50 protein-coding genes (2 of these 50 cut by a window edge) are annotated in these 57,093 nt (G+C 70.9%); 26 read left to right on the top strand and 24 right to left on the bottom strand.

The genetic code is table 11. From position 1 onward, the window contains the following. Positions 1–203 carry the 5' end (the start) of a TRAP transporter permease gene (locus C1A17_RS08990; RefSeq protein WP_101652682.1) on the bottom strand. 2,065 nt of this gene lie to the left of the window's left edge, so 203 of the gene's 2,268 nt are visible here — the first part of the coding sequence; the start codon lies at positions 201–203; its stop codon lies off the left edge, out of view. 69 nt (positions 204–272) lie between these two features. Beyond that, entirely contained in the window at positions 273–1,406 is a 1,134-nt protein-coding gene (locus tag C1A17_RS08985; RefSeq protein ID WP_180953265.1) for a TAXI family TRAP transporter solute-binding subunit, read from the bottom strand. Positions 1,407–1,787: 381 nt separating this feature from the next. On the opposite strand from C1A17_RS08985, the gene C1A17_RS08980 reads away from it, so the two are divergent. Then, complete coding sequence (locus tag C1A17_RS08980; RefSeq protein ID WP_101652680.1) at positions 1,788–2,954, top strand: thiolase family protein; 1,167 nt, start codon at positions 1,788–1,790, stop codon at positions 2,952–2,954. Between the two features lie 28 nt (positions 2,955–2,982). Here C1A17_RS08980 and C1A17_RS08975 read toward each other — a convergent pair whose 3' ends face one another. The 5 genes from C1A17_RS08975 to C1A17_RS08950 all read right to left on the bottom strand — a co-directional run bounded on the left by C1A17_RS08975 (position 2,983) and on the right by C1A17_RS08950 (position 10,932). Then, positions 2,983–4,521, bottom strand: coding sequence for a hypothetical protein (locus C1A17_RS08975; RefSeq protein WP_101652679.1), 1,539 nt, complete (start codon positions 4,519–4,521; stop codon positions 2,983–2,985). A 109-nt stretch (positions 4,522–4,630) separates the two neighbouring features. After that, positions 4,631–6,103, bottom strand: coding sequence for a hypothetical protein (locus C1A17_RS14085; protein ID WP_180953264.1), 1,473 nt, complete (start codon positions 6,101–6,103; stop codon positions 4,631–4,633). Beyond that, the gene (locus C1A17_RS14190) at positions 6,100–7,599 is read right to left on the bottom strand and encodes a hypothetical protein (protein ID WP_101652676.1); all 1,500 of its coding nucleotides are present in this window, start codon (positions 7,597–7,599) and stop codon (positions 6,100–6,102) included. The genes C1A17_RS14085 and C1A17_RS14190 overlap by 4 nt, the downstream gene beginning before the upstream one ends. A gap of 335 nt (positions 7,600–7,934) precedes the next feature. Further along, positions 7,935–9,575: a hypothetical protein gene (locus C1A17_RS08955; protein ID WP_101652675.1), complete on the bottom strand. Its 1,641-nt coding sequence runs from the start codon at positions 9,573–9,575 to the stop codon at positions 7,935–7,937. A 178-nt stretch (positions 9,576–9,753) separates the two neighbouring features. Beyond that, on the bottom strand, positions 9,754–10,932 hold the full coding sequence (locus tag C1A17_RS08950; protein WP_101652674.1) for a CaiB/BaiF CoA transferase family protein: 1,179 nt from the start codon (positions 10,930–10,932) through the stop codon (positions 9,754–9,756). A 258-nt stretch (positions 10,933–11,190) separates the two neighbouring features. Here C1A17_RS08950 and C1A17_RS08945 point away from each other — a divergent pair, with 258 nt between their 5' ends. The 5 genes from C1A17_RS08945 (at position 11,191) to C1A17_RS08925 (ending at position 16,304) form a co-directional block, all read left to right on the top strand. Then, positions 11,191–12,222, top strand: coding sequence for a phosphotransferase family protein (locus tag C1A17_RS08945; RefSeq protein ID WP_245873616.1), 1,032 nt, complete (start codon positions 11,191–11,193; stop codon positions 12,220–12,222). Between the two features lies 1 nt (position 12,223). Continuing rightward, positions 12,224–13,495, top strand: a complete 1,272-nt coding sequence (locus tag C1A17_RS08940) for an acyl-CoA dehydrogenase family protein (protein WP_101652672.1) — start codon at positions 12,224–12,226, stop codon at positions 13,493–13,495. Next, positions 13,492–14,526 (top strand): phosphotransferase family protein, encoded by a 1,035-nt coding sequence (locus C1A17_RS08935; RefSeq protein WP_219618267.1) that lies wholly within the window; start codon positions 13,492–13,494, stop codon positions 14,524–14,526. Before C1A17_RS08940 ends, C1A17_RS08935 begins: the two co-directional genes overlap by 4 nt. Beyond that, positions 14,523–15,347 (top strand): SDR family NAD(P)-dependent oxidoreductase, encoded by an 825-nt coding sequence (locus tag C1A17_RS08930; RefSeq protein WP_101652671.1) that lies wholly within the window; start codon positions 14,523–14,525, stop codon positions 15,345–15,347. Before C1A17_RS08935 ends, C1A17_RS08930 begins: the two co-directional genes overlap by 4 nt. Positions 15,348–15,611: 264 nt before the next feature. After that, positions 15,612–16,304 (top strand): histidine phosphatase family protein, encoded by a 693-nt coding sequence (locus C1A17_RS08925; protein WP_101652670.1) that lies wholly within the window; start codon positions 15,612–15,614, stop codon positions 16,302–16,304. A gap of 169 nt (positions 16,305–16,473) precedes the next feature. Here the strand turns inward: C1A17_RS08925 and C1A17_RS14370 are convergent, their stop codons facing one another. Further along, the gene (locus tag C1A17_RS14370; RefSeq protein WP_219618266.1) at positions 16,474–18,471 is read right to left on the bottom strand and encodes an acyl-CoA dehydrogenase family protein; all 1,998 of its coding nucleotides are present in this window, start codon (positions 18,469–18,471) and stop codon (positions 16,474–16,476) included. A gap of 422 nt (positions 18,472–18,893) precedes the next feature. Beyond that, positions 18,894–19,685: an enoyl-CoA hydratase/isomerase family protein gene (locus C1A17_RS08915; RefSeq protein WP_219618265.1), complete on the bottom strand. Its 792-nt coding sequence runs from the start codon at positions 19,683–19,685 to the stop codon at positions 18,894–18,896. A 375-nt stretch (positions 19,686–20,060) separates the two neighbouring features. Here C1A17_RS08915 and C1A17_RS08910 point away from each other — a divergent pair, with 375 nt between their 5' ends. After that, complete coding sequence (locus tag C1A17_RS08910) at positions 20,061–21,116, top strand: zinc-dependent alcohol dehydrogenase family protein (RefSeq protein ID WP_101652668.1); 1,056 nt, start codon at positions 20,061–20,063, stop codon at positions 21,114–21,116. Positions 21,117–21,381: 265 nt separating this feature from the next. Here C1A17_RS08910 and C1A17_RS08905 read toward each other — a convergent pair whose 3' ends face one another. After that, complete coding sequence (locus tag C1A17_RS08905) at positions 21,382–22,536, bottom strand: YihY/virulence factor BrkB family protein (RefSeq protein ID WP_101652667.1); 1,155 nt, start codon at positions 22,534–22,536, stop codon at positions 21,382–21,384. 473 nt (positions 22,537–23,009) lie between these two features. On the opposite strand from C1A17_RS08905, the gene C1A17_RS08900 reads away from it, so the two are divergent. Both C1A17_RS08900 and C1A17_RS08895 read left to right on the top strand, forming a co-directional pair. Continuing rightward, complete coding sequence (locus C1A17_RS08900; RefSeq protein ID WP_101652666.1) at positions 23,010–23,588, top strand: NADPH-dependent FMN reductase; 579 nt, start codon at positions 23,010–23,012, stop codon at positions 23,586–23,588. Between the two features lie 284 nt (positions 23,589–23,872). After that, positions 23,873–24,547, top strand: coding sequence for a 4a-hydroxytetrahydrobiopterin dehydratase (locus tag C1A17_RS08895; RefSeq protein WP_101652665.1), 675 nt, complete (start codon positions 23,873–23,875; stop codon positions 24,545–24,547). Between the two features lie 301 nt (positions 24,548–24,848). Here C1A17_RS08895 and C1A17_RS08890 read toward each other — a convergent pair whose 3' ends face one another. The 3 genes from C1A17_RS08890 to C1A17_RS08880 form a co-directional block, all read right to left on the bottom strand. Further along, the gene (locus C1A17_RS08890) at positions 24,849–26,378 is read right to left on the bottom strand and encodes a SulP family inorganic anion transporter (protein WP_245873614.1); all 1,530 of its coding nucleotides are present in this window, start codon (positions 26,376–26,378) and stop codon (positions 24,849–24,851) included. Between the two features lie 164 nt (positions 26,379–26,542). Next, the gene (locus tag C1A17_RS08885; RefSeq protein WP_101652663.1) at positions 26,543–26,962 is read right to left on the bottom strand and encodes a hypothetical protein; all 420 of its coding nucleotides are present in this window, start codon (positions 26,960–26,962) and stop codon (positions 26,543–26,545) included. A gap of 107 nt (positions 26,963–27,069) precedes the next feature. Continuing rightward, positions 27,070–28,785 (bottom strand): glycerol-3-phosphate dehydrogenase/oxidase, encoded by a 1,716-nt coding sequence (locus C1A17_RS08880; RefSeq protein WP_101652662.1) that lies wholly within the window; start codon positions 28,783–28,785, stop codon positions 27,070–27,072. Between the two features lie 237 nt (positions 28,786–29,022). Between C1A17_RS08880 and wrbA the strand changes: the two genes are divergently transcribed. Continuing rightward, complete coding sequence (gene wrbA, locus C1A17_RS08875; RefSeq protein WP_101652661.1) at positions 29,023–29,622, top strand: NAD(P)H:quinone oxidoreductase; 600 nt, start codon at positions 29,023–29,025, stop codon at positions 29,620–29,622. 367 nt (positions 29,623–29,989) lie between these two features. Here wrbA and C1A17_RS08870 read toward each other — a convergent pair whose 3' ends face one another. Next, positions 29,990–31,051 (bottom strand): alcohol dehydrogenase, encoded by a 1,062-nt coding sequence (locus C1A17_RS08870; protein WP_101652660.1) that lies wholly within the window; start codon positions 31,049–31,051, stop codon positions 29,990–29,992. Between the two features lie 311 nt (positions 31,052–31,362). Here C1A17_RS08870 and C1A17_RS08865 point away from each other — a divergent pair, with 311 nt between their 5' ends. Continuing rightward, positions 31,363–31,731 (top strand): MmcQ/YjbR family DNA-binding protein, encoded by a 369-nt coding sequence (locus tag C1A17_RS08865; protein ID WP_180953263.1) that lies wholly within the window; start codon positions 31,363–31,365, stop codon positions 31,729–31,731. Here C1A17_RS08865 and C1A17_RS08860 read toward each other — a convergent pair. After that, positions 31,715–32,365, bottom strand: a complete 651-nt coding sequence (locus C1A17_RS08860) for a TetR/AcrR family transcriptional regulator (protein ID WP_180953262.1) — start codon at positions 32,363–32,365, stop codon at positions 31,715–31,717. The genes C1A17_RS08865 and C1A17_RS08860 overlap by 17 nt on opposite strands. 67 nt (positions 32,366–32,432) lie before the next feature. Here C1A17_RS08860 and C1A17_RS08855 point away from each other — a divergent pair, with 67 nt between their 5' ends. Further along, positions 32,433–33,467 carry an alpha/beta fold hydrolase gene (locus C1A17_RS08855; protein ID WP_219618264.1) on the top strand — a complete coding sequence of 345 codons (1,035 nt, stop codon included), beginning with the start codon at positions 32,433–32,435 and terminating at the stop codon, positions 33,465–33,467. 135 nt (positions 33,468–33,602) lie between these two features. Here C1A17_RS08855 and C1A17_RS08850 read toward each other — a convergent pair whose 3' ends face one another. The 4 genes from C1A17_RS08850 to C1A17_RS08835 form a co-directional block, all read right to left on the bottom strand. Further along, positions 33,603–34,790, bottom strand: a complete 1,188-nt coding sequence (locus C1A17_RS08850; RefSeq protein WP_101652656.1) for an acyl-CoA dehydrogenase family protein — start codon at positions 34,788–34,790, stop codon at positions 33,603–33,605. Between the two features lie 241 nt (positions 34,791–35,031). Continuing rightward, positions 35,032–35,631, bottom strand: coding sequence for a hypothetical protein (locus C1A17_RS08845; protein WP_245873612.1), 600 nt, complete (start codon positions 35,629–35,631; stop codon positions 35,032–35,034). A 189-nt stretch (positions 35,632–35,820) separates the two neighbouring features. Beyond that, the gene (locus C1A17_RS08840) at positions 35,821–36,507 is read right to left on the bottom strand and encodes a response regulator (protein ID WP_101652655.1); all 687 of its coding nucleotides are present in this window, start codon (positions 36,505–36,507) and stop codon (positions 35,821–35,823) included. Beyond that, positions 36,504–37,790 (bottom strand): sensor histidine kinase, encoded by a 1,287-nt coding sequence (locus C1A17_RS08835; protein ID WP_101652654.1) that lies wholly within the window; start codon positions 37,788–37,790, stop codon positions 36,504–36,506. Before C1A17_RS08835 ends, C1A17_RS08840 begins: the two co-directional genes overlap by 4 nt. A gap of 132 nt (positions 37,791–37,922) precedes the next feature. Here C1A17_RS08835 and C1A17_RS08830 point away from each other — a divergent pair, with 132 nt between their 5' ends. After that, on the top strand, positions 37,923–39,086 hold the full coding sequence (locus C1A17_RS08830) for a CPBP family intramembrane glutamic endopeptidase (RefSeq protein WP_101652653.1): 1,164 nt from the start codon (positions 37,923–37,925) through the stop codon (positions 39,084–39,086). Here C1A17_RS08830 and C1A17_RS08825 read toward each other — a convergent pair. After that, entirely contained in the window at positions 39,073–40,521 is a 1,449-nt protein-coding gene (locus C1A17_RS08825; RefSeq protein ID WP_101652652.1) for a serine hydroxymethyltransferase, read from the bottom strand. The two genes, C1A17_RS08830 and C1A17_RS08825, sit on opposite strands and share 14 nt — an antisense overlap. A 502-nt stretch (positions 40,522–41,023) precedes the next feature. On the opposite strand from C1A17_RS08825, the gene C1A17_RS14075 reads away from it, so the two are divergent. The 5 genes from C1A17_RS14075 (at position 41,024) to C1A17_RS08795 (ending at position 46,774) form a co-directional block, all read left to right on the top strand. Then, entirely contained in the window at positions 41,024–42,223 is a 1,200-nt protein-coding gene (locus C1A17_RS14075) for a sensor histidine kinase (RefSeq protein ID WP_180953261.1), read from the top strand. Further along, positions 42,211–42,855 (top strand): response regulator transcription factor, encoded by a 645-nt coding sequence (locus C1A17_RS08810; RefSeq protein WP_101652650.1) that lies wholly within the window; start codon positions 42,211–42,213, stop codon positions 42,853–42,855. The genes C1A17_RS14075 and C1A17_RS08810 overlap by 13 nt, the downstream gene beginning before the upstream one ends. A gap of 144 nt (positions 42,856–42,999) precedes the next feature. Beyond that, positions 43,000–43,899 (top strand): DUF4097 family beta strand repeat-containing protein, encoded by a 900-nt coding sequence (locus C1A17_RS08805; protein ID WP_101652649.1) that lies wholly within the window; start codon positions 43,000–43,002, stop codon positions 43,897–43,899. Between the two features lie 77 nt (positions 43,900–43,976). After that, a complete protein-coding gene (locus tag C1A17_RS08800) occupies positions 43,977–45,359 on the top strand; it encodes an amidase (RefSeq protein WP_101652648.1) in 1,383 nt (460 codons plus the stop codon). Next, positions 45,356–46,774 (top strand): MFS transporter, encoded by a 1,419-nt coding sequence (locus C1A17_RS08795; RefSeq protein ID WP_101652647.1) that lies wholly within the window; start codon positions 45,356–45,358, stop codon positions 46,772–46,774. Before C1A17_RS08800 ends, C1A17_RS08795 begins: the two co-directional genes overlap by 4 nt. Before the next feature lie 265 nt (positions 46,775–47,039). Here C1A17_RS08795 and C1A17_RS08790 read toward each other — a convergent pair whose 3' ends face one another. Then, positions 47,040–48,032 carry an SDR family NAD(P)-dependent oxidoreductase gene (locus C1A17_RS08790; RefSeq protein ID WP_219618263.1) on the bottom strand — a complete coding sequence of 331 codons (993 nt, stop codon included), beginning with the start codon at positions 48,030–48,032 and terminating at the stop codon, positions 47,040–47,042. Positions 48,033–48,415: 383 nt separating this feature from the next. Beyond that, on the bottom strand, positions 48,416–49,360 hold the full coding sequence (locus C1A17_RS08785; RefSeq protein ID WP_101652646.1) for a PhzF family phenazine biosynthesis protein: 945 nt from the start codon (positions 49,358–49,360) through the stop codon (positions 48,416–48,418). A gap of 128 nt (positions 49,361–49,488) precedes the next feature. On the opposite strand from C1A17_RS08785, the gene aqpZ reads away from it, so the two are divergent. The 4 genes from aqpZ (at position 49,489) to C1A17_RS08765 (ending at position 52,891) form a co-directional block, all read left to right on the top strand. Further along, the gene (gene aqpZ, locus C1A17_RS08780; RefSeq protein WP_101652645.1) at positions 49,489–50,271 is read left to right on the top strand and encodes an aquaporin Z; all 783 of its coding nucleotides are present in this window, start codon (positions 49,489–49,491) and stop codon (positions 50,269–50,271) included. 111 nt (positions 50,272–50,382) lie between these two features. Then, the gene (locus C1A17_RS08775; RefSeq protein ID WP_180953260.1) at positions 50,383–51,273 is read left to right on the top strand and encodes an endo alpha-1,4 polygalactosaminidase; all 891 of its coding nucleotides are present in this window, start codon (positions 50,383–50,385) and stop codon (positions 51,271–51,273) included. A gap of 85 nt (positions 51,274–51,358) precedes the next feature. Beyond that, the gene (gene idi, locus C1A17_RS08770; protein WP_101652643.1) at positions 51,359–51,883 is read left to right on the top strand and encodes an isopentenyl-diphosphate Delta-isomerase; all 525 of its coding nucleotides are present in this window, start codon (positions 51,359–51,361) and stop codon (positions 51,881–51,883) included. A 189-nt stretch (positions 51,884–52,072) separates the two neighbouring features. Beyond that, complete coding sequence (locus C1A17_RS08765) at positions 52,073–52,891, top strand: enoyl-CoA hydratase/isomerase family protein (RefSeq protein WP_101652642.1); 819 nt, start codon at positions 52,073–52,075, stop codon at positions 52,889–52,891. Positions 52,892–52,979: 88 nt separating this feature from the next. On the opposite strand, the gene C1A17_RS08760 is transcribed toward C1A17_RS08765, so the two are convergent. Beyond that, positions 52,980–53,882: an amidohydrolase family protein gene (locus tag C1A17_RS08760; RefSeq protein ID WP_101652641.1), complete on the bottom strand. Its 903-nt coding sequence runs from the start codon at positions 53,880–53,882 to the stop codon at positions 52,980–52,982. 40 nt (positions 53,883–53,922) lie between these two features. Here C1A17_RS08760 and C1A17_RS08755 point away from each other — a divergent pair, with 40 nt between their 5' ends. Beyond that, a complete protein-coding gene (locus C1A17_RS08755) occupies positions 53,923–54,657 on the top strand; it encodes a ribonuclease FAU-1 family protein (RefSeq protein ID WP_245873609.1) in 735 nt (244 codons plus the stop codon). 90 nt (positions 54,658–54,747) lie between these two features. Then, on the top strand, positions 54,748–55,767 hold the full coding sequence (locus C1A17_RS08750) for an NADP-dependent oxidoreductase (protein WP_101652640.1): 1,020 nt from the start codon (positions 54,748–54,750) through the stop codon (positions 55,765–55,767). A gap of 110 nt (positions 55,768–55,877) precedes the next feature. Here C1A17_RS08750 and C1A17_RS14185 read toward each other — a convergent pair whose 3' ends face one another. Beyond that, positions 55,878–56,045, bottom strand: a complete 168-nt coding sequence (locus C1A17_RS14185) for a hypothetical protein (RefSeq protein ID WP_180953259.1) — start codon at positions 56,043–56,045, stop codon at positions 55,878–55,880. A gap of 123 nt (positions 56,046–56,168) precedes the next feature. Here C1A17_RS14185 and C1A17_RS08745 point away from each other — a divergent pair, with 123 nt between their 5' ends. Continuing rightward, positions 56,169–56,720, top strand: a complete 552-nt coding sequence (locus C1A17_RS08745; RefSeq protein ID WP_101652639.1) for a MerR family transcriptional regulator — start codon at positions 56,169–56,171, stop codon at positions 56,718–56,720. Further along, positions 56,717–57,093, top strand: the start of a protein-coding gene (locus tag C1A17_RS08740) for an aldo/keto reductase (RefSeq protein WP_101652638.1). 592 nt of this gene lie beyond the right edge of the window; the window shows 377 of its 969 coding nt (coding positions 1–377); the start codon lies at positions 56,717–56,719; its stop codon lies beyond the right edge, outside the window. The genes C1A17_RS08745 and C1A17_RS08740 overlap by 4 nt, the downstream gene beginning before the upstream one ends.

The raw sequence follows: 57,093 nt of genomic DNA, 5'->3' as shown, positions 1-57,093 counted from the left end.
CGGTCCTTCTGCGACTTCGCGACCGGGAACACGAGGAACACGATCGGGAGGAAGAACGCGAGCGTGTAGTAGAGGTAGGAGTTCGTGAGGAAGGTGAGCCCGAACGGGCTCCAGAAGAAGGCCTGGCTCATCGCCAGCAGCACGCCGAGCAGGGTGAGCACGACGATGACGCCCTTCCAGATCGGGGTGATTCTCTGATTCATGGGAGTTCCTGTCGTTCGATCGGGCCGCCGCAGCGGGCCCCGGTTGAGGAGTGGGGAGCGGAGGCGGGATCAGTCGATCGGTTCGAGATGCTCGTCCTTCCACTCGATCCACTGCGGCTTGAGATCCCCGGAGGCGTCGGCCTGCTCGAGGAAGTCCGGCCAGGTCTCGCGCATCTCCTCGCCGTAGGCGATGAGCTCCTGATTGCGCTGCTCGGCCTCCTCGGTCCAGGCGCCGTTCTCCTCGAGGAACTGCACGGTGCCGTCGTGGAAGGGGACCTGTGTGGGCATCTTGACCACGTGCTCGATGTCCCAGTTCTCGGTGGTCGCCGTCGCATCCTTGTACAGCGGGTAGTGCTCCTGGAAGGCGTTGGCCGTGTAGTACGCCTGCGAATCGGAGACCTCCTCGTACGCGACGATCGGCAGCGGGTAGATGAAGCCGTTGTCCGTCTGGCCCTCCTCCTGGCCGGCGGCCCCCTCGAACGGGCCGACCTCGACCGCGGGAGCGACCTCCTGGAGCGCGGCGATGCGTTCGGTCTCCTCCGGGTCGAGCGCCACCCAGGCGGTGTCGACCGCGCTCTCGAGCTCGTAGAGCGAGGACCCGTAGACCTGCTGGAACAGCACGTCGATCTTCCCGGCCTGGAGCGCGCCGGGCTGCTCGCTGTAGGCGACCTCGACGGGGACGACATCATCCCAGGTGAGGCCCGCATAGGCGAGGTACGCGTCGAACTTGTTGTTGACCGAGGGGTTCGCGGTGATCCGCGGCACCTTCTTCCCCGCGAGATCCATCGGCGTCTCGATGCCGGTGTTCGTCCGCGTCATCATGGCGTGCGGGCCGGTGGGCGCCCAGACGATCCGCAGGTCCTGCGGGCCCCAGTCGGCGGTGGTGAAGTCCTCTTCTCCGTGGAACGAGAACATGTACTCGTCACCCGTGCGCGACATCACGGCCTGCTTGTTCCGCAGGGGGCTGAGACGCCCGACCGCCGTATCGGACGTGAGGATGCGGATCTGCGCGTCCTCCTCCGTGGAGATCGTGTTCGCCGCGGCGGCGAGGTCGGCGTAGGTCGAGGTGCCCGTGCCGTAGGTCGTCCACGCGGTGAACTCGGGGAAGTCGTCGACCTCCTGGTTGAGCTCGAGCTGAGCGCAGCCCGACAGCAGCATGACGCCAGCGGTGATGGAGGCGAGAGCCCGTGTGATTCTCTTCATCGTCCCGGTCCTGTTCTGGATCTGACTCCGCCGAGCCGGTGCGTGCTGCCGGCGGAAGGTGGGTGCGCTCATGCCGGGTGTTCCCTCGGGGGTCGGAGAGCGGGGGCGGCTCGCCATCGAGATCCCGGAGCGATGTGAACGTGCGGATGGACGCGTGTGCGATTCACGGGTGTGAACCAGCGAAATTGTTGCACACAGCACATGAGAATCACAAAAATCTTTGCAATGGGTGTATGAATACTGATGTGCACACGATGAGCAGGGCACCTGACCGGACCGCGGTGAGCGTTGCTACTCTGGACACAGCGGCACTGATCGCTCGTTCAGTCCCGCTGCTCCCGCTCATCCATCCGGAACATCGCAGTTCGAGAAGAGAACCCCATGCCTGAAGCAGTCATCGTCGACGCCGTCCGCACCGCCGTCGGAAAGCGCGGCGGAGCCCTCCGCGACATCCACCCCGTTACGCTCGGCGGCCACGTGCTCTCCGCACTCGCCGAGCGCAGCTCTCTCGACCCCGCCCTCGTCGAGGACGTGATCTTCGGCTGTGTATCGCAGGCCGGGGAACAGGCGGGCAACGTCGCCCGTTGGTCCGCCCTCGCCGCCGGCTGGCCCGAGACCACGCCCGGCACCACCGTCGACCGCGCGTGCGGCTCCTCGCAGCAGGCGCTCACCTTCGCAGTCGCCTCCGTCATGGCCGGTCACTATGACATCGTCGCCGCCGGCGGCGTCGAGTCGATGACGCGCGTGCCGATGGGCAGCAGCCGGGTCAACGGACCGGGCAAGCCCTTCGGTCCGAAGATCTTCGAGCGCTACGGCCAGGAGGAGTTCAGCCAGGGCATCGGAGCGGAGATCGTCGCTGAGCGCTGGGGCTTCGACCGCGCCGCGATGGACCAGCTCGCCCTCGACTCCCATGCCCGCGCGCAGGCCGCGACCGAGCGTGGCGACTTCGCCGACCAGATCATCCCGCTCACCGGCCTGACCAAGGAAGGCGAGGAGTTCGAGTTCTCCGCGGATCAGGGCATCCGGCCCGGCGGTTCGCTCGAGACCCTCGGGAAGCTCAAGACGGTCTTCAAGGAGGACGGCGTCGTCACCGCCGGCAACTCCTCGCAGATCTCCGACGGCGCAGCCGCCCTCCTCGTCATGACCGACGTCAAGGCGCGCGAGCTCGGCCTCACCCCGATCGCGCGCGTCCACACCGCGGCCCTCGGCGGAGCGGACCCGATCACCATGCTCACCGCTCCCATCCCGGCGACGCAGAAGGCACTGCAGAAGTCCGGGCTGTCGGCGGACGAGATCGGCGTGTTCGAGGTCAATGAGGCCTTCGCCTCGGTGCCGGCCGCCTGGATGAAGGAGATCGGGGTGGACTGGGATCGCGTCAACCCCAATGGCGGTGCGATCGCCCTCGGCCACCCGCTCGGCGCCTCGGGCGCGCGGATCATGACCGACCTCGTCCACCACATGCGCCGCACCGGCACCCGCTACGGCCTGCAGGCCATGTGCGAGGCCGGCGGACAGGCCAACGCCACGATCCTCGAGCTCATCGACTGACGGCGGCACCCGACCGTGGTGGCCGGGATCAGCCGGCGGTGGTGTCCCAGGCCTCGACGAACTCCTTCTCCCAGCGCAGGGGCCGCGTGCTGTCCTCCTCGTAGCTCACCGCGGTCGCGGTGCCGTCCGCAGTGCTCGAGAACGTGAGCTCGTGGTCGCCGATGCGGAGCCGGATCCGAGCTGTGCCGTCCCAGTCGCGCGCCCGGAGGAGTCGCACGATCTCCTCCCGCTCGGCCGGCGCAGGCGACGTGAACCGGTCATGCGCGGAGACCATGACCCCGAAGTCCCACCGGCTGCCGGTGCCATCGGAGGATGCACCGCGGAGATCGTCGACGGTCGAGGCGTCCCAGCCGGCCTCCCACAGCGCGGCGAGCAACGGCACCTCCGCAGGCCACCGGGCGGCGGAGGCGCTCGCGGTCGCCCAGTGGGGGTCCGTGCCGATCTCCAGCATGGTCTCCGGGGCGAGCGGCCATTCCTCGGAGCCGGCGTAGTCGACGATGCGGCGGAGTGCGTCGGCGTCGGGCACCCCGACGGTCACGGTGCTGCCAGCGGCCGTCCCGTCGCCGCCGAGGCGGGTCACCGTGCCGCCGCGCTCGGCGAGCGGATCGATGACGACGAAGAGGTCCTCGAAGCCGTCATCGGGCTCGGTGGTCTCGAGCCCGCCGTCGGTGACGACCTCGACGTCGGTTCCCTCGCCGTAGCCGATCGGACCGAGCGCGGACTCGAGGTGCGCGAACGCGGGGACGATGTCCTCCGGCTCGGACACCTGGATCGACAGCGCGGTGTCCCCTCGGGTCGGGCTGATCTCCGCGCGGGTGAGCAGGTGATCGGTACCGTCGAGTGCTCGGTGCACGTCGTGGAGGATCGGCAGGGTGCCGGGGTCGGCGAGGTCGATCACGTACTCGACGACGTTCGGTCGATCCATCTCCCCGCGGAGCTCCTCCGGCGTCGGGTCGGCCGGTTCGTCGGCGGAGCGCGGACGGCGGACGTCGAGTTCGAGCGGCAGGGAGTCGTCGGCGACGGATTCCGTCCAGGCGGTCATGTCCGTATCCGGTTCGAGTTCGAGAACGGCGCGGGAGCTCGGCGGGATCTGCCCGGGGTGCATGCCCGCGAGCATGCCCCAACCGCCCGGCAGGTGGCCGGCGGCGACGTCGGGGAGCGTGTGGAGGTACGGCAGCGCGGAGAGCGCCGGGGGAGTGGGCGGCGGGTCGTACATGACCCAGGGCAGCGATTCGGGGACGGTCGCGGTGAACTTCCCGCTCGTCGCGGTGACTTCGGGAGTGCCGCCGGGGTACCGGAAGTCGTTGACGAGGTCGAAGAGGGCCCGCTCGGTGTCGTCGAGCTCAGTCGGCGAGGCGTCGATGCGGAGGTCGGCATCGACGGTGCCGGGGGCGGACTCCGTGGCCGAGGTGATGCCGGGCAGGGTGCGGATCTCGTCGACCAGCGTCTCGATCGAGGAGAGCGGGCGAGGGTCGGAGACGTTCCCCCCGAACCGTTCGAGCACAGAGCAGCCGGACGCCACGAGCAGGGTGACGAGGAGGCCGAGGGTGACGGGGAGACGCTTCATACGGTCAGCCTAGGAACGGGCCCGGTGCCGGGTGTGGCGATCCTGTGCCAGGCCCGGAACACCTCGGCGGGGACCGCTGTGGCAGCGGCGAGCGCCCGGGGCTTGCCGGTCAGCCGGCGGTGGCGTTCCACGCATCGATGAGGTCCGCCGTCCAGCCCGTGGGTCGTCGTCCGTCCGGGCCGAGGGAGGCGGATGAGGCGCGCCCGTCTGCGGTGCTCGCGAAGTGCATGGTCTGCCCGGCGGCGCGGATCGTGATCGCTCCGTCCCCGTGCCAGTCGTGGGCGCGGAGGAGGCGGACGATCTCCGTCTGCTCCGGCGCGGTGGGCGGGGCCTGCCGGTCGAGCGCGGACACGCCGATATCGAGCACCGACGCCGTCCCGTCCTCCGTGGTGTGCCGCCCGACGGTCGATGTGTCCCAGCCCGCGTCCCACAGCGAGACGAGGAGGGGCAGCTCCGCGGGCCATTCCGCGACGGTGAGATGCGAGGAATCGGACTGCGGTGCGGAACCGATCTGCAGCCGGGTGGCGCTGCTCAGCGGCCACGCGTCGGACGAGGCGTAGTCGACGACGGCGGTCAGTGCGTCGACGTCGCCCACGCGGATGCCGATGCTTCCCTGCCGAGCATTCGCCGAGGTCATTGTGCCCCCGTGTTCGGCGATCGGGTCCGCCACGGCGAGGAGCTCGGTGAGCCCGTCGTCGGGAGATTTCACCTCGAGGCCGGAATCGGTGACCACCGCCGCGACGACCTCGGCGCTGCCGCGGTCGGGAAGTCCGCCTGCGCCGAGCGCGGAACCGAGGTGATCGTAGGCGGGGAGGATGTCCTCCCAGCCCGGCACCTGGACCGTCAGATCGGTGGTTCCGGAGCTCGGGCCCACCTCGGCGCGGGTGAGCAGGTACGGCGTCTGGTCGAGAGCCGCATGGATGTCCTCGAGGGCGGCCCGGGACGCCGGGTCGTCGAGGTCGACGAGGTACTCGACGGCGTTCGGGAGATCGGGTTCGCGCGGCAGCTGCTCCGGCGTCGGGTCGGCCGGCTCCGCGGCGGTGCGCGGGCGGTGGACCGCGAGCTCGAGGGGCCGGGTCCGCGCGGCGGCCGCTTCCGTCCAGGCGCCGATGTCGGTGTCCGCCTCGAGCTCGATCTCGACCCGGGTGCCGCCGGGCAGGCGACCGGCGGCGACCTCGGGCAGGGAGTGGAGGAACGGGAGTGCTCCGAGCGCCGGCGCCGCCGACGAGGCGGGCTGCGCGGAGCCCGGGGGAGACGCCGGGACGTCCGCGGTGAACCGTCCGCTGGACACCTCGACCTCGGGGGTGCCGTGGGGGTAGCGATAGTCGTTGACGAGGGCGAAGAGCGCCTCAGCGGTCGCGGTGAGGTCGCGGACCCCGGTGGTGCCGTCGATCTCGGCCTCGACGCTGCCGGGGTCGGCCTCTGCGACCGCGGTGATGCCGGGCAGGGTGCGGATCTCCTCGACCAGGGTGTCGATCGACGAGCGCGGACGGAGGTCGATGCCGCGCCCCTCGAGCGGTGCGCACCCGGTCGCGACGAGGAGCGCGAGGCAGAGGAGCGGGACTGCGGGCGGCCGCATCACGCGCTCGCATCCCATTCGGCGAGGAAGTCTGCGGCCCAGCCGGAGGGCTTCCGGTCCGCGCCGTGGAGGGACATGTAGGCATCCTCGGCGGGGCCGTCCTCGGTCGACCAGAAGACGAGGTGGCCGCCGGTGGACAGGCTGATCTGGGCCTTCCCGCCCCAGCCGATGGTGCGCAGCACGTCGATGAGGGCTGCTCGGCTGTCGGGGCTCGTGAGGTCCTGGGTGTCCGAGGGCTGGATGCGGAGGTCGAAGTCGCTGCGCTGCGTGCCGCCGGACATCCGGATCGCATCGAACCCGTTCTCCCACAGGGCGGCGAGGAGATCCGCATGGGACGGCCATTCGTCGGCGTCGAAGTACGGGGAGTCGTCGGGATGCGCGGTGTTGCGCACGGATATCCGGGTGTCCGACGGCAACGGCCAGGCGGGTCCGCCCGTCGCAGCGGCGAGCGCTCGCAGGGTGGTGCCGTCCGGCACCTCGGCAGTCAGAGCACCGCGTCGGAGGTCCATCGAGGTCACCGCTGCACCGGCCTCGACAAGGAGGTCGCGGGCGGCGAAGTGCGCGTCGATGTTCCCGCCGCCACCGGTGACTGAGAGTCCCTCGGCCGAACGGACGCGCACATCGTCGAGCTGGTCCTGTCCGTACTCCGCCGCGAACGCCGCGTAGGCCGCAGGGATGTCCGCATCGGCGGAGACGGCGAGCGCGGCGTCCGGCTCCGGGAGGGTGCTGCTGAGATCGGCCTCGATGAGCAGGGCGGAGGCCGCGTCGGCGGTCTCGTGGAGGCGGGTGAGATCTGCGGGCAGATCCGGCCGGGAGAGATCGAGGACGAGCGAGACGACGGGCTGCTCCGGTGCGGGTTCGGGAGCGGGGGCGTTCGGATCGGCGGCAGGGTTCGGGTCGGGTGAGGCGGTGTCCTCCGTGCTCCCTGCGGCGGTGCGGTCGTCCGCCGGGAGCATCCGGAGCTCGTCGGCGGTCATCGGTCGGCGGGCGGAGAGCCGGAGCTCGCGCGGGGAGGCGGCGGCGTCGGTCGCCCACGTGCGCATATCGGTGTGCTCGGTGAGTTGGACCGAGGCGCCGCGCTCGCTCAGCGTCCCCGCCTCGACATCCGGCAGCGCATGGAGGAACGGCAGGTGCGCGAGGCCGAGCGGACCGGGCTGCGGCACGCCCGGCGGGGCTCCCTGCCGCACGACGCCGATCTCACCGGAGAACACTCCGCTCTCGACCGTCGCCTCGGGGGCGCCCGTCGGATAGCGATGGTCGTTGACGAGGAAGAACAGGTCGTCGGCGGTCTGCGCGAGATCTGCCTCGCCGGCCTGCGGATCGAGGTCGATCATGTAGGTCGACGCGGCGGTGGCGGTGACCGAGCGGACGCCGGCGAGGGCGGCGGCCTGCTGTTCGAACTCCGCGTACGTCGACTCGGGACGGGTGTCGCGCACACCGCAGCCCGCTGCGGCGAGCAACGTGAGGACGAGGCCGACGGCGAGCGCGATCCGTGTCATGCGTCCAGCGTAGGAACCGGTCAGGTGCGCGGTGTGGCGATGCTGTGCCGGGTCTGACACACCGCGGCGCGGATGCTCCACCCGCGGCAGCGGCGTCGTGTCGGGTTCACCCGGGTAGACGTCCCGCGTTGGGTTCACCTGCGACAGACGTCCCGGAATCAGCGCAGATCAGGGACATTTTCCGCAAGTGAAGGGGCCGTTGGGACATTTCCCGCAGGTGAGGAAGCCGACCGGAACCCCCCCCGCGGACAAGGAGACTGCGGAGCGGCAGAGCAACCGCGCGGCTGAACAACGGCGCAGCGGAACAACCGCTCAGCCGCGCACCGGCGTCGGGTTCAGCCGGCGGTGGCGTTCCACTCGTCGATGAAATCGCTCATCCAACCCGCGGGATCACCGCCGGGGTCGTCGTACTCGGGGAGATCCCCGGTGGCAGGTCCCGTCGCGGTGGATTCGAGGCGGAGGAATCCGGCGTCCCCCGCATCGAGGCGGATGTGTGCGGTGCCATCCCAGCCGTGCTCGCGGAGGATCCCGATGAGCGCGGCCCGGCTGTCCGGGGAGCTGAGATCCTGCTCCTCCGACACGCCGAGTTCGAGCCCGTGGTCCTGTCCCGCGTAGTCCTCCACGAAGAACTCGATGAGGAAGCCTGCATCCCACAGGGCCGCCGTGAGGGGAGCGATCTCCGACAGCCGCTCCGGCGTGCCCCGCACCGCATACGTCGACTCCGGCGCGAGTGCGTCGGTCGAGGGGTCCTGCGCGGCGGCCGCTCTCGCCATCGCCGGATCCTGCACCATGAAGACGGCGTCGCCGGGCAGGGGCCGGTCGCCGGTGGTCACATGGTCGGCGAGTTCGAGCAGCGCCCTGCTATCGGGCACCGTGAGTGCGATCGTGTTCGCGCCGGGGTCGAAGCTCGTCACGGTGATCCCCATCGCCCGGAACACCTTTGCGGCGTCGAAGTAGGCCCCGGCTCGGCTCAGGCCCTCGCGATCGATGCTGACGGTCAGCCCCTCGGACGACCGGATCTCGAGGGACGGGAGTCGATCGGGACCGTAGAGAGCGAGCACGCTCTTATGGATCTCGTCCGCTGCCGCGTCAGTGGCCGTTCCGACGACGAGTTCGCTCGGCGTGAATGCGCCCTGGAGAGGCGTTCCGGAGAACTCTCCGCCGAGGATCTCCGCATCCTGCCCCAGGGCGCCGGCGAGCTGGGCGAAGCTGTCCTGAGCCACGCGATCACTGAGGTCGACGGTGACCCGATCCTGTTCGTCCTGGGAGGCGGTGTCGGAACCCAGGGCCGAGGGCTGTGCCGGGTCCTCGGGAGTCGCCCCTCCCTCGGCGCTGCGGGCGTCCACTGCTGTGAGGATGACGTCGTGCGGAGAAGCGACGCGGTCCTCGAACCACGGGTGCACCGGACCGTCGACCTCGACCGACGCCCGGGGGGCCTCATCGGGGTGAGTCGTTCCGAGGGTTCCCGACTCCACATCGGGCAGGCCGTGGAGATACGGCAGGAGTTCGAGGTCGAGCACATTCGCGGAGACGCCGGTGGATTTGCCGAACGCCTGCGGGGAGTAGTGGATGTTCGCGCCGTAGAAGCCCTGGAACTTCCCGCTCCTCACGACCATCGACGGCGCGTGGTCGGGGTAGCGGCGGTTCTGGAGCATGTCGTACAGGGCATCCCCGGTCCCGCGTAGTTCGTCCTCGGTGGCGGCGGTGTCGAGGGTGATCTCCTGGGCGTCGGGCGGCATACCGTCCCAGGGTTCGGTGACCGGGCCGATCGACTCGACGCCGGGGAGGCCGAGCGCCTCGGCGCGGAACTCCGCCTCCGTCGATTCCGGCCGGTCGTCCCGGGGCGCGCAGCCGGCGAGGGTCAGGCTGAGGACGAGGGCGATGACGAGGAATCCGTGGAGTCCGTGAAAGGCCCTGAGGGCGTGGGCAAGGCGGTCTGCGCTGGGCGCGGCGGCATCGCGGTGAGCACGGATCATGCCGTCAGCCTAGGCGCGACGGGTGAGGCGGGAGCGGCCGCGATGTGCCAATGCCGCCACACCTCGGCGACGGGCCGCTTCACCTGCGACAGAGGTCCCGGATCGGAGGCGTCCGCGGGGGATCCTCCGCAGGTGAGCACCCCCGCGGGACGTCTGACGCAGGTGAAGGGCGCGGGGCTCAGTCCTGCGTCTGCTGGAGCCAGGCGCGCACGGCCTCGGAGTCCTCGCCGAGCTGCGGGGGCTCCTTGCGGTAGCTCGCCGGGGTGGCGGACATGCTCAGCGAGCTGCGCACGGTCGGCATCGACTCCGGGTCCTCGGTGTGCCAGATCGGGTCGATGCCGAGCTCGCGCGCGGACTCGAGGCCCTCGCTGACGTTCTGCACCGGCGAGCACGGCAGCCCGGCGGCGCGCAGCAGCCCGAACCACTCGTCCTTGCCCTTGGTCGACAGGGCGCGCTCGAGCAGCGGGCGCAGCTCGGCGCGGTTGACGTTGCGCTTCTCCGGGTTGTCGAAGCGCTCGTCGGTGAGCAGCTCCGGGGTGTCGAGCACCTGGCAGAGGCGGGCGAACTGGCCGTTGTTGCCGGCGACGACGATGAGGTCGCCGTCGGCGGTGGGGAACGCGTTGTAGGGGTAGATCGTCGGGTGCTCCTTGCCGTTGCGGCTCGGGTGCTTCCCCGTCGTCGAGGCGACCTGGTACTGATTCGCCATGGTGAAGATCGCGTTCGCCATGAGGTTGTTCTCGATGAGCTGGCCCTCGCCGGTGCGCTCCTTGTGGCGCAGCGCGGCGGTGATGCCCACGGCGGTCATCATCCCGGTGGTGAGGTCGAAGATCGACACCCCCGAGCGCACCGGCTCGCCGTCGGCCTCGCCGTTCATGTCCATGAGCCCGGCCATGCCCTGCACGAGCACGTCGTAGCCCGGCAGCGCCGCGCCCGCACCCGAGGTGCCGAAGCCGCTGATGTGGGCGTAGATGATGTCCGGCTTGATCTCCTTGACGCGGGCGTAGCCGAGGCCGAACTTGTCGATCGAGCCGGGCTTGAAGTTGTGGATGAAGACGTCGGCGCGGGCGGCGATGTCCTTCGCGACGGCGAGGTCGTCGGCATCGCCGAAGTCGAGGGTGATCGAGTGCTTGTTGCGGTTGACCGCCTGGTAGTAGCAGGCGCCGCCCTGGTAGGCCGGGGGCGTCCAGGCGCGGGTGTCGTCGCCGGTGGGGCTCTCGACCTTGATGACGGTGGCGCCGAGGTCGCCGAGGATCATCGTGCAGTAGGGGCCGGCGAGCACGCGGGAGAAGTCGGCGACGATGACGCCGGAGAGCGGGCCGGAGTTCGGTGCAGTGATGTCGATGGTCACAGGATTCATCCTTGAATGAGCAGCCGGTACGAGTCGTCCGATTCTCCCACAGGGCCGTGCGCCGACGGGAGGGCGGGGTCGGACCGTGCTCCTGACCGGGCATTCCGGCGGGGTCGGACCGTGCTCCTGACCGGGCATTCCGGCGGCGTCGGCGCAGGGCGCCGTTTCGCCTGCAGCCCGGCGCCGCGCCTTCCGGGGGTTGACGGTGGGACAGGGAATCCCTACGATTCAAAAGAGTCGAACGAGTGTTCAATCAGGAGGTCGAGGGTGACCGCAGCGAAGGTGCCTGCCGGGATCGATCCGGAGAAGGTCGGTCGATGGATCGAGGAGAAGTTCGGGGTCACGGACGTGACCTACTCCGTGCTGTCGATCGGCCGGTCGAACCTCACCTTCACCGTCGAGGTCGACGGTGAGAAGCGCTGGGTGCTCCGGCGCCCCCCGCTCGGGCACACCGGCGGCAGCGCGCACAACGTCGCCCGTGAGGGGCGCATCATGGCGGCGCTCGGACCGACCGACGTCCCGGTGACGAACGTCCTCGAGATCGTCGACGACCCCGCGGTCATGGAGGTCCCGTTCGTCTTCATGGACCACTGCCCGGGGTTCCCCATCAACACCCCGGAGGACTGGGCGGCCATCCCCGACGCCGCCAAGCGCGACACCGCGTTCGGCATGGTCGACACCCTCGCGGCGATCCACCGGGTCGATGTCGATGCGGTGGGCCTGGGCGATCTGCGCCGGCCCGGCGGCCTCATCGAACGGCAGCTGCGCCGCTGGCTCAGCCAGTTCGAGAACATCACCCAGCGCGACATCCCGCAGATCCGGGAGGTCCACGACGTCCTCGCCGCGCAGATGCCCGAGGCCGCGGACTCGGTGATCGGGATCGCCCACGGCGACTACAAGCCGAACAACATGATCTTCGACCCCGACGGGACGATCAACGCCGTCGTGGACTGGGAGCTCACCGCGATCGGCGAGGTCCTCACCGACCTCGGCTACTTCATCGCGATGCTCACGACGCCCGACGACCTCACGAGCATCTGGGTCCCCCGTCGGGCCGACGGATTCCCCTCGAAGGACGAGCTCATCGCCCGCTACGAGGAGCAGTCGGGCATCACCGCCTCGAACGTCAACTACTACGCGGCCTTCGCGATGTGGAAGCTCGCCTGCATCCGCGAGGGCGTCTACACCCGTCTCATCACCGGGCAGATGGGCGACCTCGACTTCGATCCCGAGGTCGCCGGCGCCGGTGTCGAACAGCTCGCCGAGCAGGCGCTGACCATTCTTAAGGAGGAGAACTGACATGAGCTGGAATTTTTCCACCGAGCCCGAGTTCGAGAAGAAGCTCGAATGGATGCGCACCTTCGTGCGCGAGGAGATCCTGCCCCTCGAGGTCGTCGACCTCAGCCCGGAGGCGTTCACGGAGATCACCGACGGTCTCAAGCAGCAGGTCAAGGATCAGGGCCTGTGGGCCGCGCACCTCGAGCCGGAGCTCGGCGGCGGCGGCTTCGGCCAGCTCAAGCTCGGTCTCATGCACGAGATCCTCGGACAGAGCGCCTTCGCGCCGTCGATCTTCGGCAACAACGCCCCGGATTCGGGCAATGCCGAGCTGCTGGCGATCGGGGCGAATGACGAGCAGAAGGAGCGGTGGATGAAGCCGCTGCTCGCCGGTGAGCTGCGGTCGTGCTTCTCGATGACCGAGCCGGGCGCCGGCGCGGACCCGACCCAGCTGACGACGACCGCGGTGAGGGAGGGCGACGAGTACGTCATCAACGGCCACAAGTGGTTCTCCTCGAACGGGTCGCACGCGGACTTCTTCATCGTCATGGTGGTGACGAACCCGGAGGCCGAACCGCATGAGCGGGCCTCGATGATCATCGTCGACCGCGACACCCCCGGTGTGAACATCGTGCGCGACATCCCGGTCATGGGCCATTCCGCCGCGGCCGGTGACAAGGGGCACGCGGAGATCCTGTACGAGAACGTACGGGTGCCGGTGGGCAATCTCGTGGGCGAGGAGGGTCAGGGCTTCATGCTCGCCCAGCAGCGTCTGGGGCCGGGCCGGATCCACCACGCGATGCGCTGGCTGGGCCAGGCGCAGCGCGCGTTCGACATCATGTGTGAGCGGGTCGTCAGCCGCAGGGTGGCCGGTGGTCTGCTCAAGGACAAGCAGATGATCCAGGACATGGTCGCGACCTCGAAGGCGGAGATGGAGGCTGCGCGGCTGCTCACCCTGCAGGCGGCGTGGAAGATGGATCAGGGCGGGACGAAGAACGCGCTGACCGACATCGCGATCATCAAGTTCTGGGGCGCGCAGGTGCTGTTCAACGTCATCGACCGGGCCATCCAGGTGCACGGCTCCCTCGGCATCACCGGGGACCTGCCGCTCGAGGACATGTACCGCAATGCGCGCGCCGCACGGATCTACGACGGCCCCGACGAGGTCCACAAGGTCACGGTGTCCCGCCGGGTGCTGCGGAACTACGAGCCGCACGAGGTGCCCAGCCAGCACATCCCGACCCGTGCCGAGGAGGCGAAGAAGAAGTTCGCCCAGTACCTCGAGGCGGCATCGTGAGCGAGGTCGACGACGCGGCCGTCGCCGCGGAGCACGCGCGCGAGGCCGGGATCGAGCTCGACACGCTCGCCGACTGGCTGCGCACCGAGGTCGGCCCCGGCGAGCTCACCGATCCCGACTTCCTCACCGGGGGCACCCAGAACGTGCTGCTCGGATTCACGTGGAACGACGAGCGGCTGATCTACCGGGGTCCGCCGGTGAACAAGCGGAAGAACTCCGACCAGATCATGCTCCGCGAGGCCCGGGTGCTCGCCGCGCTCGGCGGCAGCAGGGTCCCGCACCCGGAGTTCATCGCCGCCTGCGACGACCTCGATGTCCTCGGCAACGCGTTCTTCATCATGCGCTCCGTCGACGGCTTCAACGGGGTGAGCGGGGTGCCGGAGCACGTGTCCGCGGACCCCGAGTGGCAGCACGCGATGGGACTCGCCCATGCCCGTGCGGTCGCGGAGCTCGGAAACATCGATCACCTCGCGGTCGGGCTCGAGGGCTTCGGCAAGCCGGACGGCTGGCTCGCCCGCCAGCCCGCCCGCTGGGTCGGGCAGCTCGAGAGCTACCGCGATTTCCCCGAGTGGCCGGGCCTCGACCACCCCGGTGCCGAGGCGATCCCGGCATGGCTCGAGAAGCACATGCCCGCGGAGCAGAACACCGGGATCATCCACGGCGACTGCCACCCCGGCAACGTCCTCTTCACCCGCGATCAGCCGGGTGTGACCGCGATCGTCGACTGGGAGCTGTGCACGCTCGGCGACCCGCTCCTCGACCTCGGCCACCTGCTCTCGTCGACCCACGGCATCGCCCTGCCCGGCTGGCCGGCCAAGGACGAGGTCGTCGCCGCCTACGGCGAGCTCAGCCGGTTCGACGTGTCGAACGTCGACTTCTACCACGTGCTCGCCTGCTTCCGCTTCGGATCCATCCTCGAGGGCTCGCAGGCGCGCGCCTCGGCGGGGTTGGCCCCGGAGTCCGTGGGACGTCGGCTGCACGAGCGCACCGTGTCACTCTTCGACCAGGCGATGGAGATCATCGAATCATGAGCGAGAACACCGCACCGCAGAACACTCCGACCGGATCCGCCGGCACCGCTCCGGCGGCCGGCGCGGGCCGCTGGGCCTTCGACTTCACCGGGAAGAAGGTCGCCATCACCGGCGGCTCCCGCGGGATGGGCTTCGAGATGGCCCGCGCCTTCTCCGCGCTCGGCGCCGAGGTGGCGATCGCCTCGCGCAAGATCGCCTCGTGCGAGGACGCCGCGGAGCGCATCACCGCCGAGACCGGCGGCCGCGTCCACCCCTATGCCCTGCAGGCCGCCGACTGGGATCAGTGCACCGCATTCGCGCACACCGTGTGGGACGACCTCGGCGGCATCGACGTGCTCGTCAACAATGCCGGATCGTCGCCGCTCTACGACTCGGTGTCCGGGATCAGCGAGGAGCTCTACGACAAGGTCATCGGCCTCAACCTCAAGGGCCCGTTCCGGCTGTCCGCCCTGCTCGGGGAGAAGATGGCCGAGGCCGGCGGCGGCTCGATCGTCAACATCTCCTCGATCGCGGCGCTCCACCCCAAGGCGTCGACGGTGCCCTATTCGGCGGCGAAGGCCGGGCTCAACGCGACGACGATCGCGCTCGCCCACGCCTACGGTCCGACCGTGCGGGTCAATGCCGTGGTGCCGGGCACGTTCCTCACCGACATCGCCAAGCACTGGGACATGGAGGCGTTCGGCGAGCGGGCCAAGAGCTTCGCGGCCGAGCGCGGGGGCGAGCCCGACGAGATCGTCGGCGCCGTGCTCTATCTCGCCTCGTCCCTCGCCTCGTACACCACCGGAGCGCTGCTCACCGTCGACGGCGGCGCGCCGAGCTGAACGGACGACGCGGCCGGTGCTGTTCGCAGGTTCGGTGCTGTCGGTGGTCCCGGGTGCCGGAGCATTCGGGCGCTGCCGGGTCACTCCGCTGCGTCGGGCGTTCCCGGGCGCCGCGGCCTCCGGGTGCTGCCGGGGTCGCTCCGCTGCGCGGGCGGTCCCGGCGGCCGGAGACCTCGGAGGCCGCCGCAGGACGGAACGGCCCCGGCGGGCGCCCGGCACGATTCCCATCGCTGATCGGTGCACAACCATTCTGAACGGAGACTCATGAGCAACTTCCTCGGCCGTGCCCTCGGCACCGCGCTGCTGACCCGCGTCGACGATGCCACGGACGTGTACCTCGTCCGGCACGGTCAGCAGGTCCGCGCCGGCAGGGACTCCCCGGAGTCGATGGCCTACGACGCCCACCTGTCCGAGCAGGGTCGGGCCCAGGCCGAGGCGGTGGGCCGCGCGCTCGCCGGTGCCGGCCTCGATGCGGTGTACTCCTCGAACCTGTCGCGCGCACACGACACCGGGAAGGCGATCGCAGCCCATCACGGGGTCGAGGTCGTCGTCGACGAGCGCCTCAAGGAGGTGGGGATCTTCCGCGACGTGCCGGGGGAGCAGAGCTTCGAGCAGGCCGTCGGAACGGAACGCGCGATCGAGGCGAGCCGGCAGCTGGTCGAGACTCTCACCTGGGACTCCATTCCGCTGGGCGAGGGGTCCGCGGAGTTCCGGGCGCGCGTCCACGGCGCGATCTGGGAGATCGCCCGGCGCCATGCCGGCGAGCAGCTCGCGATCGCCTGCCACGGCGGCGTCATCAACGCCTTCCTCGCCGAGGAGTACGGACTCGACCGGGACTTCCTCTTCCGCCCCGCCCACGCTGGGATCACCCGCGTGCGCTTCGGCGGAGACCGGGCGATCATGCTCACCGGCAACGAGATCACCCACCTCGAGGCCGAGGACATCCTGAGCTTCTGAACCGGGCCGGCGGTCGCGAAGTTTCCGAACCTCCCTGCCGTCGAGCGGGCACTTTTCCCCCTCCCGTTGAGTGGGCACTTTTCCCCGCCCCTCCCACCGAGTGGTCAGTCTTGGTCGAATACTCGCGAGTATCCGACCAAGACTGACCACTCGATGCGTTTCCGGGGTCTCAGTCCTCCGGGGCGGAGTCGGTGAGCTGGTCCCAGATCACGGGTTCGCCGCCGGCGAGCGCCATGCGGCCGAGGGAGACGAGGGCGGCGTGCTCGCTCGTCCCGGCATCGCGGGTGGCCCAGATGAGCTGGGTCAGGTGGTGGAGCGGGTATTCGGCCGTGATGCCGATGGCTCCGTGGAGCTGGTGGGTCTGGGCGGCGACGAGTCCGCCGGCCTGCGCGGCGATCGCCTTCGCGGAGAGGGCGGCGGCCTCCTGGGCGTCGGTGATCCCCGTGCCCGAGGCGCCCGCTCCCGGTGCGTCGCCCGCACCCTGTGCGTCGCCCGCCCCGCCGCGAGCCGCCCCGTCGCCATCCGCCTCACCGGCCACGAGTGCGTCTCCGGCGATCTCGAGGGCGCGGTCGTAGGCCTCGGCGGCGAGATCGAGCTGCATGCGCATGCGGGCGATCCACGACTTCACCGCCGGGATCGCGGCGAGCGGCGCGCCGAACTGCTCGCGCTCGATGACATGGGTGATCGTCAGCGCGAGGGCGGCCTCACCGGCACCGACGAGCACCGCGGCGTCGAGCAGCGCCGCGAGAGCCCGGGACTCCCGTTCGCCGAGTCCGGCACCGGAGTGCGCGGCGACGATGTGGTCGGCGAGCCCCGCGGTGACGCCGAGGCGCGCGAGGCCGCGGACGATCGCCCCGGCATCGGCGAGCGAGCCGCCGGAGCCCCCGGCCGATTCCGGCACCGACACGCGGGTCCAGCCGAGGTCCTCGACCGTCGAGCGGAGCCGGTCCTGACCCGCCTCACTGCGGTCGACCTCGAGCAGCGAACCCCCGGCGACCTTGCAGGCGAGCTCGACGAGCTCCTGCGCCTCGGCGTCGGCGAGGCGGGGCTGCGGGGTGGCCTTCGACAGGTCGCGGGGCAGTTCGAGCTTCGCGACGATCCCGAGCAGCACGTCCTCCGCGCCGCCCCGGATCCCGAACGCCGGCGAGGCCCACAGGGCCTGCTGGATGAGACCGGCGAGGTTCTCGCCCGGGGTCGGGACGATCCGGCGGGCGATGTCGATGAGCCCCTTCTCGAACCCGTTGCCGATGAACTTCGACGCCGCCGCCAGCCGGACCGGCGCCTCCCCGGCGTCGAGCGCCGCGGCGATCCGCCGGTACATGTGGCGCAGCGCCGAGAGCTCGGCGACGACCTGACCGAGGTCCCGCAGCGCGCCCTCGTCGGTGCGCAGGCCGTCGGCGGCGAGCACCTCAGGCACGAGCACCCAGGTCGACAGCGCCCGCTCCGGGCCGCCGCGCTCGAAGCTCAGCTGTTCGACGACCTGCTTCCACCCTTCGCCCTCGGTGCCGATGAGGCGCTCGCGGGGGACGAACACATCGGTGTAGCGGACCTCGTTGAAATGGTGCTCCCCGGCGAGATCGACGATCGGGGACACCTCGATGCCCGGGGAGTCCATGTCGATGACGAACTCGCTGAGCCCCTGGTGCTTCTTCTCCTCCTCCGAGGTGCGGGCGAGGATGTACATCCCGGTCGCGTTGTGCGCCTGCGTGGTCCAGATCTTGTGGCCGTTGAGGATCCACCCGCCCTCGGTCGGCACCGCCCGCGTCCGCACGCTCGCGAGGTCCGAACCGGATTCCGGCTCGCTCATCCCGAGGCCGATGATCGCCCGCCCGGCGACGATGTCGGGCAGCACCTGGGCCTTGAGCTCCTCGGTCCCGGCACGCAGCACCGCCGGACCGATCTGCCGCTCGGCGATCCAGTGCGCTGTGACCGGAGCACCCACGCGGAGCATCTCCTCGGTGAGCGCGAGCCGATCGGTGTTCGGCCGGCCCTCGCCGCCGTACTCCACCGGCCACGTCATTCCCAGCAGACCCGCCTCGCCGAGGGCGCGGGAGAAGTCGCGATCGACCGACCGCAGCCAGCAGTCCACCGTGGGCGTGAACCGCCCCGCGGACAGCCACTCGTCGAGCAGGGTGCGGATGCGGGTACGGATCTCGGACGAGCTCATCATGCTCCTTCGCAGACGTGTCCCGCGGGCCGGAGGCCGACCCGGGGTCGCGCCGGGTGGTGACCGACGCCTGCGGGGCTTCGTCGCGGCAGTGCGAGGAGGCGACAACGGGCGAGGCGGGCGACCGGACGCGGATGGGATTTTACTGAGCGAACGTTCAGTGTGGATCGGTCTCAAGTCTAGGATCCGCCACCGGGGCGGTCAACACCGAGTGCGTGCTTGCATCCGCCGTCGCCGAGGTGGTCGCCACCCGGGGAGTGCCGATCCCCGCCTCCAGCAGGGTGCTCACCGCTCGGGATGATCCGACCCCCCGCCGTCAGCGGGGTGCTCACTGCCCAGTGCGTGCCGGCCCCGCCGCTCCCTCCGGGGTTCGAATCCCTCGGGGTCGCAGTCGAGTGGCGAGTCAGCGGCACCGGAGCGCGTCAGCGTCCCTGGAATCGGGGGGTGCGCTTCTCCTTGAATGCGGCGACGGCCTCGGCGGAGTCCGCGGTCGACTGGATGACAGCCTGTTCCGCAGCAGCATGGACGAGGTGGTCGGTGAGCGACTGGGTGCGCGCGATCCGGGTGAGGCGCTTGATCGTGCGGATCGCGATGGGCGGGCCGGCGGCGAGCGACTTCGCGAGCTCCATCGCCGCGGGGAGGAGCTCCTCGGCCGGGTGGTGGGCCATGGTGATTCCGAGCGCGGTGGCCTCGGCGCCGTCGATGAACCGGCCGGTCCACATGAGCTCGAGCGCCCGCTGCTCGCCGACGATGCGCGGCAGCATGTGCGCCCCGCCGTCGCCGGGCACGAGGCCCACGCGCACGTATCCCTGCGAGAGCCGGGCCACATCGGCGATGAGGCGGATGTCGGCCATGAGCGCCATGTCCATGCCCGCACCGATCGCGTCGCCGTTGATCGCGGCGATGTAGGGCTTCTCGAGGTGCTCGAGCGCGCGGGCGACGGCGTGGACGTCGTCGGCGAGGTAGGCGCGGCGCTCGAGGGTCTCGGTCACCCCGCCGAACTCGCCGAGGTCGACCCCGGCGCAGAAGCCCTTGCCGGCGCCGGTGATGAGGAGGACCTTCGCCTCGGGGTCGGTTGCAGCGGTGTCGATTGCGGCGGCCCAGGCGGCGAGCAGGGCGCGGTTGAACGCGTTGCGGCGCTCGGGGCGGTTGAGGGTGAGGACGGCGACGCCGTCCTCGACGCGGTAGTCGACCTCGGGTCCGATGGTGGTCACGGGTGCTCCTTCGCAAGGGGGCGGCGTCAGCGGCATCGCTGATCGAACGTTCGGTGGCTCTCCGTCGAGTCTAGGAACGGGAGGGGAGGGGGGCAACGGGTGCGACGCCGAGGCGGCGTCGGCCGGAGGGCGTGCGCGGAACCCAATTCCGGAACCGTGCGGCGGCAAGGGGCGCGGGCCGGCCTCCTCGATGCGGCGCGGGGTGCAGGCCGGCGTCTCGACGCTGCCCGGGGTGGATGAGCTTCCGAAGCGGTCCGAAGCGCGGACGACACCTTCTCGACATGTGGTGTACATCACGTATTCGCGTCGGTGCATTCGACTATGGGGCAGGCTCCCGGAAACCGCCGGAGGGCCGATTCGATGAAGGAGGCACTCATGAAGGCTCTCGTCTACCACGGCCCCGGCAAGAAGTCCTGGGAGGAGGTGCCGGATCCCACGATCCAGCAGCCCACGGACGTCATCGTCAAGATCGACACCACGACCATCTGCGGCACCGACCTCCACATCCTCAAGGGCGACGTGCCGGCGGTCACCGACGGCCGGATCCTCGGGCACGAGGGCGTTGGCACCATCACCGAGGTCGGTTCGGCGGTGACGACGCTGTCCGTCGGCGATCGCGTCATCATCTCGTGCGTGTCCGCGTGCGGCCGGTGCACCTACTGCAAGCAGGGCGTCAACTCGCACTGCCTGGGCGCCGAGGGGGCCGAGGGCATCGGCTGGATCTTCGGGCACCTCATCGACGGCACGCAGGCCGAGTTCGTCCGCGTCCCCTATGCCGAGACCTCGCTCCACCGGATCCCGGAGGGTGTGAGCGATGCCGAGGGCGTGCTCCTCTCCGACATCCTCCCCACCGGGCACGAGATCGGCGTCCAGTACGGTCGCGTCAAGCCCGGCGACGTCGTCGCCGTCATCGGTGCGGGGCCCGTGGGGCTCGCCGCGATGCTCACCGCCGACCTCTACGGCCCCTCGCGCGTCATCGCGATCGACCTCGATGCGAACCGCGTCGAGGAGGCGAAGAAGTTCGGCGCGACCGACGGCGTGGTCTCCTCGGATGCCGATTGGAAGGACCAGGTCATGGCGATGACCGACGGGCTCGGCGTCGACGTGGCGATCGAGGCGGTCGGCATTCCGCAGACCTTCATCATGTGCCTCGACATCGTCCGACCGGCCGGCACCGTGGCGAACGTCGGGGTCCACGGCACCGGGGTCGAGCTCCCGCTCGACGAGCTGTGGATCTCGAACATCGCGATGACGATGGGCCTCGTCAATGCCAACACCACCGACACGCTGCTCAAGATGGTCGCCTCGAAGAAGCTCGACGCGACGCCGTTTGTCTCGCACACATTCAAGCTCGACGACATCATCGAGGCCTACGACGTGTTCGGCCGGGCCGCCGAGACGAAGGCCCTCAAGGTCATCCTCGAAGCGTGAGGTCTGAGACCTGAGGCCTGAGGCCTGAGGCCGGGCGCGAGGGGCCTCGGGCTCCGTGCCTGAGGGCCCAGCGACGCTCGCGCTGCTCGGAGCGCTTCACCTGCGGCAGATGTCCCGGATTCCGTCGGTTCTCGGGACTTCTGTCGCAGGTGAGCACGTCCGAGAGACTTCTGTCGCAGGTGAGCACGTCCGAGAGACTTCTGCCGCAGGTGAGGCATGTCCGGGGGACGGTTCCCGCAGGTGGCGCCTGCCCGCGGCGCCTGCTTCAGTCGCGCTTCGCCTCGTCGGGGTCGGCGGTCTCGCCGGCGGAGACGCGCAGTGCACGGGCGCGCTCGACGTCCTCGGAGAACTTCTTCTCCTTCGCGTCGCTTGCGGTGGTGTCGCGCGGCGGCAGCTGGATCTCGCGCTCTGCGGGCAGTCCCGCCTGGAGCTCTCGGCCGCGCTCGAGCTCGGCATCGATCTCCGCGCCGAGGAGCAGCACCGCGTTGACGATGTAGAGCCACAGCAACAGGATGATGACGCCGGCGAGCGCTCCGTAGGTGGCGTTGTAGTTGCCGAAGTTCGTGACGTAGAAGAAGAATCCGAGCGTCGCGAGCACGGCGATGACGATCGCGACCACGGCTCCGATGCTGATCCACCGGAACTTCGGCTGGCGGACGTTCGGAGTCGCGTAGTACAGGAGCGCGACGATGACGATGACGACCACGGCGAGCAGGAACCACTTGGCGATGTCCCACACCGCGACGGCCGTGCCGCTCAGCCCGATGAGCCCGCCGACGAACTCCGCCACCGGTCCCGACACGACGAAGATCACGAGGGCCACGGCGCCGAGGGCCAGGAGGAGTGCGGTGAGGCCGTACATCTGCGCGTTGATCTTGACGAGCCCGCGCCCCTCGGGGACGTCGTAGATCCCGTTCATCGCCCGGCCGAACGCCTTGACGTAGCCGGAGGCCGTCCACAGCGCGACGACCAGGCCGATGATGAGGCCGAGGCCGGGGGCGGGTGCGGTGAGCACGGCCGACAGCGCCGGTTCGACGGTGTTCCAGGTGTCGGCCGGAATGAAGCGCTCGGCCTCCCGGAGGACGCTCTCGATGACCGATCCGCTCTGGCCCACGAGGCTGAGCATCGAGACGAGGGCGATGATCGCCGGGAACATCGAGAGCACCATGCGGTAGGTCAGGCCGGCGGCGAGGTCCATGCATTCGTCGTCGAGGTACTCGCGCAGGGTCGTGCGCGCGATGTACTTCCATGAGGGCGGCTTGAGGTCGGTCGGGGAGTCGGGCTTGTCGGCGTGGGAGGGCTGTGCCGCGTGCTCCGGGAGGCCCGCGCCCGAGGTGTCGCGCTCACCCGCTCCGGCGTCCCGGACCTCGGGGTCGATCCCGGTGAGCGGGCTGTCGGTGTGCTTCTCATGGCTGCCCATCGGCGGCTCCGTCCTGTTCGGTTCCGCGTCAAGGCGGCTTGATGGTGGGGACGCCACCCAGTGTAGAGGGTGCGCGGGCTGCGGCGAGCGGGCGCCGCGGATCCGGATTCGGGTTCGCGCGGGTTCGTCTCCCGGCGCCCCACGGCCTTCCAGCCGCCATGTGCCTCCCGAGCGGCCTCGGCTCCTTCCGGCTGTTCTGAACTCCTCCGTGCCGACTGCCCCGAGCATCTCCGTGCCGTCCCGGCCCCGCACCCTGCGCGTCAGGGGGCGGGTGCGAGCAGGATCACACCGGGACCCGCGGAGAAGCCGGAATAATTCACGCTTCAACTACATTGACGAGAGCAATGGCGCAGCGGGGTTTCGCCTGCGGCTACAGCGGCGACTCGACCGCCGCTCGACTGCGTCGCACCAGCCCGCACCGCGCGGCCCGGACCGGGATCCGGAGCAGCTCGCGGTCGATACGAAGGAGACACATGCTCAAGATCGCCATCATCGCCGGTTCGAACCGTCCGAATGCCATCAATCCCCAGGTCGTCGACTGGGTGGCCGCGGAGCTCGCCGGGCACGACCGCATCCAGGCGGAGATCGTTCGCTACGACGACTTCGATCTGCCCGTGCTCGACGAGCCGATTCCCGCCGGTGCGCACATGTACCAGAACGACCACACAAAGGCGTGGGGCGCCAAGCTCGAGGAGTTCGACGGGTACATCTTCGTCACTCCCGAGTACAACCACTCGGTGCCCGGCAACCTCAAGAACGCGCTCGACTACGTCAGCCTCGAGTTCAACCACAAGGTCGCGGGCATCGTCAACTACGGAGCCGACAAGGGAGTGCGCGCAGCGGAGCACCTGCGCCTCGTGCTCGCGAACTCGCGGGTCGCAGTGGTGCGCGACCAGACCTCGTTCAGCATCTTCACCGACTTCACCGACGGACGGTTCACCCCGCAGGAGGTCTCGAGCCAGACCTTCGCGCCGATGATCGAGGACATGATCATGTGGGGCGAGGCGCTCGCCGGCGCGCGGGAGAAGCGCTCAGCCGCCGTCGCCGTCTGACCCATCCCACCCCTGAGCGTGCAATTTCGTGCGGTTCCTGAGAACGGAACCGCACGAAATTGCATTCTGGGCCGGGGCGCCGATGGCAGCCGCCCGGACCCTCTGCGCTTCGACTCGGACCGGGTGCGCCTCGGGTGCTCCGAGCCGCGTCTCGCACCGGTGGCCTCGTCGGTGACATTGCAGAGAAGTGCGAATCCGTTCCCAGGAACCTTCGGAAATTGCAGGGTCTAGGCGGAGGGGTGCGGGGGCTGACAGGGGTGCGCCCGCAGCGGGATAATGCGGGGATGGAGATTCTCTCGAACAGCCGGATCCACGAGACCCTCGCACCGGAGTGGAGGCTGGTCAACCGGACCGTCCGCGCGCGCTTCCTCAGCGGCGACTTCCCCACGGGCGTCCGGTTCGTCGATGCCGTCGCCGAGGCGGCCGAGGACGCCGACCACCACCCCGACATCGACCTGCGCTACCTCCACGTCGACCTCGAGCTCACGAGCCACAGCGCCGGGGGCGTCACCCGCCGCGACATCTCCATGGCCGCCCGCATCAGCGAGATCGCCGCGGGACTCGGCATCGGTGCCGCCCCTGAGCGGCTCACCGAGATCGAGATCGCGCTCGACACCCCGCGCGCGGAATCCATCGCGCCGTTCTGGGCTGCGGTGCTCGGCGGGGACATCGGCGAGGTCAACGGCTCCTCCGGCTTCTCCTCCGACTACGGTGGCACGGTGACGGAGAACACCGGACAGGTCGCTCCGCTGTGGTTTCAGCTCACCGATGAGCACCCGACCCCGCGCCAGCGGTTCCACCTCGACGTCTGGGTCCCGCACGATCAGGCACAGACCCGCATCGATCGCGCGGTCAAGGCCGGTGGGACCGTTATCGACACCGATCACGCCCCGAGCTTCACCGTGCTCGAGGACCGACAGGGCAACCGCGCCTGCATCTGCGTGAGCGTCGGCCGCTGACGGACGGTGCCGCGCCCCACGCTGACGCCCAACCCCCGGATCCGCGCCCCACGCCGACGCGCTTCCCTGGTTCCGGCCGCTGAAGCGCAGCCCCCGTCCCGGCTGCTGACTCGCAGCGATCCTTGGCTCGCCGCCCCAGCCGGCCGCTGACTCGCAGCGCCCATGGATTCGCGGCCCCGGCCGAAGATGCGCAGCGCCTGCCGCCGACGCGCTGTCCAGGCCACCGAGGCGACGTCCGCCGACTCGCAGCGCCCGCCGCTTCGATCCGCAGGCTGCCGCCGGCACCCTGCCGGCCGGGCGTCTACTCCCCGCCGCGCGCCATCCCGCCCAGGCGCACGCGCATCCGCCGGCTCGCCTCGTTGAGCCCGACGATCTCGACGTGCGTGCCGTAGCTCTCGTACTTGTCGGTGACGGAATCGAGCGCGGCGATCGTCGAGGCGTCCCACAGGTGGGAGCGATGCATGTCGATGACGACGTGCGCGGGATCCTCGGCGTAGGCGAACATCGTGTAGAGGTCGTTGGACGACGCGAAGAACAGCTCACCTTCGACGGTATACCGGGCGATCTCCCGTCCGTCCTCCTCGGACACCTCGCGGTCGACCCGGACGAAATGGGCCACCCGGTTCGCGAAGGCGACCATGGCCACGAGGACGCCGAGCACCACGCCGATCGCGAGATTGTGGGTCCACACGGTCGCGATGACAGTGACGAGCATGACGGTCGTCTCCGACTTCGGCATCCGGGCCAGCGTGCTCGGCCGGATCGAGTGCCAGTCGAAGGTTGCCCAGGACACGAAGATCATGATCGCCACGAGGGCGGCCATCGGGATGAGGGCGACGACGTCGCCGAGGACCACGACGAGGACGAGGAGGAACACTCCGGCGCAGAACGTCGAGATCCGGGTGCGGGCGCCGGACGCCCGGATGTTGATCATCGTCTGCCCGATCATCGCGCAGCCGCCCATCCCTCCGAAGAATCCGGTGACGATGTTGGCCGCACCCTGCGCCCAGGACTCGCGGGTCTTGTCCGAGCGCGTGTCGGTGATGTCGTCGACGAGCTTCGCGGTCATGAGCGATTCGAGGAGACCCACGACAGCCATCGCGAGCGCGTAGGGGGCGATGATCCGCAGGGTCTCGAGATCGAGCGGCACGTCGGGGATGAAGAGCGAGGGCAGCGCCTCGGGCAGCTCACCCTTGTCACCGACGTCGGGCACGTCCCACCCGGTGAGCACGACGAGGAGGGTGAGGACGACGATCGCCACGAGCGGCGCCGGGACGGCCGAGGTGAGCCGCGGCAGACCGAACACGATGGCGAGTGCCAGCAGGCACAGCGGGTACACGAGCCACGGCACCCCGAGCAGCTCGGGGACCTGCGAGACGAAGATGAGGATGGCGAGCGCGTTGACGAAGCCGACCATGACCTGCCGCGGGATGAACCGCATGAGGCGAGCGGCACCGACGAGGGCGAGCACGACCTGGAGGATGCCGGCGAGGATGACCGCGGCGATGAAGTGGTCGATGCCGTGGGACGCGACGAGCGGGGCGATGACGAGGGCGACCGCACCGGTGGCCGCCGAGATCATCGCCGGACGACCCCCGAGGATCGCGGTGGTGACCGCCATGGTGAAGGAGGCGAACAGGCCGAGGCGCGGGTCCACCCCGGCGATGATGGAGAATGCGATCGCCTCGGGGATGAGCGCGAGTGCGACGACGAGTCCGCCGAGCACCTCGGTCTTGAGCCACCCGGGCCGGGTCAGGGTGAGCCGGACGCTCTGGCGCTCCTCCGGCGTGGGAGCAGCGGCGTTCCCGGCGCGGGTCGCGGATGCGGACACAGTGGTCTCCTTCGGATGCAGCGCGGCGGCAGGGCTGTGCGGCGGATCCGTGGGCGACGCCGGACGCCGACCTCGACGGCCCGTCGGGGTTCAGCGCCCACATTAGCGGTCGTCGCAGTCGGTGGACACGGGTGGTCGGAATCCTCCGCGCCCTCCTCGGCTGATCACCGACGCGCGGGCGCCCGGCCTTCGTCCGCGAACCGCGCCGCCAACACCGCCGCCGTCGACTCCCGTGCCCGGCACGTCGACATCGGCACCTGACCGAACGCGCTGCGGGGGAGCGGGTTGCGGCACAGGTCCGCGGTGCGCTCGCCGTCCCAGTCGACGAGCACGAACCGGTCTCCGGCCTCCTCGATGACCGCATTCACGGAGCCGACCGCGCACAGCTCCTGGCGTAGCGACAGGTAGGCCCAAATCCGGTCGCCGGTGCGCATCGTGCGGAACCCGCTGCGCAGGCACCACCGGTGGATCCGCTGGGAGGCGCCGATCGCCTCCCACACCGCGGTCGCATCGGCCCGCGTGCGCCAGTCGGCGGGCTGGTGCTCGGCATGGGCCGCGGGATCGATGGGCAGCAGCCAGTCCACCGGGTCCCGCGCGGTATGCGTTTCGGGAACCGCCCCGGATCGGTCGCCCGCCTCGGGAGCCGCGCCGGATCGGTCGCCTGCCGGCGTTCCCTGACGTGCCCGGGCGGTCATCGCCCGAGGTGCCGGGCGAACTCCGCGACGGCCTCGGCATCGGTGGGCGACTGCTCGGCGGCGCGCTCGGCCGCGATCAGGGCTCGGAACCGTTCGACCTCGGCGGTCGTCTCCTCCGGCGTCCACCCGAGCTCGGGGGCGATGAGCCTGGCGACCGCCTCGGCCGTCTCAAGACCCCGGTCGGCGACCTCGAGATCGAGGCGCAGGCGGCGATGGAGCACGTCGTCGAGGCGGACGGCGCCCTCGGCGCGCACCGCGTAGACGGCCTCCGCGCGGAGACAGTGCGGCGCCCCGGCCAGCGGGGCCGCGAGCTCGGGACGCTCCGCGACGAGGTCGAGCACCTCGCCGAGCAGCGACCCGTAGCGGTGGAGCAGCCGGTCGATGTGCGCGTCGTCCCAGCCGTGCTCCGTCCGCAGCCGATCGCGCCGCGGTGCAGGGAGATCGGTGATGTCGGCGCCGAGCAGGGGCACCGACTCCGTGCGGCTGCGCGGACGGGGACGGTGGTCGCGGAGGACGGCGTCCACCGCGTCCTCGGCCATCACCCGGTAGGTCGTGAGCTTGCCGCCGACGATGGCGGTGAGTCCGGGGGCGATCTCCTGCACCGCGTGCTCGCGGGAGACCCGGGTGCTGTCGTCGGAGTCTTTCGGCGGCTGGACGAGGGGCCGGAGGCCTGCGAAGGCGCCGAGCACGTCGGCCCGGGTGAGCGGCCGGGTGAGCACCGCGTTCGCATTGGCCAGGACGTGATCGATGTCATCGGCGGTGACGACCGGGTCGGTGACGTTCTCGCGCCATGGGGTGTCGGTCGTCCCGATGAGCCAGAGGTCGTCCCACGGGATGATGAAGAGGACCGAGGTCTCCGTGCGGGTGATGACGCCGAGCCCGGGATCGGCCTCGATCCGGTCGCACGGCACGGTGATGTGGATGCCCTTGGAGGCGAGCACGCGGAGTCCGGAGTCGCTGCCGGCGGTCCGCTGCTGGCGCTCGGTCCACACGCCCGTGGCAAGCAGCGTGTGGCGGGCATGCACGGCGAGCTCCTCGCCGGTGCGCTCGTCGCGGAGGTGGGCGCCGGAGATCCCGCCGTCGGGAGCGCGGAGGTAGCCGGTGACCGGGGCGTGGTTGACCGCTATGGCGCCATGCGCCGCGGCGGTGCGGATCAGGGTGTGGGTGAGGCGCGCATCGTCGACCTGCGCATCGCCGTACTCGATCCCGCCGTGCTCGGTGCGCAGACCGGGGAACCGGGCGCGCAGGCGGCCTGGGCCCAGATGCCGGTGCGGGGGCATCGCCCGCCGGGCTCCCGGACGGATCGCCATCGCGTCGTAGAGCGCCATCCCGGATCCGATGTACGCCCGCTCGACGACCGGCGACTCGAGCGGGTAGACGAAGGTGACCGGGCGCACGAGGTGCGGGGCGAGCGTGGTGAGGAGGAGATCGCGCTCGCGGAGCGCCTCGGCGACGAGCCCGAAATCGAGCATCTCGAGGTAGCGCAGGCCGCCGTGGACGAGCTTCGAGGACTTCGAGGAGGTGCCGGAGGCCCAGTCGCGGGCGTCGACGATGCCCACTCGCAGGCCGCGGGTCGCGGCGTCGAGAGCGGCGCCGGCCCCGGTGACGCCGCCGCCGACGACGAGGAGGTCGAGCGGGGTCGCGGCCGAGGTGCGGGACAGGGCGGCGATCGCCGAGGTGCGGGCCGCGGGGCTCAGGCGTCCGGTGCGCATGGGGCTTCCTCGATCGGGGGCGGGGTGCGGTCGGTGGTCGTGCGGCCGGCGCCGCCCGGGCGGGTGCGCGGGGCTGTGCGCAGGTGCGCGCGGATCCGCGTCCGGCAGGCGGTGCCGGGTCTGATCACGGTATCCGCGTCGGCTGAGTATCCGGTCAGAACGGTGGCCCCGACCGGTGGGGACCGCCTAGGGTGGGAGAGACAGGTAATCCAAGTTTCAACAGAAGGGGTCGACTCCATGACCAAGCTCGCTGTGATCTACTACTCCGCCACCGGCCACGGCACGAAGATGGCCGCCGAGATCGAGCGCGCCGCTCAGGCCGTCGGCGCCGAGGTGCGCGTCCGCCACATCGCGGAGACCGTCGACCCGTCGGTGTTCGCGGACAATCCCGCATGGAGCGCCAACTACGAGGCGACGAAGGATCTGCCGGCGGCCACCGGCGACGACATCGTGTGGGCCGACGCCGTGATCTTCGGATCGCCCACCCGCTACGCGAACGTCACCGGCTCGTTCCAGTCGTTCATCGACACGCTCGGCGGACTGTGGGCCCAGGGCAAGCTCGCGAACAAGGTCTACGCCGCCTACACCTCCTCGCAGACCGCGCACGGCGGGCAGGAGACCACCCTGCAGCACATCTACCAGATGATCATGCACTTCGGCGGCTACATCGTGACGCCGGGCTACACCGACCAGCTCAAGTTCGTCGACGGCAACCCCTACGGCGTCTCCCACATCACCGGCGGGGACAACCAGAACGCACTCGAGCAGCCGACCATCGACGCGCTCGAGCACATGGCGAAGCGCGTCGTCGAGGTCGCCGGCAAGCTCGCGGACTGACCCGCGCGGGCGCGGCCGGATGGTCGCGCGCCGGGTGTGGGTACGGTCCCGCGCAGGGTGCGCGCACGTGGCCGGAGTCGGGTAGGGCACCTGCTCTGCCCGACCGGCCCGGCCCGATGTCCGACCCCCCGGCAGGCGCAGCCGAGGCCCGACCGGCCCGGCAGACACAGCTGGAGCAGTCCGGCCGGGGCCTGACCGGCCCGGCCGGAGCGTGACCAGCGTGGCCGAGGTCTGATCAGACCGACCAGCACAGCCGAGGCCCGGGTTCCCTGACGGGATCCCGGGCCTCGGCGCGTCCGCAGGAGCGGCACGGTGGGCTCAGCCGACGACGAGCACGGACCGCTCAGCCCGTGGCGAACGCCTCCGCTCAGTCGGCGACGAGCACGGTGCGCCCGCGCGACTTGCCGGCCGCGAGGTCCTCGAGCGAGGAGTTGATGTTGTCCGCGCTCAGCGGCAGCTCGACGATCGGGAGCTTGGGCAGGTCATGGGTCTTGGCGAGCTCGACGACCGCCTTGAGCTCGGGCAGGCTGCCGACGAAGTTCCCCTGGATGGTGAAGACCTGGAGCGCGAGCAGCGTCGTCGGGTAGGTGTGTTCGCCGCCGAACAGGCCGACGCTCACGAGCTGGCCGCCCTTCTGGAGCGCACCGAGCGCCATCGAGGCGGTCGCGCCGTTGTTGACGAAGTCGATCGCCGCCGCGATCTTGCCCCCGGTCGCCTCGAGGAGCGCGGCACCCGGGTTGTCGACCTTCGAGTTGAAGGTGATCGTCGCGCCGAGCTTCTTCGCGATCTCGAGGTTCTCGTCGCTGACGTCGACGACGGCGATCTTCCTGTGGCCGAGCGCCTTGAGCATTGCGACGGCCATGAGGCCCACGCCGCCGGCACCGATCACGGCGACGACGTCCTCCTCGCCGCGGGGGAGCACCTTGTTCACCGCGGAGTAGCTCGTCACGCCCGAGCAGGCGAGCGTCGCGCCCCACGCGGGGTCGAGATCGCCGAGCTCGATGAGGTACCGCTCGTCGGGCACCCACACCTCGCGCGCGAAGCCGCCGCGCAGGCCCACGCTGAGGTTCCGGCCGCGCGGACAGTAGTTCTCGCGGTCCTCGCGGCACGCCTGGCAGTTGCCGCAGCCGATCCACGGGAACACGATGTACTGGGTGTCACCGGGCTGCACGGAGGCCTCCGGTCCGGCGGCGACAACGGTGCCGACGATCTCGTGGCCGAAGACGGCCGGCCATTCGACGCCCGAGGCCGCGAGCGGGAGCTTGCCGGCGGAGCCGAGGTCGAAGTGGCCCTCCTGGCAGTGCACGTCGGAGTGGCAGACGCCGGAGTGGGTGATGCGGACGAGCACTTCCTTCCCGGCGAGCTCTGGGGTCGGGACCTCGATCTCCTTGACGGGCTCACCAGGGCCGTGGACGGCGAAAACCTGCATGCTGATCCTCCTCGATCATCGGTGCATAGACGGGTGCTCATATTCCATCACTCCCGGTGGGCGGTGTCGAGGCAGGTCCGCATGCTGGTGCACGGCGGCCGTTCGGACGCACGATGCAGCTGTTTCTCCGATGGACGAACGAATTCCGGCCCAGTGGCTTCGAAACAGAGGAGAAGCAGTTGCATCGGTGGGAAGCGGTCGCATTGAGGATGCAAGACCACGGGATTGGCGAGGTGTGCTGCGGGGTGGGATCGTGGTGGCGGCGGGGTGCGGGGCGCCTCGGCCGCGGGCTCCACGACGAGAGGGAAGACATGGACAGGGACGCAGTGCTCGCGTTCGTCGCCGACGAGTTCTCGATCGAACCGGATTTCTCGTGGATGCACCACCCGGACTACGCGGTGCTGCGGCACGCGGACACGGGCAAGTGGTTCGCGCTCGTCATGGACGTGCCCGCGGAGAAGCTCGGACTGGCCGGGGACGCGGTCCACGAGGTCATGAACATCAAGGTCGACCCCGACGAGCTCGATGCGCTGCTCGACGGCGGCGGCGTCCTTCCCGCCTATCACATGCACAAGGGCAGCTGGGCGAGCGTGCTGCTCGGCGACGCGGAGGATGCGCTCGACGCCGCCGAGGTGCAGCGCCTCATCCGCGCGAGCTTCGCCCTCACCCCCGGCTGGTGAGTGCGGCGATCTCCGATTCGATCACCGTCCGGGCGGATTCCGGCGCTGCGGTGCCGTGGAGCACCTGGTGCGCGAGTCCGTCGCGCAGGGCGGAGAGTCGGAGTGCGAGGGTCCCGACCTCTGCGTGTGCCAGGTCCGGTCGGATCTGCGCGACGAGCTGTGCGATGAGCTCCCGCGTGCCGCCGAGCGCATCGTGGACGACTGCAGCGATCTCGCGATCCGCCATCGAGGCCGCGAGGTAGGCGGACCAGACGGCTGATCCGATCCGGGCCTCCTGCGTTTCGGGGATCTGCCCGGTGAGGAGCGAGCGGAGCGTGTCGACGGCGTGATCGGTCGCGTCGCCTTCATCGATCGGGGTTGCGCGGGACGAACGTGCGGGCTCGTCCCCGATGTGTTCGGATCCCTCCGGAGTCGACCGGAAATCCTCTTCCGCCGCCGCGACGATCGCGCGCACGCCGGCGAGGACGAGGTCGCGCTTGGTGGCGAAATAGTGCTGGATCCGGCCGATCGAGATCCCGCCGTGACGGGCGACCGCGGCGAATGAGACGCCGCTGATCCCCTCGGCGTAGATGGTGGACCACAGTGCGACGACGATCTCGCTGCGGCGCTCGGCGTGATCGACGATCTTGGGCATGTGACGACTGTACGGAACAACTCCTCTCCGTTTACAGTATGAACGTACTGTAAAAGGGGAGGTGCCCATGACCGAGGCGACCATGTCCACCGAGGAGGACGCCCGGCCGACCGAGGGTCGGCGGCGCGGCGGCTGCGGATCCCGGATCGCCCGAGCCGTGACGGTGCTCCTCGCGATCATCGGTATCGTCGCAACCGGGGAGTTCTTCTTCGGAGCCCCGGGCGTCGGGCACTTCCGGACCGCCGAAGGCCGGGCCGACTACACCGAGTCGTACGACGCGGCGATGCGATTCCTGCCCGAGCCCACCGCGGTCCACGACCTTCCGACGGCGTTCGGGACCGTCCGCGCCTACGAATGGTCGAGCCCGGAGGCCGAGGGCACCGTCCCGGTCGTGCTCATCCCGGGAATGTCATCGGGAGTCCCGATGTGGGCGGAGAACCTCGCGGGATTCGCTGCCCACCGCCGGGTGATCGCCTTCGACGCGATCGGGGACGCGGGGATGTCGGTGCAGGGGGTGCCGATCGCTTCGTTCGAGGACCAGGCGGAGTGGATCTCCGAGGCACTGGCCCAGCTCGCTCCCGACGGTGCGCACGTGGTCGGGCATTCATTCGGCGGCGCAGGTGCCGCAGCCTATGCCCTGTCCCATCCCGGCGATGTCGCATCGCTGACCCTGCTCGAGCCGTTCATGACCGTGGCGAACCCGCCCGTGGGGAAGTTCGCCTGGGCGATGGTCGGATCACTGCCACTCATCCCCGAGGGTCTGCGCAACCGTGCGCTCGGTGAGATCGGGGGAGTCCCCTACGATCCCGAGGACCCGGTGGCGCGCATGATCAGTGCGGGCAGCGAGCACTATCACTCCGCGCTCCCGATGCCGGCAGTGCTCGATGACGACGAGCTCCGTGCGCTCACCATGCCCGTGTACGCCGCGTTCGGCGATACCGACTCCCTGGCGGGCGGGGAGAAGGCGGCCGGTCGCGCCGACGAGCTGCTGCCGGACGCCGAGGTGACCCTGTGGGCCGGTGCCACGCACTCGCTGCCGATGCAGGAGGCCGAGGCGCTCGGCCGTGATCTCACAGAATTCTGGTCCCGATCGGAGCGGTGACCCGGTTCCGAGCGCCAGGAGTGGGCGGCTCGGTCAAGTGACCTTCTGAGACAGCGATCTCCGGCGGTTCCCGAGAGCGGAACCGCCGGAGATCGCTGGTTCGAGCGTGGGGTCGAGCCGCGGCGGCCCGGCGCCTCAGCGGCCCAGGAGCTCGTCGGAGATGATGCGCATCTGGATTTCGGAGGAGCCCTCGAAGATCTTCGTCAGGCGGGCGTCGCGCCAGTGCCGTTCGACGGCGAAGTCCTTGGTGTAGCCGGCGCCGCCGTGGATCTGCACGGCCTCGCTCGTCACCTTCTCCGACATCTCCGCGGCGAGGTACTTGACCATCGCGGCCTCCTTCGAGCACCGGCGGCCAGTGTCGATCTGGGTGCACACGTGGTACATGAGCTGGCGGGACGCCTCGATCTGCGCGGCCATGTCCGCGACCTTGAAGCGCAGGTGCTGGAAGTCGGCGAGCTTGTGGTTGAACTGGGTGCGCTGGTGCATGTAGTCGATGGAGTCCTCGAGCGCGGCCTGGGCCAGCCCGATCGAGCGGGCGGCGGTGTGGGCGCGGCCCACCTCGAGCCCGGACACTGCCTGGTAGAAGCCCTTGCCCTCCTCGCCGAGCAGCGCATCGGCGGGCAGGCGGAAGTTGTCGAAGTTGAGGTCCCAGGTCTTCCAGCCGAAGTACCCGATCTTGCGCGCCGGGGTGCCCGAGATGCCTTCGGGGAACGTCCCGCGCTCCTTCTCGATGAGGAAGGCGGAGATGCCGCGGTGGCGCTTGCTCGGGTCCTCGTCGACGCTCGTGCGGGCGAAGAGGATGATGTAGTCGGCCTGGTCGGCGTAGGTGCACCACATCTTGGTGCCGTTGATGACCCACTCGCCGGTGGCCTCGTCCTTGGTCGCCTTGCACTTGATGTTCGCGACGTCGGAGCCGGCCTCGGCCTCGGACAGGGCGAATGCGCCCAGGTACTCGCCGGTGGCGACCTTGGGCAGGAGGCGCTGCTCCTGCTCCTCGGAGAAGCCGCCGCCCATGCCGTTGCCGCGAGCGAGCAGTCCGCCGACGCTCATCCAGGCGCGGGACAGCTCCTCGGCGACGAGGCAGTACTCGAAGACGCCGAGTCCCAGGCCGCCGTACTCCTCGGGGATGAGGATGCCGAAGAAGCCCATGTCGGCCATCTGCTGGACCATCTCCGCGGGGAACTGTCCCTCCTCGGGGTCGACCTCGTCGGCGATCGGCAGGACGACCTCGCGGGCGAACTGGCGCGCGAGCTTCTGGAGCTCGACGCGGTCCTCGGTCATGTAGTGCGGGGTATCGGGGCGCGGACGGGGCTTGTGCGTCATCGAACATCTCCTTTGCCACCCGAACGGACCTGAACCGATCGGGTATCAATCATTCGGGTTTCATGTTACAGCGAGAATCAATCGGTGGGACAGTGAGGTCCGCATCCCGGCCGAGCCGTTCGGCGAGTCGCGGCCGAGGCGGCGCGAGCGCCGGCATCGCGCGAACTGTGGGATTTACGGCGGAGAGTGGTGGCATTGCAGGTACCACTCTCCGCCGGAACCACCACACTTCGGCCGGTGCTCACCCGCCGGCGGCGCGCGCCTGGCGGCGGATCAGGGTGCCGCGCAGGGCGCCGACGCCCACGAGTGCGAGCGTCACGCCCATCGCCATCGCGATGACCACCCAGTCGATGCCGAGGTCGGTCGACATCGTGAGCTCGTACACGACGATCGACAGCAGCGAGGCGAACACCGCCGGAACCGTCCAATTGGCCGACAGCCTCGAAGAGATCGAGATGAGCACGATCGCCCCGGCGGGCGCGGCCATGACGGACACCATCCAGACGGTGAGCACGACGAGCCCGGCGACGAGCGCCGAGGGCGGGCCGACGTAGGACTCCTCGACCTCCATCGGGTCGTGGGTGAGAGCGGCCGGCAGGAGCGCGAGCGCGAGCACCCCGAGGCACAGGTCGACGGAGAACATGACGATCGAGGGCTGGTCGTAGACGGAGCCGATCACCGGCCCGCCGAGCATGCTCACGGTCCCGGGGGTGAAGGCCTGCGTCATGTGGAACACCACCGACAGGGTGAGTCCGCCGGCGGCGGCGATCCACCACAGGGTCAGGGTCCGGGTGCGCGACCGCAGGGGGCTCGGCCCGTTCGTCGACACCTGTTCCGTCATGCCGACCACTCTACAAACCGCACCCGCTCACCGTGCGGGGGCCGACCCGGTGCGCCGGGGATCTCACGGGGAGTCCACATCCGGCCGGTGCCATCGTGCACTCCTGGAGCCACCGTGTACTCCTGGAAACATCGTGCACTCCCGGTGCCACTGTGCGCTCCCGGAACCGCGAGCACACGCCGGCGCTCCTCACCGCGCTTCGAGGACGAGGATCGCGAGCTGCACCCGGTTGGTCACCCCGAGCTTGTCGAACACCCGCGCCACATGGGTCTTCACCGTCGGCAGCGATACGAAGAGCTGTGCGGCGATCTCCCCGTTCGTCATCCCCGCCGCCACGCACTCGGCGATCTCGCGCTCGCGCGCGCTGAGCCCGGCGAGCGGGTCGGCCGGCGGTTCCGCGGCCGGGGCCGAGGCGCCGGCGAGGTCGACGAGGCGCCGCACCACGCTCGGGCTCATCGCGTTCGTCCCCGCGGCCGCCGAGCGCACGGCACCGATGAGCTCGGCGGGCGGAGTGTCCTTGAGGAGGAAACCGACCGCCCCGGCGCGGAGCGCCTCGAGGATGAAGCCGTCGGTGTCGAAGGCGGTGAGCACGAGCACCCGGGGTGCGCGGGCCGGGTCCGAGGCACCCTCCACGATCGCCCGGGTCGCGCCGATCCCGTCGAGGACCGGCATCCGGATGTCCATGAGGACGACATCGGGCGCCCACCCGGGCATCCCGGCGAGCGCCTCTTCGCCGTTGCCCGCCTCGCCGGCGACCTCGATATCGGGAGCCCCGCCGAGGATGAGGCGCAGGCCGGTGCGCATGAGCGGTTCGTCGTCGACGATGACGACGCGGATCCGTTCGGGTGCGGGGTTCTGGCCGTGGGGTGCGGTCATGCTCGTCGGTCTCCCGTCTCCCACGGCAGGGTCGCCGTGATGATGTGCTCGTCGTGTCCCGGGCCCGCCGGCCGCACCTCGAGGGTGCCGCCCACGAGCCTGACCCGCTCGTCGAGCCCGACGAGCCCGAGGCCGGACCCCGGCACGTGCGCCCGGGCGCCTTCCGGCGGCGTCCCGGCGACAGGATCGGCCGGCCCGGGGTTGCTCACCCGGAGCACCACCGCGCGGCGGGCCGGGCTGACCGTCACCCGGACCGGCGCGCCGGGCGCGTGCTTCCGCGCATTCGTCAGCCCCTCCTGGACGATCCGGTACAGCGTGTGGGCGATGAGCGTCGGCGCCCGGGAGTGGTCGGCCGGTGACAGCGGCGCCTCCCAGGTGATGTCGACCGGGGTGCCGGCCCGGCGCGCCTCGGCGGCGAGCTCCTCGAGGTCGAGGCGCGGCGCGGTGTTCTCCTGCTCCTCGCGGAGCACCGAGAGCACGGCGCGCAGGTCGGCCGCGGCGGCGTGGGCGGATTCGCGGATCGTGGCCGCGCTCTCCCGGACGTCCTCCGGGTCGGTCTCCGCCCGGTACTCGAGCGCGCCGGCGTGCATCGCGATGAGGCTGAGGCGGTGGGACAGGGAATCGTGCATGTCGCGGGCGATCCGCGTGCGCTCGGCGATCCGGGCGCGGTCCTCCCGCGCGGCGGATTCGGCCTCGGTCATCCGGGCCTGCGCGAGAACACGCTGCCGGTTCTCGCGGCGTCGCCTGCGGATCATCCCGATGAGCAGGGCGATCACCGGGATGACGAGGCTGAGCGCGAGGTACCCCCAGGCGAAACCCGGATCCCCGTCGACGCCGAGGAGCTCGGCGACGAAGGCGCCCACGACGTAGGTCACGACCGCCGCCACCGGCCAGGCGATGGAGCGGCGGGAGCAGTGGGAGACGAGGACGACCACCGCGAGCGGCACTCCGAGCGGGGAGAACATCCCGAGTGCGATGACGAGGAGGCCGCAGATCAGCGCCGACCGCGGCCCGCTCGCGGTGCCGAGCGGGTCGGCCTCCGCCGCGGAGTGGCGGAGGGCGAACGGGGTGAGGACGATCCCCGCGACCCCGGTCACGACCTGGACCAGGAACAGCGCGTAGGCCCGCTCCTGGGAAATCGGCTCCACTCCCGCCGCCACCGGGTCGATGTACGTCCAGACGGTGAAGAGGAGCAGGCCCAGGCCGAGGAGCACGCCGGCGACCATGATCGTCGCGACCACCGCACGGCGGGTCCAGGGGTTCGGAGCGGGCAGAGTCGTCATCCCCTCGATCCTAGGGCGCGCCCGGGCCCGGCCGCTGTCGTCCGAAGGGATGATCCGACATCATCCCTTCGCCGCGCGCGTTCACCCCGCTGACCGATACCGCGGGCGTGACGAGGCGCGAAGACTGAAGACATGAACGAATACATCGCATCCTCCGCATCCCTGACCACCCCCGCCGCCCGATCCTCGGCGGCCCGACCCGCGGCCGGCGCCGAGCCCGCCGCGGCACCCGGCTCAACCGCGGCAACCCCGGCGCCCGGCACCGCCGCCGCTGCGTCCGCCGCGCCCGTCCCGTTCCACCTGCTCGGCCGCGCGCACGGTTCCCACCGGTGGTGGCGCCCGCTGCTCACCCTGCTTGCCACCGGCGCGACCTACCTCGTCCTCCTCGTCCTCGTCACCGTCGGTTTCGGCATCGCCGCGCTCCTGCCCGGCGGCACCCCGATCATCGAGACCTTCACCGCAGGGGAGACGGACATGGGCGCTCCGATCGTCCAGCTCTACTCCCTGCTGACCCTCATCGTCCTCATCCCCGCCTGCCTCATCGGCGTCCGGTTGGGCGGCGGTCGCCCGGTCGGCTCGCTGCTGTCCGTCACCGGCCGGATGCGGTGGGGCCTGCTCGGCCGGTCGATGATCCTGTCGCTCGTGCTCATCGGCGCCTCGATGCTCGTGTCCTCGCTGCTGGGCCTGGGCGAACCGATCCCGCACCCGGTGATCGACGAGCGCACGCTCGTCGCGCTGCTCATCGCCCTGCTGTTCGTGCCCTTCCAGGCCGCCGCGGAGGAACTCGCGTTCCGCGGTGTGCTGCCGCAGGTCATCGGCGGCTGGCTGCGCCACCCCGCCTGGGCGTACCTCGCGCCGGTGCCGTTCTTCGTCATCGCCCACGACTACAACTGGATCGGCCTCATCGACATCTCGGTCTTCGCCGTCGCGATGGGTGTGCTCACCCACCGGTCCGGCGGGCTCGAGCTCGCGATCGGGCTCCACGTCGTCAACAACACGCTGATCTTCGTCCTCGCAGCCTTCGGCCTCGTCGACATGAACGTCACGGAGATCCAGGCGATCGGGGTCGCCGTGGCGGTCGCCACCACGGTCGTGTTCACCGCCATCGCCCTGTGGCGACTGCCCCGCTGGGACCGGACCGGCCGCACCAACCTGCCCGGCGGCTCCGCCCAGTCCGGCAGCGCCACTCAACCCGCCAGCGCCACCCAGCCCGGCACCCCGGTGCCGGCGATCACCGACCCGACCACCGGAGCCGAGGCGCCCGCCACCTCCTCGCAGCCCCTCAGCCGGCGGTGAAGTGCACCCCGGTGAACCCGGCCCGCCATGCCGCCACCTCGGCGGCAAGGGCGGAGGCCGGGTCACCGGCGCCATCCGCACCACCCTGATCGGCACCACCCGCACCCACGGAATCTCCACCCCGACCAGCACCACCGGAACCATGAGCACCCCCACCCGGGCCACGGCCGGCGAGTCCCGACTCGCCGGCCGTGAGTGCGCGCGCGATGAAGTCCGCGAGCTGCGGCATGTCGGCGACGGTGAGCCCGCGGCGAGCGAGCTCCGGTGTGCCGATCCGCAGTCCGTTCGCGTCGCCTGCGACCTCGGGCCCGGGGAGGCCGATCCCGTAGGCGAGGAGGTTCGCCCGCTCGAGGGCGGTCGCCATGACCGACCCGCCGCCGAACGGTGCGGCGAGGAGGGCGAACTGGTGCGAATCGGTGAAGCCATCCGCGCCCCGGAACGGCGCGATGCCCCGGGCGGCGAGCTCCTCGGCGAGGACGCCGGCGGTCTCCTGCATGGTCCGGGCGTAGTCGGCCCCGCACGCCTCCCAGTCCGCGAGCGTCACCCCGAGCGCGGCGACCGCGCCGACGTCGAAGTTCGCGGTGAGCCCCGGGAACGCGATCGCCTCGATGCGCTCGGCGAGCTCCGCCTCGTTCGTCAGCACGAGGCCGTGCACCGGCCCGCCGAGCGACTTGTACGTGCTCATCGTCATGAGATGGGCGCCCTCGGCGAGCGGATTCGCCCACACTCCGCCGGCGATCATCCCGGACACGTGGGCGGCGTCGAACAGCACCCGGGCTCCGACCTCGTCGGCGATCGCGCGGACCCGCGCCACCGGGTGCTCGAACAGGTTGAGGGAGCCGCCGAGCGTGATGAGCGCCGGCCGGGCCTCCCGGGCGAGCGCGGCGAGCGCATCGACGTCCACCGAGTAGCGCGCGGCGTCGACGGGCGCTTCGATCGTGGTGATGCCGTAGAGGCCGGCGGCCCCGTCGCGGTGGTGGGTGACGTGCCCGCCGATCGTCGCCGGCGAGGCGATGATCGAATCCCCCGGTGCGCAGGTCGCCATGAAGGAGTAGAGGTTCGCCATCGCCCCGGACATCACCCGCACCTCGGCGAAGTCGGCGTCGAACACCCGGCCGGCGAGCTCGGCGGTGATGACCTCGATCGCCTCGAGCTCGCGCAGCCCGGTCTCGATCTTCGCTCCCGGATAGCCGAGCGAGGTGCGCGGACCCATGCCCGCGGAGAGCAGCGCCTCGGCGCGCGGATTCATGACGTTCGAGGCGGGATTGAGGTTGAGCGCCCGGGTCGAGTAGTAGCGCTCGCTCTCGCGGGCGAGGTCCTCGATGGCCGCGGTGATCCGCGACGGTTCGGCGGAGTCGGCGAAGGTCTCCGCGGTCACCGCGGAGATGCGGTCCGTCGAGGCGGCGGGGAGCCAGGGACGGGGGAGCAGGCGCATGGGGGTCCTTTCGCGTGCCGGGGCCGGGATTCCGGTGCTCCTGTCATCCTCATCGAAGTCGATCCGAGTGACAATGGTCGCGTGGAGAACTCGTGCACGGCGGCGCAGCGGGCGATCGCGGGCGGGGAGTCGGGAAAACCTCACCCTCGGTTCGGCGGTCCGCTCCATGGTCGGCACGGGCGCAGGATCCGTACGGTGGCACCATGATCGAGAAATCCCCGACCCCGCGGCCCGACGCGCCGCCCGTCCACCCGTCCGCCGATCCCTACCCCGTGAGCTGCCGGCACCCGCCCCCGGGTACGCGGCGAGCGGCGCAGCCGATGCTCCGACCGCCGTCCTCGACGGGCCCGCGCCGAGTGAGGAGCCGAGCACCCACCGGGATGCCGGGCACCGCCCTCCGCCACCGGGGGACGCCGGCGTCCCGACGGCCGACGCGCGCCGCGCGGCCGAGCACGCATGGAATCCCGCCCCTCCCGGGCTCCTCGGCGTCGCCAACGTCATCGTGTCCGCGATCATCGGCATGTCCTGGCTGTGGTTCCCGGTCTCGATATTCTTCGTCGGGCTCGGCGGGCTGTTCGCCGCCGGCGCCGGCATCATCTGCCTCTTCCTGTGGTTCCTCATCCAGCGCGGCATCAACCATGTCGAACGACTGCGGGCCGAGGCGATCTACGCCGACGGGATCCCGGCGCCGGTCACCCCGCGCTCCGAGCGCACCGGCTTCGCCGGCTACCTCGAGACGCAGTGGCTCATCCTCCGCTCGAGCGGATTCTGGCGATCGACGGCCCATCACGTGGTCAAATCCCTCTACGGCCTCTTCGTCTTCGCACTCGTCCTCACCGGTGCCGGCTTCGGCGCCCTCCTCCTCGCCGGCGCCGTCAACCCCGTCGCAGCGGAGTTCGTGAGCTTCGGCGATCTGTCCGGCGGCGGCATGCGCCTGCTCAACGCCGTCGCGGGCATCGTCTGCATCCTCGTGGCGGCGGCGCTCCTGTGGTTCTCCGCGTACCTCGATCGGGCCCTCGACCGCGGGCTGCTCCCGCCCACCCAGGCGGCGGCGCTGCGGGCCGAGGTGCACACGCTCGACCGGGCGCGCGTCGGTGCCGTCGACGCCGCGACCGCCGAGCGCCTGCGGATCGAGCGCGACCTCCACGACGGCGTGCAGCCGATGCTCGTCGCGATGTCGATGAAGCTCGGGATGGCGAAGGCGAAGTTCGACTCCCACCCCGACGACTCACGCCAGCTCCTCACCGAGGCGCACGCGGAGAGCAAGCTCGCGATCACCGAACTGCGCCAGCTCGCCCGCGGCATCCACCCCGCAGTCCTCACCGACCGCGGACTCGATCCGGCGATCTCCGCGCTCGCCGCCCGCTCGGTGATCCCCGTCGACGTCCAGATCGACCTGCCGCGCCGACCGGGAGCGGAGGCGGAATCCGTCGCCTACTTCGTCGTCGCGGAGGCGCTGACGAACATCGCCAAGCATTCCGGGGCCACCCGCGCCCGGGTGAGTATCGTGGGCGATGGACGGACCATGCAGATCAGCGTCACCGACGACGGCCGAGGTGGGGCGCAGGTGAATCGCCTCGGCAGCCGCACCGGGCTGGCCGGTCTCGCCGACCGCGTCACCGCCGCCCGCGGAACCCTGTCCCTGACCAGCCCGGCCGGTGGGCCGACGACCATCGTTGCGGAGGTGCCATGCGCATCGTGATCGCCGAGGACTCCGTCCTCCCGCGCGAGGGGCTCGTCCGGCTCCTCACCGAGTTCGGCCACGAGGTGACGAGCGCCGTCGCCGACGCCAACGAGCTGCTCGCCGCCGTCAACACCGATCGCCCCGATCTCGCGGTCGTCGACGTGCGGATGCCGCCGACGTTCACCGACGAGGGCATCCGGGCCGCGGTGCTCCTCCGCTCGCAGAACCCCGAGACCGGCGTCCTCGTCCTCTCCCAGTACGTCGAGGAGCGCTACGCCACGGAGCTCATCGCGGAGAACACCGGCGGCTTCGGCTACCTCCTCAAGGACCGGGTGGCCGACGTCGACGACTTCCTCGGCGCGATCGACGAGGTCGCCGCCGGCGGCACGGTCCTCGATCCCGAGGTCGTCACCCAGATCCTCGTCCGCTCCCGCAAGCAGGACGGCCTGGCCACCCTCTCCCCGCGCGAGCGGGAGGTGCTCCAGCTCATGGCGGAGGGCAAGTCGAACGCGGCGATCGCCGGCACCCTCTACCTGAGCGCGGGCGCCGTGGAGAAGCACATCAGCTCGGTGTTCACGAAGTTCGGCCTCACCGCCGACACCTCGGAGAACCGCCGCGTGCTCGCCGTCCTCCGATTCCTCCGCGCCTGAGCCGACCCCCGGCTCCGCGCCGGCGCACCCGGGCCGCAGGCGGCATCCGCCCGCCGCGTCACTTCCCACCCTCGTTCTCTGCTCCACCGTCCCGAAAGGACACGCCATGTCATCCCCCCACACCCCCCCCCCGGCCCCGCAGGAATGGGCCCCGGTCCCCGCCGCGCCATCCGCGTCGTCATCGCGGTCATCGCCTGCATCGCCCTCGCCATCCCCCTCACCGGCGCAGTCGTCGACTTCGTCCAGCGCGTCAACACCCACGAGTTCTCCGAGACCACCGAGCTGCCGGAGACGATCACCGAGCTCGAGGTCGCCATGGACCGGGCGCGGGTGGCGATCGTCACCACCCCGTCGAACATCGGGCGGGTCGTCCTCGACTACCGGGGATCGAACGCCCGGACCCCGGCCGTCGAAGTCGACACCTCGGGCGGCGTCATCCGTCTCTCGCTCACCGGGATGCGCGAGGGCGTCGGCTTCGGCACCAACGACGAGGCCCGGGTCACCGTCGAGATCCCGGAGACCCAGGCGCGCGACCTCGATCTCACGAGCACCGCGACGTTCGCCCGCACCGATATCACCGGTGAGTACCGGGCGGTGACCGCGGAGACGACCTCGGGATTCCTCACTGCGGACGTCACCACCGGGACCCTGCGCATGAGCGCACGGAGCGGTGGACTCCGAGTGGCGGGCACTGCGGACGAGGCGTCCCTCGAGACGACGTTCGGCGGGATCGAGCTCGACGAGCTGTCGGTGGCGCGCACGCTCGCGCTCGAGACCCGCACCGGAGGGGTCGACGCCCGGCTGGGAACGGCGATCCTGCCGGTGGACGGCATCACCATCGACGTCACCTCCGGCGGCGTGGATCTCAAGGTGCCCGACATCATGGACGTCGAGGACACCGAGGCGGCCGGCTACCGGGTGAACGCCCGCTCGAACTCCGGTGCCGTGGACGTCGGCATCCGGGAGGCGGCGGCGTCCGAGGCGACCGTCATCCCGATCACCGTGCGGACGTCGTCGGGCGGGGTGAACATCGGCTACCTGTGAGGGTCCGTCCGGACAGCACCGGCCGCGCACACCGGGACCCCGGTGCGCGCGGCCGGCGCATGCGGTAGACAGGAGGCATGGACCTTCTCGCGATGAGCGCCGCCCTCGACTCCCGTGCCACCACCGCCCTCGATGAGGTGCGGACCGCGCTGCACGCCTGCGCGGAGGCGGGTCGGGAGCTCAACGCGGTCGTCGCGCCGCCGCACGTGCCGCAGGAGCAGGCCCGCCTCCTCGCCGATCGGGCGCGGGCGGCCGCCGACGACTCCGACGCGCGCCGTGCCGATGGGCGGGTTCGGTCCCGGCTCGACGGGGTGCCGTTCGCGGTCAAGGACGTCATCGACCTCGCCGGCGTCACGACGACGATGGGGTCGACCGTGCACCCGGAGGCCCCGGCCGCGGAATCCGCCGAGGTGGTGCGGCGGTTCGAGTCCCTCGGGCTCATCCCGGTCGCCAAGACGACGTGCCACGAGCACTCCTACGGCATCCTCGGGGAGGAGAGCGCGCACGGGCGCGGGGTCAACCCGCTCCGGCCTGGTCTCACCACCGGCGGATCGAGCTACGGCTCGGCCATCGCGGTGGCCGCCGGGATCGTCCCGGTGGCGATCGGCACCGATACCGCGGGCTCCGTGCGGGTGCCGGCGGCCTGTGCGGGGGTCACCGGGTTCAAGCCGACGCTCGACCGGGTGCCGACCGCGGGCGTCGCCCCGCTGTCGACTACGCTCGACACCGTCGGCTTCTTCACCCGCACCCCTGCGGACATGCGACTCCTGTGGGACGGGTTCGCCCCCGACGCCCTCGGCGAGGCCGCCGGACCGGCCTCCCGCCCCGGATCGCCGCTGGTGCTCGGTCTTCTCACGTCGCCGGAGGCCGGCACCGGGGCCGAGTGGATGGCCCGGCGCGTCGTTCCCCACCTCGACGGACTCCCGGGGGTCTCGCACACGGCGATCGACCCCGCCCCGTTCGCCTTCGACCGGATGCCCGGCATCTTCGCGCGGATCCGCGGGTACGAGACGTACCGCGTCCACCGTTCCGCGCTCGACACCGGGCGCCGCGACTTCCAACCGCAGGTGCTGCGCAATCTCGAGAACGACGCGCACATCACCGACGCCGAGCACGCCGCCGCCTTCACCGAGCTCGCCGCGCTCCGCGAGGCCGCGCTCGGCGCACTCGTAGGGGTCGATGCGCTCGTGCTGCCGACGATCGGCACCGAACCGGTGCCGTGGGACAGGGCCGACCAGGGTGTGCGCAACCGGTTCCGCCTCTACACCCAGCTCATCAACCTGCTCGGGTGGCCGGCGATCTCCGTGCCGGTCGACCTCCTCGGCGGGCGCGGGGTGCCCGCGGTGCGCGACGGGGAGTTCCCGGCCTCGGTCCAGCTCGTCATGGCTCCGGGCAGGGACTCCGCCCTCCTCGACCTCGCCGTCCGTCTCACTGCAGCCGGCCTCCGGTCCGCAGGATGACGGGTTCCGCGCGAGGGGCGACCGCCGGATCGGCTGCCCGCGCGCGTGCGCGGCTCGGGGTCTCCCTCTTCTTCTTCCTCAACGGGTTCCTTCTCGCCGGCCTCCTCACCCGGCTCCCGGAGGTCAAGGGACTCCTCGGACTCGGCACGGTGGAGTTCGGCTTCATCCTCGCCGCGATCCCCGCCGGCTCGATCGGCGCGGCCGCGCTGCCGGCTCCGCTCATCCGCCGGTTCGGCGCCGCGGCGGTGGCGAGCGTGGGCACGATGCTCCTCGCCGCGGTCTTCGTGCTCGTCGGAGCGGTCACCGTCCTCGGACCCGGTTCACCCCTGTGGCAGGGCGGGGAGGGCTCCGGGGCGCCGGGCGGCGTCCCCGGCTGGGTCGCGGCGGTGCCGTGGATCGCCGCCGGTCTCATCGCCCTCGCCGGGTTCCTCGACGCGGTCGCCGACGCCGCCCAGAACGTCCACGGGCTCGCCGTCGAGCAGGAGCGCGGTTCGCTGATCTTCAACTCCCTGCACGCGATCTGGAGCGTGGGCTCGGTGTCCGGGGGCGGGTTCGGCCTCCTCGCCGCGGCGCTCCACATCCCGCTGTGGGCGCACCTGAGCGCCACCGGCGCGCTCGGCATCGCGGCGGCGGCCTGGGCGTGGCGGCTGTCGGGTGCGGCGGGGGACGGCGGTGCTCAGCGGCGGATCCGTGCGGACGACCCGGAGGAGGGAGCCGCGCCTCTGATCAGCGACCCCGGTGTCACCGCGGTGGACGATGGCGTGGCGTCGCACGAGCGGGAGGGCCTGACAGCGGCTGCGGCGCGGGACGGGAAGGAGTCAACTGCCGGAGCGAACGCCGTGCCGTCGAAGTGGACGCTGCTCGCCGGCGTCATCGCCCTCGGACTGCTCGGCGCATTCGTCGAGGACCTCGGGATGAACTGGTCCTCGCTGTACTTCAGCGAGGTCGGCGGGGTCGGCGTCGAGCTCGCCGGGATCGCCTTCGTCGTCGCGCTCAGCGGTCAGCTCATCGCCCGGTTCAGCGCCGATGCACTCACCGCCCGGATCGGACGCACCGGGGTCGTGCTCTCCGGCGGCGTGCTCGTCACCGCGGGCATGCTGCTCGCGATGGCGGTCGCCCAGCCATGGGCGGTGGTCGTCGGGTTCTTCCTTTCCGGGTTCGGCTCCGCGACCTTCATCCCCACCGCCTACGGGGCGGCCGGGACGATCCCCGGGTTCAGCCACGGCATGGGGATCACGCTCGCGAGCTGGGCCCTGCGGATCGCCATGCTCGCCTCGTCACCGGTGCTCGGACTCACCGCCGGTGCTCTCGGACTGCGCTACGCCCTCGTCGTCACCGTTGTCGCCGGCCTCGGTGCCGTCGCACTGGCGATGTCCCCGGTGCTGCGCCGGAGCACCGGGGACGGGCGGGGCTGACCGACGAGGTCCGGGATGAGCCTTCGAGCGGCCCCGGTGCCGATGACCAGCGGCGGCAGACGACGGTACGGACGACTGGTCGGCCTGCCGCTGATGACGGTCTGCGGGACGCGGCGGGTTCCGCGCGGACGACTGGCGGAGCGAGCGGCGACGGTTCTGTCAGGTGCGGTGTCCCCGGGCGCATCGGGGAGACGCCGACGCCGGCCGGGATCGACCGGGACCGTGCCTGTCCGGCTCATTCGCCGGGCTCATCTGTTCGGCCGGCTCACACGTCGTCGGGAAACCCGGTGTCAGCCGCGTAGGCCTCGATCTCGTCGAGCGCGGCCAGCCGTGACGTGAACTCGCCGCGGGCGGCGGCGAACGCCTCGGGACCGAGCGGCAGGTGGAGCGGCTTGTCGGGTCCGTGCGCGAGCCCGACGAGGATCTCCGCAGCGCGGACCGGGTCGTTGGCCTGGCGGCCGGAACGGGCGCGGTACGCCTCGAACTCCTCGGCGAGGATCTCGGTGTAGGCGGGGTGCTCCTCGCCCCAGTCGTGCGAGCGGCCGGAGAAGTCGGTGCGGAACGGGCCGGGCTCGGCGAGCGTGACGACGATGCCGTGCGGGGCGACCTCGAGGGCGAGCCCCTTCGACAGGCCCTCGAGCGCGAACTTCGAGGCGGAGTATGCCGCGGCACCGGGGCTCACGCGGAATCCCGCGACCGAGGACATCTGGACGATCCAGCCGGAACCCGCGTCCCGCATGTGGGGGAGCACCGCACGGGTGAGCTCGACGACGCCGAACACATTCGTGTCGAAGAGTCGCCGCAGCTGGTCCATGCTCCAGGACTCGACGGCCCCGCGCAGGCCGTAGCCGGCGTTGTTGACGAGGACGTCGATCCCGCCGAACGCCGCGATGGCCGCGTCGACGGCCGGGGCGATCTGCTCGGCCCGGGTGACGTCGAGCGCGGCGGCGCGCACCGAGCCGGGGAACTCCGCGACGAGGTCCTCTAGAGTCTCCGGGCGGCGTGCGGTCGCGAGCACCCGATCGCCGGATGCTGCGGCGGTGCGTGCGATCGCGAGCCCCAGACCGGAGTTCGCGCCGGTGATGAACCAGGTCAGCGGGGCGCGCCCTGGAGCGTCGGAGGGAGAGGAACCGGGAGCGCTGGTGGGCTGCCCGGTGGTGGCGGAGTTCGGCGTGCCCGACGACCCGGCGGCGGGGGTTGCTTGGGAGTCCCTGGCGGAGTCAGCGGGATCGGCGGCGGGGTCCGGAGCAGTCATCATGCCTCCTCGGCGTCGGAGCGGGTCTTCAGAGTACTGCGCGAGCGGTGGGCATCCGGGTGCGATAGGTGCGCGAACGCAAGTGATGCCTGCGTATCACGGTGCGCCCCGTCGCAGTCCGCCCGGCACATCGACCTGCCATCTCTGCTCGATCTCCGCCCGATCAACCTGCCGCTTCTGCCCGATCCGCGTCGAACTGCCACGCGTGCTCGGTTCTCGGTGCGGAAATCGAGCACAAGTGGCAGTTCGACCGTGCGATCGAGCATGAGGGGCGGTTCGGCGAGGTGAGGTGCCCGTTCGCGCGTCGCGGGGCCTGGGCGTCACACGGCGAGGGCGTCGGAGCGACTGCGTACCACCGAGCCGACGCGTCTCGACCCGCCCGCCCCTCAGCCGAGGTCGGCGGTGCCGATGAGCACGGTGCGGGTGCTGCCCGACACCCAGATGTCCGCACCGACCTGCTCGATCCCCACGATCCCCGTCCGGCCCACCTGGGTTCCCTGGGAGGCGGTGTACGTGGTCGGCGCCCGCCCCGAACCGATGAGCCACTGCGCCAGCCCCACATTGAGGCTGCCGGTGACCGGATCCTCGGGCACCCCGTAACCGGGGACGAAGGCGCGCACCTCGAAGTCGGCTGGCCTGACGGGGTCGTACGCGGAAGCGTCGGGTACGCCGGCGGGTCGTTCGGCCTCCGGATAGGCGCCGATGACGCCGAGTTTCAGATCCCCCATGCGCGTGAAGTCCGGGGTGAGGGACCGCACGAGCGCCGCGTCGCGCAGCAGGATGCCCAGCCAGCCGGGCCCGTTGTCGACCCAGCTGCTCGCAACGACATCGTTCTCGTGCAGACCGAGGGCGGCGATCGCCTCGCCGAGAGTGCCTGCGTCAACGGGACCCGAGCGCACGAGCGGAGGCGCCGCAAAGGCGATCCTGCCGCCGGCCCGGGGCTCGGCGGCGACCTCGGCGGGGGTGACCGTGTCGCCGACGCGCAGGGTGACGAGGCCGGCTCCGCACTCCTGGACGAGCGTGCCCGCCGCGCGCGGGACCCCGCCGTTCTCGAGCCATGCGTGGGCCGAGCCGAGTGTCGGGTGCCCGGCGAAGGGCAGCTCCCTGCCGGGGGTGAAGATCCGCAGCCGGTAGTCGGCGTCTGCGGAGGTGGGCGGCAGGAGGAACGTCGTCTCGGAGAGATTGGTCCAGCGGGCGAAGGCGGCCATCGTCGCGTCGTCGAGCCCTTCGGCGTCGTGGACCACGGCGACGGGGTTGCCCCCGAGCGGGGTCATGCCGAAGACGTCGACCTGGCGGAAGGAGCGGAGGGGTGCGGAAGGGGATGCGTTCATGCGACCACTGTATTCCGGCCCTGGACGCGGCGGTGCGCGCCGAGGTGCCCAAGCGCCCTACGGAGGAGTATCCTGGGGCCGACTCCGAGCGCGGTCGCCTCACCGCGGTCCGAACGAAAGGTCGAACGATGAACTCCCCTTCCCTCGTCTCCAAGCTCGCCGCCGAGTTCCTCGGCACCTTCGTCCTCGTCTTCGGCGGCTGCGGATCCGCGATCTTCGCGGCATCCGTCATGGACACCGACAACGGCGTGAACATGGGCATCGGCTTCCTCGGCGTCGCCCTCGCCTTCGGACTCACCGTCGTCGTCATGGCCTACGCCGTCGGCCACATCTCGGGCGGGCACTTCAACCCCGCGGTCACGCTCGGGGCCGCGCTCTCCGGCCGCCTGCCGTGGCGCGATGCGCTGCCGTACTGGATCACCCAGCTCGTCGCCGGAATCGTCGCGGGAGCCGTCCTGCTCGCGATCGCCACGGGCCGGTCCGAGTTCTCGGTCGCCGAGAACGGCTTCGCGACCAATGGCTACGGCGAGTTCTCGCCCAACGGCTACTCGCTCCTCGCGGTGATCATCTGCGAGCTCGTCCTCACCGCGATCTTCCTCTACGTCATCCTCGGTGCGACCGACAACCGGGCGCCGGCCGGGTTCGCCCCGATCGCCATCGGGCTCTCGCTCACCCTCATCCACCTCGTGTCGATCCCGGTCTCGAACACCTCGGTCAACCCGGCCCGCTCGCTCGGCGTCGCGGTGTTCGGCGGCGGCGACGCGCTCGCGCAGGTCTGGGTGTTCTTCCTTGCCCCGCTCGCTGGTGCCGCGATCGCCGGCCTGACCTATCAGTTCCTGTTCCCCAACACCTCCGAGGTGATCCAGGAGCGTCCGGAGCCGGTCGACGGCGTCGAGCGCCCGGTCGTCTGAGGACCACGGTCGTGGCGCAGCACCCGGACAGCGCGACGATGGACCTCCACCGGACTCCGATGATGCCGGGAATCGGGCCGTGACCGACACCGGATCCGTACCGCGATGCGCGTGAACGGACTCCTCCGTGTCTGCGCGGTCGGTCTCGCGGCGAGCGTGCTCACCGTCGGCTGCGCCATGGGCGACGGTGCCGGCCGAGGCGCCGATGGTGCGACGGGGGCGACCCCGGACACATCCGCCTCGGGGGACGTGCCGGAGGCCTCGCCGTCCGCAGATGGAGCCGGCCCGTCGGCCGGCGCGGCCGTCACGCCGCCGCCTGCCGGAGCGAGCTTCCACATCCAGTACGAGGGCGCGGTCGACCTCGGGCTCCCGGTCGACGTCTACGACCTCGACGGCGAGGAGACTGAGGAGGCCGATGTGCGCTCTCTGCTCGACCGCGGGGTCTATCCCATCTGCTACCTGAGCATCGGGACCGTCGAGGACTGGCGGGCCGACGCGGCGGACTTCCCGCCCGAGGTCATCGGGAAGGACTACGCGGAGTGGCCGGGGGAGCGGTGGCTCGACATCCGTCGGCACGATGTCCTGCTGCCGATCATGGAGCGCCGGATCGAGTCCTGCGCCGACAAGGGCTTCCGCGCGATCGACCCTGACAGCATCGACGTCTTCAGCAACGATTCGGGATTCGACCTCACCGCGGAGGACGCGGTCGCGTACCTGCGCGCGGTCGCGGAGATCGCGCATTCCCACGGGCTCGCGATCGGGCTCAAGAATGCCGGGGAGATCGTGCCCGAGGTCGTCCAGACCGTTGATTTCGCGGTGCTCGAGCAGTGCATTAATCTCGGGGAGTGCGACCTGTACCAGCCCGTGGCCGAGGCCGGGAAGGCGGTGTTCGACATCGAGTACGTCGGACGTCTCCCCGAGGTCTGCGCGGCCGCCCCGCCGGGCTTCACCGTCGTCCGCTCGGACCTCGAGCTCTCCGAGGCCATCCGGCGCTGCGAGTGATGTCCGAGCCCTCCGCTAGGGTGGGATGACCGACGTGGCCGAGGATCCGCGCGGTGCGCGCTCCCCGAACCCTGGAGGTCCGACCATGGCCGGCACCGAAGAGCTCGTCGTCCTCCTCGCAGACGACGGCACCCCGATCGGCACCACCGCGAAGGCCACGGTCCACGACGCCGACACCCCGCTCCACCTCGCCTTCTCGTGCTTCCTCCACGACGACGCCGGCCGAGTCCTCATGACCCGGCGTGCCCTGGGTAAGCGCACATGGCCGGGCGTGTGGACGAACTCGTTCTGCGGCCATCCGGGTCCGGGTGAGCCCTTCGCCCGCGCCATCGAGCGCCGGGCGCGCGAGGAGCTCGGCTGCGAGGTCTCCGACATCACCGAGGTGCTGCCGGACTTCCGCTACCGCGCGGTGGACGCCTCGGGTGTGGTGGAGAACGAGATCTGCCCGGTATTCACCGCTCGTCTCGTCGGCGAGCTGCGGCCGAGCACCGCGGAGGTCGCGGAGTTCGCGTGGCTCGCCCCGGAGGATCTGGGACGGGCGCTCGACGCCGCCCCATTCGCCTTCAGCCCGTGGCTCGCCGAGGAGTGGGCGCAGCTCACCGACGGCTGAAACCGGGGGATCGCAGCTCACCGTCGGCTGAGACCCCGTGCGCCCAGCGTTGCCGCCGCAGGCGAGGCCCGGACCGGGTCGGGCCGATCTGATCGGGGCGGGCGCCGGCCGGCCGCCGGCAGTCGTCCCGCGGTGCCCGGCATGTGATCCGCGCCACGTGCACGCGCGCCGGATCACTATTCTGGACCCATGGATACCGACACCGACACCGCCGTCCGTCTCGACCGTCCCGAACCGGGGATCGCCCGCCTGACCTTCTGCCGGCCCGAGCGGATGAACACCGCCGACATCGACCTGATCACCCAGGCCAAGGCCGCCCTCGCCGAGGTCGACGCCGACCTCGACCTCCGGGTGCTCATCCTCACCGGCGAGGGCCGGGCGTTCTGCGCCGGCCTCAACCTCACCGGGTACGGGGACGAGGCGCTCATCGAGGAGCAGGGCCAGGTGCCGCGCTCGATGGCCCGCCAGAAGGAGATCGCCGACCTCGTCGCCCGGATCCGCGGACTCCGCGTGCCCGTCATCGCCGCGGTCAACGGCGCCACCGCAGGCGTGGGGCTGTCGATGCTGTGCGCCTCGGACATCCGCTACGGAGTGCCGGATGCGAACTTCGCAGTGGGCTACATCCGCGCCGGCTTCTCCGCGTGCGACATGGGCCTGTCCTGGCTGCTGCCGCGGATCGTCGGGGCCGCCAGGGCGCAGGAGCTCATGCTCACCGGGCGACGCTTCACCCCGGCCGAGGCCCAGCAGTTCGGGCTGCTCGCCGACGTCGTCGAGCCGGAGGCGCTCATGGACCGGGCGCTCGAGACCGCCCGGCAGATCATGCAGAACGCCCCGATCTCGGTGGAGTTCACCAAGGAGGGGCTGTGGAAGTCCCTCGAGATCCCGTCGTTCGAGGCCGCCGTCGAGTTCGAGAACCGGCAGCAGATCTACACCGCGATGACCGAAGACCGGGCCGAGGCGACGGCGTCCTTCCTCGAGAAGCGCGCCCCGTCCTACCGGCGCCGCTGAGCCCGGGCCCGCCCCGCACAGGCCACGGACCGGCCGCAGACCGACCGCGCACGGACCGACGGACCGCGGATCACCGGCCCGGACCCGGTCAGCCGATCCCGAGCAGCCGGGCGCCGTTGTCCCAGAGCGCCGCGCGGAGCCACGGATCGCCGAACCCGTCCGACTCGTCGCCGAGCCGGCATAGCGCCTGGAGCTGGTGGGCGTAGGGGTAGGGGATGTTCGGGAAGTCCGAGCCGAGCACGATCTTCTCCCGCAGCCCCGGCAGACGCTCCCGGTAGGCGGCGTCGAACGGCGTCGTTGCATTCGTGAAGTCGGTGTTGAACATCGTCGTGTCGAGGTGGACCCCCGGGTACTGCTCGGCGAGGTCGGCGAAGGCGTGGTACTCCGGCATCCCCATATGGGCGATGACGAGCCGCAGCTCGGGATGCCGGGCGAGGACCGCGGCGACCGCCTCGGGTCCGGTGAACTCTCCCGGCAGCGGGGCCGAGCCGGCATGGATGACCACCGGCACCCCGGCCCGCGCGATGGCCGTCCATGCCGGCACGAGGAGCGGGTCGTCGGGGGAGAAGGCGCCCACCTGGATGTGCACCTTGAAGAGCTGCGCGCCCGCCTCGAGAACCCGTTCGACCTCCTCGCCGATCCCGGACTCCGGGTAGAGCGTGGCGCAGTGGAGGACGTCCGGATGCGCGGCCGCGAACTCCGCGTTCCAGTCGTTGAGCCATGCCGCCATGCCCGGCTTGTGCGGGTAGGTCAGCGCCGGGATGCGGGCGAGGCCGAGGTCCCGGGCGATCCGCAGCCGGGTCGCGGTGTCGTGCCGATAGGTGATCGGCCAGGGCCGGCCGGTGCGCTCCGCGCTGCGGTCGAAGTAGTCCCAGACCTTGGTGAGCATCCGCTCCGGGAGGAAATGGACGTGGATGTCGGCGAGCCCCGGGAGCCCGAGGTCGGCGATGAACCGCGGCACGTCCGCGTCGTCGCGGGGTTCGATGATCATGGGGACACTGTAGCGGCGGCGGGTGCGGGACAATGTTCGCGTGGAGAGCATCGACCCGTTCCCGATCACCCTCCCCGCAGGCACCCGGCCGGTGGGCAAGGGGCCCTTCGCCGCCCCGGGGGACCTCGTGCGCTGGCGGTTCCGGCGCTGCGACTTCGACCGGGTGGGCGGTGAGGTCGTGCAGCCGATGCGGGTCGTCCGCGACGACGAGCGCGGACTCGTGCTGTGGCTCGCCGGGGGCACGCCGACCGCCGACCTGAGGATCCGCGGGTACGAGCACCTCGACCCCCATGCGGTCCCGCACGCCGCGCGCTTCGTGCCGGTGGACCGCGCTCCCGAGCGGGTGCAGATCCTGCGCCGCTGGCACGGCCGCGGGGTGCTGCGGATCGTGCCGACCGGGATGCCGTTCTCCGTCTGGGTGTTCCGCTCCGCAGAGGGGGCTCACCGCAGCTGGTACATCAATCTCGAGCACCGTCATCGGCGCCTCGGTACCGAACTCTTCACGAGCGACCACATCCTCGACCTCGTCATCGGAGCGGACGGCGCGGTCGCGCGGAAGGACGAGGACGAGCTCGCCGGCGCGGTGCACCACGGGATGTGGTCGCCCGGCATCGCCGCCGCGATCGAGGCGAACGCGGACCTGGCGCTCGCGGCGCACGCCGACGGCCACTGGGCGTTCGACCCGGAGTGGACGCAATGGGACCCGGACCCCGCCTGGCCGGTGCCCGGAACGGAGGAGATCGCCGAATGGGTGGGCGACCGGCCGACGACCTAGACTGGTGACCGGCGTCACGTCCATGTGTGACTCAGCAGGGCGCGCCGTCGCTCAGAGCCTCACCGCCGCACAGCAGCCGAAGGAGATTGCATGTCCGAGTCGAACCGCCGCATCCGTCTGGGGTCCCGCCCCGTGGGAGTCCCGCAGCCCGACGATTTCATCCACGACGACGCCCCGATCGGGACGCCCGGCGACGGAGAGGTCCTGCTCCGCACGCGCTATCTCTCCCTCGACCCGTACATGCGCGGGCGGCTGTCCGACGCGAAGTCCTATGCGAAGCCGGTCGAGGTCGGCGACGTCATCGTCGGCGCGACCGTGTCCGAGGTCGTCGAGTCGAACGATCCCGGATTCTCCGCGGGGCAGACCGTGCTGTCCTACGGCGGCTGGCAGTCGTACTCCGTCGAGCCAGCCGCGCAGCTGCGCCTCCTCGATCCGGAGGAGGCTCCGGTGACCACCGCCCTCGGCGTGCTCGGCATGCCCGGGTTCACCGCCTATTCGGGTCTCCTCGAGATCGGACGCCCCCAGGAGGGCGAGACCGTGGCCGTGGCCGCGGCCACCGGGCCGGTCGGTTCGGCCGTCGGGCAGATCGCGAAGATCAAGGGCTGCACCGCCGTCGGCATCGCCGGCGGGCCGGAGAAGGTCGCCTACCTCGAGGAGCTCGGCTTCGACGTCGCGCTCGACCACCGGGGCGAGGATCTGCGCGGGGCGCTCAAGCAGGCGGTGCCGCAGGGCATCGACGTGTACTTCGAGAACGTCAGCGGGCCGGTGTGGGACGCCGTGCTCCCGCGGCTCAACACCTTCGCCCGCGTGCCGGTGTGCGGCCTGGCCGCCGGATACAACGCGACGGAGGTGCCGCCCGGCCCGGACAAGTCCGCCGCCCTCATGCGGAACATCCTCACGAAGAGCCTGCTGCTGCGCGGCTTCATCCAGACGGAGTTCGTCGAATCGATGTTCTCCGACTTCCTGCGCGACATGGGCCAGTGGGTGCGGGAGGGCAGGGTCAAGTACCGCGAGGACATCACCGAAGGCCTCGACAGCGCCCCGCAGACCTTCGTCGGGATGCTCGAGGGGAAGAACTTCGGCAAGACGATCATCCAGGTCGGGGAGTGAGACCCCCGGCTCCCCGCGAATGACCTGGGCCCCTGCACTCCGCGGAGTGCAGGGGCCCAGGTCGTCCGTCGGCGGCGCGGCGCACCGGCACCGCGCCGCCGGGGGCTGGATCAGCTGCGCGGGTCGTCGTGGGCCTCCGGGTCGAGGTGCGGTGCGCCCTTGTCGCGGCGGACCTTGACGACGAGGGCCGTCACCGCAGCACCGACGAGCGTGCTCGCCAGTGCGATGAGGAGGCCTGCGCCCTCGTACGGGGAGCGGTTCGGATTGTCCTTGGTCATGACGGTTCCCTTCAGTCGCGCCGGTCATCCCGTCAACGCACGGGCCCGGTGTTCTGTTCCCGAATTCGGTCGATCATCGGCGCTCTTGCCTTCGAGTGCGCTTGACGCCCTAGGGTTCCGAACATGGCACCCGTGAACGACCTGCTCGACCAGGTCATGACGTCCCTCGGTCGCTTCGGCCATCCCCTCGACAGCGCGGCGATCGACCGACTCATCGATTCGGCGATCGCGGATGCGGACATCGCCCCGCTCACCACGATCTCCGAGGTCGCCGCGCTCACCCGCACCACCCCGAGCACCATCCGCTACTACGAATCGGAGGGCCTCCTCGCGATTCCGCGGGACGAGCTCAACCGACGGGTCTTCGACATCGACGCGATCAAGCAGCTCGTGTTCCTCACCTGGATGCGACTGTCGGGCATGAGCATGCGCCGGCTCAAGGAGTACGCGGCGCTCACCGCGGCCGGACCGCAGACGGTCGCGGCCCGCCTGCAGATCATGGAGGAGCACCGCGCCGATCTGCGCCGGCGCATCGCCGACCTCGAGTTCGCGCTCGCAGTGACGACCTACAAGATCGACCGCCACGGCGGAGCGTGCGGCCCGGACACGATGGACGAACTGCTCCCCGCAGCGGACTCCGATGCCCGCACCTCGGCGGACGGAGGTGCGTCATGACGCGCATCGGCGATCTCGCGGTGTCGCGCGTGGGCCTCGGCTGCATGGGGATGTCGATGACCTACGGCCGACCCGATGCCGCCTCGGCCCGGGCGACGCTCGATCGCGCCCTCGAGCTCGGGATCACCCTGTTCGACACCGCCGCGATGTACGGCCGCGGCCACAACGAGCGGTTCCTCGGCGAGCATCTCGCGCCTCGTCGGGCCTCGGTCCGGGACCGGATCGTCATCGCCACCAAATGGGGCCTCGGGACGAACCTCCTCGGAATGCCGAACTCCCAGAACGGCACGCCGGAGCACTGCCGGGCCTCCGTCGAGCAGTCGCTGCGCCGCCTCGGCGTCGAGGAGATCGATCTCCTCTATCTCCACCGGGT

The sequence above is a fragment of the Brevibacterium ihuae genome (assembly GCF_900184225.1).
GTDB classification, from domain to species: domain Bacteria; phylum Actinomycetota; class Actinomycetes; order Actinomycetales; family Brevibacteriaceae; genus Brevibacterium; species Brevibacterium ihuae.
The sequence above is the reverse complement of the archived record's forward strand: the minus strand, read 5'-3'. Positions and strand labels throughout refer to the sequence as shown.

Coding starts and splice junctions, on each gene's coding strand:
- C1A17_RS08985 (WP_180953265.1), bottom strand. CDS start 1,406: ATGAAGAGAATCACACGGGCTCTCGCCTCCATCACCGCTGGCGTCATG.
- C1A17_RS08980 (WP_101652680.1), top strand. CDS start 1,788: ATGCCTGAAGCAGTCATCGTCGACGCCGTCCGCACCGCCGTCGGAAAG.
- C1A17_RS08975 (WP_101652679.1), bottom strand. CDS start 4,521: ATGAAGCGTCTCCCCGTCACCCTCGGCCTCCTCGTCACCCTGCTCGTG.
- C1A17_RS14190 (WP_101652676.1), bottom strand. CDS start 7,599: ATGACACGGATCGCGCTCGCCGTCGGCCTCGTCCTCACGTTGCTCGCC.
- C1A17_RS08955 (WP_101652675.1), bottom strand. CDS start 9,575: ATGATCCGTGCTCACCGCGATGCCGCCGCGCCCAGCGCAGACCGCCTT.
- C1A17_RS08950 (WP_101652674.1), bottom strand. CDS start 10,932: ATGAATCCTGTGACCATCGACATCACTGCACCGAACTCCGGCCCGCTC.
- C1A17_RS08940 (WP_101652672.1), top strand. CDS start 12,224: ATGAGCTGGAATTTTTCCACCGAGCCCGAGTTCGAGAAGAAGCTCGAA.
- C1A17_RS08930 (WP_101652671.1), top strand. CDS start 14,523: ATGAGCGAGAACACCGCACCGCAGAACACTCCGACCGGATCCGCCGGC.
- C1A17_RS08925 (WP_101652670.1), top strand. CDS start 15,612: ATGAGCAACTTCCTCGGCCGTGCCCTCGGCACCGCGCTGCTGACCCGC.
- C1A17_RS14370 (WP_219618266.1), bottom strand. CDS start 18,471: ATGAGCTCGTCCGAGATCCGTACCCGCATCCGCACCCTGCTCGACGAG.
- C1A17_RS08910 (WP_101652668.1), top strand. CDS start 20,061: ATGAAGGCTCTCGTCTACCACGGCCCCGGCAAGAAGTCCTGGGAGGAG.
- C1A17_RS08905 (WP_101652667.1), bottom strand. CDS start 22,536: ATGGGCAGCCATGAGAAGCACACCGACAGCCCGCTCACCGGGATCGAC.
- C1A17_RS08900 (WP_101652666.1), top strand. CDS start 23,010: ATGCTCAAGATCGCCATCATCGCCGGTTCGAACCGTCCGAATGCCATC.
- C1A17_RS08895 (WP_101652665.1), top strand. CDS start 23,873: ATGGAGATTCTCTCGAACAGCCGGATCCACGAGACCCTCGCACCGGAG.
- C1A17_RS08880 (WP_101652662.1), bottom strand. CDS start 28,785: ATGCGCACCGGACGCCTGAGCCCCGCGGCCCGCACCTCGGCGATCGCC.
- wrbA (WP_101652661.1), top strand. CDS start 29,023: ATGACCAAGCTCGCTGTGATCTACTACTCCGCCACCGGCCACGGCACG.
- C1A17_RS08870 (WP_101652660.1), bottom strand. CDS start 31,051: ATGCAGGTTTTCGCCGTCCACGGCCCTGGTGAGCCCGTCAAGGAGATC.
- C1A17_RS08865 (WP_180953263.1), top strand. CDS start 31,363: ATGGACAGGGACGCAGTGCTCGCGTTCGTCGCCGACGAGTTCTCGATC.
- C1A17_RS08860 (WP_180953262.1), bottom strand. CDS start 32,365: ATGCCCAAGATCGTCGATCACGCCGAGCGCCGCAGCGAGATCGTCGTC.
- C1A17_RS08855 (WP_219618264.1), top strand. CDS start 32,433: ATGACCGAGGCGACCATGTCCACCGAGGAGGACGCCCGGCCGACCGAG.
- C1A17_RS08850 (WP_101652656.1), bottom strand. CDS start 34,790: ATGACGCACAAGCCCCGTCCGCGCCCCGATACCCCGCACTACATGACC.
- C1A17_RS08845 (WP_245873612.1), bottom strand. CDS start 35,631: ATGACGGAACAGGTGTCGACGAACGGGCCGAGCCCCCTGCGGTCGCGC.
- C1A17_RS08840 (WP_101652655.1), bottom strand. CDS start 36,507: ATGACCGCACCCCACGGCCAGAACCCCGCACCCGAACGGATCCGCGTC.
- C1A17_RS08835 (WP_101652654.1), bottom strand. CDS start 37,790: ATGACGACTCTGCCCGCTCCGAACCCCTGGACCCGCCGTGCGGTGGTC.
- C1A17_RS08830 (WP_101652653.1), top strand. CDS start 37,923: ATGAACGAATACATCGCATCCTCCGCATCCCTGACCACCCCCGCCGCC.
- C1A17_RS08825 (WP_101652652.1), bottom strand. CDS start 40,521: ATGCGCCTGCTCCCCCGTCCCTGGCTCCCCGCCGCCTCGACGGACCGC.
- C1A17_RS08810 (WP_101652650.1), top strand. CDS start 42,211: ATGCGCATCGTGATCGCCGAGGACTCCGTCCTCCCGCGCGAGGGGCTC.
- C1A17_RS08805 (WP_101652649.1), top strand. CDS start 43,000: ATGGGCCCCGGTCCCCGCCGCGCCATCCGCGTCGTCATCGCGGTCATC.
- C1A17_RS08800 (WP_101652648.1), top strand. CDS start 43,977: ATGGACCTTCTCGCGATGAGCGCCGCCCTCGACTCCCGTGCCACCACC.
- C1A17_RS08795 (WP_101652647.1), top strand. CDS start 45,356: ATGACGGGTTCCGCGCGAGGGGCGACCGCCGGATCGGCTGCCCGCGCG.
- C1A17_RS08790 (WP_219618263.1), bottom strand. CDS start 48,032: ATGATGACTGCTCCGGACCCCGCCGCCGATCCCGCTGACTCCGCCAGG.
- C1A17_RS08785 (WP_101652646.1), bottom strand. CDS start 49,360: ATGAACGCATCCCCTTCCGCACCCCTCCGCTCCTTCCGCCAGGTCGAC.
- aqpZ (WP_101652645.1), top strand. CDS start 49,489: ATGAACTCCCCTTCCCTCGTCTCCAAGCTCGCCGCCGAGTTCCTCGGC.
- idi (WP_101652643.1), top strand. CDS start 51,359: ATGGCCGGCACCGAAGAGCTCGTCGTCCTCCTCGCAGACGACGGCACC.
- C1A17_RS08765 (WP_101652642.1), top strand. CDS start 52,073: ATGGATACCGACACCGACACCGCCGTCCGTCTCGACCGTCCCGAACCG.
- C1A17_RS08760 (WP_101652641.1), bottom strand. CDS start 53,882: ATGATCATCGAACCCCGCGACGACGCGGACGTGCCGCGGTTCATCGCC.
- C1A17_RS08750 (WP_101652640.1), top strand. CDS start 54,748: ATGTCCGAGTCGAACCGCCGCATCCGTCTGGGGTCCCGCCCCGTGGGA.
- C1A17_RS14185 (WP_180953259.1), bottom strand. CDS start 56,045: ATGACCAAGGACAATCCGAACCGCTCCCCGTACGAGGGCGCAGGCCTC.
- C1A17_RS08745 (WP_101652639.1), top strand. CDS start 56,169: ATGGCACCCGTGAACGACCTGCTCGACCAGGTCATGACGTCCCTCGGT.